Source organism: Actinomadura craniellae (genome assembly GCF_003289645.1).
Taxonomy (GTDB): domain Bacteria; phylum Actinomycetota; class Actinomycetes; order Streptosporangiales; family Streptosporangiaceae; genus Actinomadura_D; species Actinomadura_D craniellae.
The window spans coordinates 111353-166839 of record NZ_QLYX01000008.1 but is presented as its reverse complement, the minus strand read 5'-3'; the positions used below and the strand labels follow the sequence as shown (position 1 = coordinate 166839).

Below are 55487 nucleotides of genomic sequence, written 5' to 3'. Positions count from 1 at the left end.
ATCGAGACGACGCTGCGCAGCCTCTGGTTCGTCGGGTCGGCGCTGATCCTGTGGAGCGGGGTGATGTACTTCGCCGACAAGACCGCCACCCAGTCCCGGGACGAGAAGGACGTGACCTGGAAGGACACCCTGATCATCGGGGTGGTCCAGTGCCTGGCGCTGATCCCGGGGGTCTCCCGCTCGGGCGCGACGATGTCCGCCGGACTGATCCGCGGCCTGGACCGGGTCACGGTCACCAAGCTGTCGTTTTTCCTCTCCGTCCCCGCGCTGACCGCCGCCGGCGCGCTCCAGGTCGTCGACGAGTACGACTCCATCTCCAACGGCGTCGGATGGCCCGCCACGATCACCGCCACGGTGGTGAGCTTCGTCGTGGCCTACGTCGCGGTGGCCTGGCTGCTCAAGTTCATCGCGAAGCACACCTACACCGTCTTCATCGTCTACCGGGTGATCCTCGGCGTCATCGTGCTCACGCTGGTCGCGACCGGCGTCGTCGCGGCCTCCTGACCCCGGGGCACCGGCCCCCCACGAGCGCGTGAAGTGCCGTTCCCGCCGGCTTCAAAGCCGGTGTGTCCCACCCCAGCGGGTGAAGTCCGGCGGGCCGTACCGGGCACGGCCGCGCGCCGTCAGCCGCCGATTCCGGTGCGGGCGACCGCCAGCGGCAGCCCCAGGACGATCAGGAGGGCGCCGATGACGTCGAAACCGAACCCGGAACGGACCATCGTGGTGATCGGGACGACGCCGGACCCGTAGACGATGGCGTTCTGCGCGGTGGAGACCGGCAGCATGAACCCGAACGAGGCGGCGAAGGTGGCCGCCAGGGCGGGCACGAACGGGTCGACGCCGGCGGCGACCGCGATGGGGATGACGATGGGCACCACCACCGAGGCCGAGGCGGTGTTGCTGGTGGTCTCCGAGAGCACTATGGCGAGCACCGCGGCGAAGGCCGTGATGGCCACCAGGCTCGACAGGCCCAGCGCGGCGGCCGCCCCGCCGCCGATGGTCCCGGCCAGGCCGGTGTCCTCCAGCAGCGCGCCGAAGATGATGCCGGTGCCGAAGAACAAGACCGTGCCCCAGTCGATGCGCGCGGCATCGCTCCAGTTCAGGGTCGCCTCCCGGCGGCTCCAGTCGGTGGGGAGCAGGAAGAGCAGGGAGGCGCCGAGCACCGCGACGACACCCTCGTCGAGCCGACCGCCGACCGTCTCGTACACCGGCGCGTCGGTGCCGGCGACGAGCGCGACGACGCCCGGGAAGATCCACAGGGAGACGGTGACACCGAACGCGACCAGGGTGTTGATCTCGGCCCGGGACAGCCTGCCGAGCGCGGCGCGTTCCTCCCGCACGTACTCCGCCACGCCCTCGATCCGCCGGATCTCGGGCCGGTTGAGGAGCAGCAGGACGGCGACGAGCACGACGAACATCGCCGCGCACAGCGGCAGTGCCGTGGCGGTCCACCGGGCGAACGAGATCTTCTCGCCGGTGGCCTCCTCGATCAGCCCGCGGCCGATCAGGTTGGGCGGGCTGCCGACCGGGGTGAGCAGGCCGCCGACGCCGGCGCCGTAGGCGAGCATCAGCACCAGGGCGGCGCCGACGCGCAGCCGGGCCGGGTCGAAGTCCGCGGCGACGGCGCCGCGGTCCCGGAGCATCCTGGCGATGACCGTGAGCATGCCGAGCGCGGTGGGCAGCAGCATCGCGACCGCGGCGGTGTTGGACACGAACGCCGACAGCAGGCACGTGACCAGGCCGAAGGCGGCGACCAGCCGGAAGGTGGAGCGGCCGACCCCGGGCAGCGACAGCATGAAGAAGGCGAACCGCCGGGCGACCCCGTGCTTGAGCATCGCCTGGGCGAGGATGAACGCCCCGATGAAGGTGAAGATCGTCGTGGAGCCGAACGGTTCGAGCGCGTCCTCCGCCGAGGCCACTCCGGACAGCACGATCGCGGCCACGCCGATCAGCCCGCCGACCGGGATCGGCACCGGCTCCGTGACCCACAGCACGATCACGCCGAGCAGGATCCCGGCGAGCGTCTGCTGGGTGGGCGGCAGGTCGAGCGGCAGCAGCAGGAAGACCGCCGAGACCAGCGGCGCCAGCCACAGGCCGGTGGTCCGGCGGGCCCGTTCGAAGCGTTCCTCGGCGGACGAGAGCCGCTGCTCGCCGAGGCTGCGGTAGGTCGCGGACCACCCGGCCGTGTCCGTTCCGGTGCGCGGCACCGTCTCGTCAAAGGTCATCGGCCTCCTCCCCAGCGCGTCGCCCGTCCCCGCAGGGTCGATCACACCAGGGCCCCGTCACCCTCCACGTCGAGACGCCTCGCCCACCCGGGTAAAAGCTCTACCTGGAGGTCAGCCCGAGCGGGGTGGACGGAAGAGGCCGCGCCGGGTCAGGAGCGGGCTTCGAGCTGGGCGAAGGCCGCCACGAACGACGGCAGCATGGGGCGCAGGACGTCGGGGGCCAGCGGGATCATGCCGTCGGTGTGGGTGCCGCCGGGCACGGTGATCAGGCGGTGCAGGGCCGCCCGGCCGGCGGCGGCGACCATGCGGTGGTAGTGGTCGCCGTACTTGGCGGGCGGGGTCAGGGCGTCCAGCGAGCCCTGGACGCTGACGAGGGGACGGGTGAGCCGGCCGGTGAGGGACACGCGGGCCATGGCGCGGTGCACCGAGGGCGGGCGGGAGCGGTAGTCGTAGTCGGTGTCGCAGCCGGGGCCGGTGCCCTCGGGGCAGAAGGGGGTGCCCGCCAGGGTGTCGCCGTCGTAGCCCGGGTCGACCTCCTCGCGGAGCAGCCGCTGGAAGAAGTCCCAGTGGTTGCGGTGGCTGTAGTCCCAGACGGGCTCGGAGCCGGCGGGGTACCCCGCGGCGAGCATGGCTGCGTGGGCGGCGGCGTCCCCGGCGGCGTGGCGGGGGTAGGCGCGCAGGGCGGGCGGCAGGGTGGTCAGCAGGTTGGGGCCGGCTGCGGTGAAGACGAGGGCGTTCCAGTCGAGGCCGCCGTCGTACAGGGACGGGTGGTGCTCCAGTTGCCACCGGACCAGGTAGCCGCCGGCGGACAGGCCCGCGGCGTAGGTGCGCCGGGGGGCGCGGCCGTAGTGGTGGGCGGCGACGCGCCTGGCGGCCCGGGTCAGCTGGGTGAGCCGGTGGTGCCACTCCATGATCGCGTCGCCGGGACGCCTGCCGTCCCGGTGCATCTCGGGTCCGGTGTTGCCCTTGTCGGTGGCGGCGTAGGCGTAACCCCTGGCCAGCACCTGGTCGCTGATGATCCGGTCGTTGGCGTACTGCTCCCGGGTCGCGGGCGGCCCGGCGACGACCAGCCCGCCGTTCCAGTGCTTCGGCAGGCGGATGACGAACTGGGCGTCGTGGTTCCAGCCGTGGTTGGTGTTCGTGGTCGAGGTGTCGGGGAAGTAGCCGTCGACCTGCACACCCGGCACTCCGGATGGGGTGACCGTGCCCGGGGCCTCCAGGCCGGCCCAGTCGGCCGGGTCGGTGCGGCCGGCGGGCACCGTCCCCGCGGTGGTCAGGTCCGTGAGGCAGGCGGTGACCGAGTGCTCGGCCCCCGGCACCCGCACGGCGGGGCAGCCGCCGGTGCCGGCGGCGGCCGGAGCCGCCAGGGCGGTCGCCAGCAGGGCCGGGACGAGGAGAAGCATGCGGCGCACGACGTTCCTCCAGGCAGTGGACGATGTGACACCGGAACGCTAGGAACCGCGGGTCATGGCGGGTAAGTGCGGTGCGGCCAGGTTCGGCGGCCCGGAGGGCACATGACCTTCGGCCAAACCTGCCCGGCACGGATGTCGCCCGCGGCACCCTCCGACATAAGGTGCATTCCGAGGTCGGGCATCGGGAGGCGGGATGGTGCGGCCGGTCCCCTGGGTGCCGCCCGTCCTGTACGGGGCGGTGCTCGCCGGAGGCGTCTACTACGCGGCGATCGGCCCGGGTCCCGGCGTGCGGACCGCCGGTTACGCGGCGCTGCTGCTCGCCCTGATCGCCCTGGACGCGCGGGAGCGCCGCGTCCCGCCCGGCCCGCTGCTGGCCGTCCGGGTGGCGCTGTTCTGCGCGGTGACCGCGCTGGACGTCTCGGGACTGTCGCGGGTGCTGTTCGTGCTCGTCCCGTTCCTGGGGTACTTCGCGTTCGGTCCGGCGGTGGCCGTGGCCCTCGGCGTCGCCTGCGTGGCCGTGCTGGTGGGCGCCTTCACGCTGGCCGTCCCGGACTGGCAGGTGCGCGCGGAGTACATCTCGGACCTGCTGATGTTCGCCCTCGGCGTCGTCCTGTCGATCACCATGGCGGCGGTGGCCGTCCGCGAGCAGCGGGCGCGGGCGCGGCTGGAAGCCACGCTGGAGCAGGTCGCCGAGCTGTCCGCGGCCCGCGAGCGCAACCGGCTGGCCAGGGAGATCCACGACGGCCTCGGCCACCACCTCACCGCGATCGGCATCCAGTTGGAGAAGGCGGAGGCGTTCGCCGCGCTCGACCCGGCGGGCGCCGCGCAGGCGGTGTCCAGCGCCCGCTGGTCGGCCGGGCGGGCGCTGGACGACGTGCGCACGTCGGTCCGCGCCCTGGACGCGCGGAGCACGTCGGCGGCGCTGGCCGACCTCGTCCGCGCGCTGGACGGCGGGGAGCGCCGGATCACCCTCGACATCTCCGGCACCGAACGCCGCCCACTGCACGTCCTGTACCGGGCGGCGCAGGAGGGGCTCACCAACGCGTGCCGCCACGCGGACGCCACCGAGATCCGGGTGGCCGTCCGCTACGACGAGCGGGGAGCGGAGCTGCGGGTGACCGACGACGGCCGGGGGTTCGGTGCCGGCGGTGAGGGGTTCGGGCTCAGGGGCCTGCGGGAGCGCGTCCGGCAGGCCGCCGGGACGATGGCGGTCGAGCCCTCCCCGGCGGGGACCGAGCTGCGGGTGAGGGTGCCGTGGTGAGCGTCTTCGTGGTCGACGACCAGGACCTCGTCCGCGAGGGCATCGCCGCGCTGCTCGGGCTCCAGCCGGGCATCGAGGTCGTCGGCGACGCCGGCGACGGCACCGAGGCCGTCGAGGCGATCGTCGCCGCCCGGCCCGACGTGGTGCTGATGGACGTCCGGATGCCCGGCCTGGACGGGGTGGCCGCCACGGCCGAGTTGCGCCGCCGGGCACCCGGGTGCACGGTCGTGATGCTCACGACGTTCGATGACGACGAGTACGTGACCGGGGCGCTGCGGGCCGGAGCGGTGGGCTACCTGCTGAAGAACCTGCCCGCCGCCGACCTCGCCCGGGCGGTCCGGCTCGCGCACGCCGGCGTCGCCCAGCTCGACTCGGCCATCGTCACCCGGCTGGCGGCGGGGCTGCCCGCGCCCGCCGTGCTCACCCCGCGCGAGACCGAGGTGCTGCGGCTGATCTCGGCGGGCGCCACCAACCGGGAGATCGCCTCCCGGCTGTACGTCAGCGAGGGCACGGTCAAGAACCACATCTCCCGCATCCTCCAGCGGCTGGGCCTGCGCGACCGTACCCAGGCCGCCCTGTACGCCAGGGAGCACGGGCTCCTCTGAAAGCTCGGCCCGCGGAGAAGGAGAAGTACAGGTGCCCGGCGCAGCCGGACGACCGAGGACTGTAGCGTGGTGGCGCCGTGAACAGCGCCGCAGAGGACACCAACCGCCGCATGCTCCGGGCGCGGGACGCGATGGACCGCGCCTACGCGCAGCCGCTGGACGTCCCGGCCCTGGCCCGGATCGCCCACGTGTCGCAGGCGCACTTCACCCGCACCTTCCGGGCCACGTTCGGCGAGACACCGCACCGCTACCTGCAGCGCCGCCGGGTCGAGCGGGCGATGTTCCTGCTGCGGGAGACCGACCGCAGCGTGACCGACATCTGCTTCGAGGTCGGCTTCGGCAGCACGGGCACCTTCAGCCGCACGTTCCGCGACATCGTCGGCCGGTCGCCGCGGGAGTACCGCCGGGAGACGACGGCCGCGGACGTGCCGACGTGCTTCACGATGGCGTGGACCCGGCCGAGTTCCTGACCGCCGCCACCTGAGCAGTTTCGGATAAGTTTCCGGCCGACCCGGTCGGTAGCGTGAGCTGCATGTTCAACGCCATCACGCACTCGCAGATCTACGTCCTCGACCAGGACGAGGCCCTGGACTTCTATGTCGGCAAGCTCGGCCTGGAGGTCAACTCCGACGTCGATCTGGGCTTCATGCGCTGGCTGACCGTCAACGTCCCCGGCCACCCGGACCGCCAGATCCTGCTGGAGAAGCCGGGCCCGCCGGCGATGTCCGAGGAGACGGCGCGGCAGGTCCGCGAGCTGGTGACCAAGGGCGCGACGGGTGGCACGCTCATCTTCAGCACGGACGACTGCCGTAAGACGTACGAGACGCTGCTGGGCCGGGGGGTGGAGTTCACCGAGGAGCCCACCGAGCGCCCGTACGGGATCGACTGCGGCCTCCGCGACCCCTTCGGCAACCACCTCCGCTTCACCCAGCCGAAGGGCTGAACGGGCGGAGGCCGCGGTTCGCCCGCGCCCCCCAACGACCCGAGGACCCCGAGCGATCATCGCCCGGGGTCCTTTCCGGCGGCGCGGAAGCCGGTGATCGCGGAGCCGGGGCCGGCGGCGGGCCTGGGCTAGGGTCCGGTCCCATGCCGATCGAATGGGCCGGTTCGAGTCCGGGGCTGCTCCTGCCGCTGGATCGCGCGAGCTCCGAACCGTTGCGGTCGCAGCTCGAACGCGGGTTGCGGGAGGCGATCCGGCACGGCCGGCTCCAGGCGGGCGAGCGGCTCCCCTCCTCCCGGGAGATGGCGCGCGAGCTGGGCGTCTCCCGGGGCCTCGTGCAGGAGTGCTACAGCCAGTTGCACGCCGAGGGCTACCTGACCGCCCGGGTCGGTTCCGCGACCCGGGTCGCCGAGCTGGCGACCCGCGGCGCGCCCGCGGCCACGGCGCCGCCGCCCGTCCCCGCGCCGCGTCCGCTGGTGGCCGACTTCGCCACCGGGGTGCCCCACCTGGCCGGTTTCCCCCGCGGTGACTGGCTCTGGGCGCAGCGGGAGGTCGGCCGGCACGCCCCCACCGCGGCCTTCGGCTACGGGGACCCGCGCGGGAGCCTGACCTTCCGCCGGATCCTTGCCGGGTACCTGGGGCGCGTCCGCGCCGCCGCGGCCGAACCCGACCGCATCGTCGCCTGTACGGGGTTCGCGCAGGGCCTCAGCCTCGTACTGCGGGTGCTGGTCCGCGCCGGGCTGCGGCGGGTGGCCTTCGAGGATCCCGGGTACGGCGAAGGCGCCACGATGGCCGCGGCCGCCTGGGCCGGGGTCGACGCCGTCCCGGTCCCGGTCGACCGCGACGGCATCGACGTGGACGCGCTCGCCGCGACCGGCGCCCGCGCGGTCCTGCTCACGCCCGCCCACCAGTGGCCCACCGGGGTCGTCCTCGCACCCGGACGGCGGCACGAGCTGATCGCGTGGGCGGCGCGGTGCGACGGCGTCCTCATCGAGGACGACTACGACGCCGAGTTCCGTTACGACCGCGAACCGGTCGGGACCCTGCAGGGCCTCGCCCCCGACCGGGTCGTCGCCCTCGGCACCGTCAGCAAGTCCCTGGCGCCGGCGCTGCGGCTGGGCTGGGTGCTGTGCCCGCCCGCGCTCGCCGACGCCCTCATCACCGAGAAGAGGTTCAGTGACCGCGGATCACCGCTGCTGGACCAGCTGGCCCTCGCCGCCCTGATCGAGTCCGGGCGCTACGACCGCCATCTGCGGCGGATGCGCGCCGGGTACGCCGGCCGGCGCGCGGCGCTCGTCGACGCGCTCGCCCTGCATGCGCCCCACGTCGAGCTCACCGGCCTCGCGGCCGGCTTCCACGCCGTGGCGCACCTGCCCGGGGACGCCGACGAGCGGGCCGTCGTCGCCGCGGCCCGGGCGCGCTCCGTCGGGCTGTACGGCATGAGCGACTACCGTTTCAGCCGGGCCGCCACCCCGCCGCAGCTCGTTCTCGGCTTCGGCAACCTCTCCGAACGCGCCATCGCGGACGGTATCGCCGCCATCGCCGATCTCCTGTGACGGCGGGGCTGGTCCGTCCCGGGCGCGTCGTCATCGCATCCGGATCCGCAGCGCCGATCTCCTAGGCCGGCGGGGCGGCCTTTCCTCCGCCACGGGGAAGGCCGGCTCCGGAGCGGGCCGGCACCAGCACGGCGAGCACCAGGACGCCGGTGAGCGCGAACCCGGCCGGGTAGCCGCTCCGCGCGGCGAGCACCCCGAACCCGGCGCCGCCCACGCCCAGACCCGTGTCGTAGGCGACGTTCCAGATGGCGGCGACCGCCCCGTACCCCGAGGGCGCGACCCGGTCGTACATGAGGGCGAGGCTGGCGTTCGCGGCGGCACCGAAGCCCGCACCGCCGAGCGCCGTCCCGGCGAGCATCGCGTACGGGCTGTCGACCATGACCAGTAGGAGCATCCCGGCGGCGGTCGCCAGCACGCCGGGCACCAGCAGGCCGGCGGCACCGTGCCGGTCCCCGTGGCGGCCGGCCCACCAGCGGGCGAGCGTCACCGCCACGGAGTGGACGAGCAGGCCGAGCGTGGCCAGGTCGCCGGAGGCGTCCGCGACCGCCAGGGGCAGGAACGTGACGACGACGCCGGTGGCCGTCGCGGTGGCGAAGAACATGACCGACGGGCGCACCAGCGCGGGTGTCCGCAGCCCGGCCAGCACCCCGAGCGACCGCCCGGCGGGCTCCCCGGCCTCCTGCCGGGGGTCGGGAACGCCGAGCAGGAGCACGGCCGCGGTCACTCCCGCCAGCGCCCCGGCGACGAAGACCGGCGGGTAGCCGTGGTTCCCGGCGAGCCAGACGCCCGCCGGCAGCGCGATCACCGCGGGGATCCCGGAGACCAGGCCCAGCACGCCGAGCCCCTCACCGCGGCGTTCGGCCGGCAGCAGCGAGGCCGCCAGCGCGCCGCCGGCCACCATGGCGATCGCGAAGCCGAACCCGCGGACGAGGCAGACCGCCAGGATCGTCGCCATGCCGCTCGAACCGAGCAGCAGCAGTGCGGGCGCGCCCAGCGTCACCATGCCGGCGACCAGTACCCGGCGGTAGCCGTACCTGGAGACGAGCCAGGGGGTGCAGAGTTCGGCGACCACCGTCGTCAGCATCAGCGCGCCGGTGGTCATCCCGGCGCCGACCCCGCCGCCGGCCGCCGCCGCGTACATCGGCACCACGGTCAGCAGCAGGTAGAAGCTCGTCAGCGCGCAGAAGTTGGCCAGGCACACCAGCACCAGCGGCCGGGTGACGAGGCGCGGGCGCGGGGCCGTCACATCGCTCATGCCCGTGAACATAGGAGGGCGAGTGGCACCCTGTTCAGGGCCGATTTCGCGCCGGTTCAGTGGGCCGGTTCCCGGGCGGGGCCCGCCCGGGAACCGGCGTCCGGTCAGCCGGCCCGCTGGGCGTAGCGCTCGGCCCACTCCTTGCGGGACCGGATCGAGGTGTCGACGTCGGTGGCCTGGGCCCGTAGCGCGCCGACCGTCGCCCGCTCCGCGGGCACGTGGGCGAACGGGTCCCAGCCGAAGAAGCGGCAGGAGTTCTGCCAGGTGATCTTGTTGATCTCCTCGTCGGTCGCGCCGGCGGCGTCCAGTTCGGCCAGCACCTGCTCCGGCGCGTCGGGCCACATGGAGTCGGAGTGGGGGTAGTCGCACTCCCAGGCGATGATGTCGATGCCGATCTCGTTGCGCAGCCGCAGCGTGGTGGGGTCGGAGACGTAGCAGGCGAGGGAGTGCTCGCGGAACACGTCGCTCGGCAGGCGGCCGCCGAAGTCCCGGCGCAGCCAGCGCTGGTTGGTGTAGTGGCGGTCGCAGCGGTCGAGGTAGAAGGGGATCCACCCGATCCCGCCCTCGGACCAGGCGACCTTGAGGTCCTTGTAGGTGCGCAGGGCGGGTCCCCAGAGCAGGTCCTGGGCGCCGAACGCGGACACCTGGCAGGCGAGGATCATGCGGTTGTCCACGGGGGCGTCCGGCGCGAGGGTGATCGACCCGAAGCCCTGCCCGATGTGCAGGCACATCACCGTGCCCGTGTCGCACAGCGCCTCGAAGACCGGGGCCCAGTAGTCGATGTCGTGGTAGCTGGGCAGGCCGTCCATGTGCGGCAGTTCCGGCATCGTCACCGCGTGGCAGCCCTTGGCGGCGACCCGCCGGATCTCGGCGACCGCCAGCGCGGGGTCCCACAGGGGCAGCAGCGCGATCGGGATGAACCGGCCGGGGTAGGCGCCCGCCCAGTCGTCGATGTGCCAGTCGTTGTAGGCCTGGATCATCACTACGGTGATCTCGTCCTTGACATGGCTCAGGTGGCCCGCGCTGAACCCCGCGAACGTCGGGAAGCACATCGAGGTGAGGATGCCGTTGCGGTCCATGTCCCGCACCCGCTGGTGCACGTCGTAGACGGCCGGGCGCATCTCCGCGTAGCTGGACGGGTTGAGCCCCCATTCCTCCGGCGGCCAGGAGACGACGGCGTTCAGGCCCACGACGCCGGTCGGCCGCCCCCGGTAGACCCACTGGTCGATGCCCTGCTCGTTGGGGACGAGCCGCGGGGCCTGGTCGGCCCACTTCTTCGGGACGTGCCGGTCGAACATGTCGGGCGGTTCGACGACGTGGTCGTCGATGCTCACCAGGATCATCTCGTCGATGTTCACGTGAACTCCTCGCCGGGGGACGCGCAAGAGAGCCTTGTTCCATTCTGAGAGAATGGAACTCTCGCACCGGACGCCACCACGGTACGTTCCGCCGGCCAGGGGAGTCGACGCGATGACGGACAGCTTCTTGCCCTCACCGGCCAACCTCGGCCTGGTCGTCCTGCGCACCAGGGCCTCGGTCGGAGCCGGGACCATGCCCTACGACGCGGAACACCTCGTCACCGGCTGGCACCACCACGACCTGCACCAGATCGAGTACGCGCTCGAAGGCATGGCCGAGGTCGAGACCGCGGCCGGGCGCTACCTCGTCCCGCCCCAGCAGGCCATCTGGGTGCCGGCGGGCCTGGCGCACAACACCACGCTGCGCAGCGCCCGCTCCGCCTCGGTGTTCTTCGACCCCTCGATGTTCCCCGCCCACCTGTGCGACCGCGCCCGGGTCCTCGCCGCGGTCCCCCTGCTACGCGAGATGATCGTCTACGCGCTGCGCTGGCCGATCACGCGCGACGCGACCGACGCCCGGGCCGACACCTACTTCTCCGCCCTCGCCCTGGTCGTCGAGGACAACCTCGACCGGGAGCAGCCGCTGTGGCTGCCGACGAGCACCGACCCGCTCGTCGCCGCCGTCATCTCCTACACGGAGGAACACCTCGCGACCGTGACGGCCGACGACGTGTGCGGCGCCCTCGGCATCTCCGAACGGACGCTCCGGCGGCGCTTCCGCGAGGAGACCGGCACGACGTGGCGGACCTTCGCCGCCCAGGCCCGGCTGATCAGGGCGATGGCCCTGCTGACTCAGCCGGGCACGACCGTGCTCGGCGTCGCCGCGGCGGTGGGCTTCGGCAGCCCCAGCGCGTTCAACCGGGCGTTCCGGGCCTGCACCGGTTCCACCCCGGCCGACTACCGGCGGCGCGTCACCGGCCGGACCGCCGCCCCCCTCGGATGAGTCCCGCTTGACGGTCCTCCGGGCGAGCCTCATGCTCGAGGTGGCTCGGTCGTCGAGATGGCGGTGGAGCGCTGGGATGTGAGTCACCGGTCGGAGCCGGTGGTTGACACCGCATCGTTGCGCCGCTCGACCTGTGCCGGGCCATGTCCATGGCTCACAACAGGAAAGGCAACAGGCGATGAAGATCGCTTTCATTGGCGACGTCCACGGCTGCGCGCTGCACGCGCTGGGCGCGGTGGTGCTGCTCCAGGCCCGGCGCGGGATCCGGCTCGACGCCGTGATCCAGGTCGGGGACCTGGGTGCGTACCCCTCGCCCGAACGGTTCGACGAGTCCAGCCGCCGGTTCTGGCGGGAGCACCCCGCCCAGGACGACTTCTTCCGGCTGCTCGACCCGCCGCCACCGGTGACGGAAGGCGTGCGGCTGGCCCTCGGGCAGGTCCCCCCGGTGCTGTTCGTCAGCGGCAACCACGAGGACCACGACTGGCTGGCCTCGCTGCACGACGCGGCGTCCGCCGCGGTCGTGCCGGTGGACCCGCTCGGCGCCTACCACCACGTCGCCTGCGGGAACGTGGTGGAGGCCGCCGGGCAGCGGGTGGCGTTCCTCGGGCTGATCGAGGTCCCCGGGAAGATGGACCTGGACGGGAGCGCGTACGCGCGGCTGCTGGCCGCCGACCCCGGCACGGTGGACATCCTGATCACTCACGACGGCCCGTACGGCATGTCGCAGGACCGCCGCGGGAACGTCCAGGGCTCGGCGAAGCTGCTCGACCTCATCGAGCACCTGCAACCACGCCTGCACGTCAGCGGCCACTACCACCACCCCAACGGCCCGCGCCGCTACGGCCGCACGACCTCCTACGCCCTCGCCCAGTTGGTGCAACCCAAGGCCACCCGGTGGGACCCGGAACCGATCAACCCCGAGCAGCGGGTGGCGGCCGGCAGCATCGCCCTGCTCGACACCGCGACCGGCGACTTCGAGTACGTCCGGGACGGCTGGCTCGCCGAGGTCGGCGGCGACTCCCTCGACCTCGCCGGACTCGCCACCGCCTAACGGCCCGCCCTGGCCGGGTACGGTCGCCTACCGGTGAGCGACCGCACCGACCCGCGTGCGGGCACCTGCCGGTGAACGGCCGCACCCGGCCGGGGCGGGTTCTCCCTAACGGTTCGCGGCGCCGGCGTCCACGGGCAGGGCCACGCCGGTGATGTAGCGGGCGTCGTCGGAGACCAGCCACACGATCGCGTTCGACACGTCCACCGCGTCGATCAGCTCGACCGGCAGCGCGTTGCCCATCGCGTGCCCGCCCTGCGGGCCTTGCCGCAGGAACCCCAGCGTGACGGGGTTGTTCACCATGGGGGTGTCGACGCCGGAGGGGTGCACGCCGTTGACGCGGATGTTGTGCGGCGCCAGGCGGTTGGCGTAGCTGCGGGTCAGGCCGACCAGGGCGTGCTTGGACGCCGTGTAGGCGAGCCCGCCCCGGGAGTGCCCGACCGCCCCGCTGAGCGCGGCGGTCGAACCGGTCAGCACGATCGAGCCACCCGCACCACGTTCGATCATGGACGGCATGGCCGTCTCGATGGTGTGGAAGACGCCGGTGAGGTTGACGTCGATGACGTCCGCCCACACCCCGGCATGGTCGTGCATGGCCATCGGCGCGATACCGGCGTTGGCCAGCACGATGTCGACCGGGCCGAGCCGGGCGACGCCCTCGTCGAACGCGGCCTTCAGCGCGGCCTCGTCGCGCACGTCGGCCTGGCAGGCGACGATCCGCCGGCCCAGCGCCTCGACCTCCTCGGCCGTCTGCGCGAGGTCGTCGGGCGTCGCCATCGGGTACGGCACCGACTCGATCTGCGCGCAGACGTCGACCGCGATGACGTCCGCGCCCTCCTGCGCCAGCCGGACGGCGTGGCTGCGCCCCTGGCCGCGGGCCGCTCCGGTGATGAAGGCGACCTTCCCGTCGAGCTTTCCCATGACGCTTCTCCTTCGGGCGTTCGGCCGGGGCTGCGCGGACCGGCCACCCGAGTGGTGATCGCCGTGGCTGGTGCCCGGCTCATGATGCAAGCACAGTTCTCAATAGTGCAAGCCCAGTTCTCACCAATGATGGGCTCCGATCTGCGCCGGCGCGGCGAGCACCGTTCTCATACCAGGTGATCCAGGAGATACTTCATGTCGCCTGCCAGCCCGCACCGGTGAACATCCCACCTCGCCGCGTCCCGCGCGTGCAGTTCCAGTAGGAGGCGGACGCATCCATGCCGCAGCGACCCTCGCCTCGGCGTCATCCCGGTCCGAGTCGCCGCAGGCGTACCCTCCGCTGGCTGGGACGCCCCTGGTGGCAGGGAGTCAGTGCCGCGATCGCCCTGATCGCCCTGGCCGTGTCGGCGTACGCCTTACGGGGAAGCGGCGGCGGAGGCGACCAGAAACCGTCGCCGGTTCCGAGTAGCGGTACACCGGCCGCGGCGGCGCCCGCCTCCCCCGCGGCGGATGCCCCGGCCCTGAAGTTCACCCTGGAGCTGGACCCCTCGAAGATGAGCGCCGCGCTCGCCGATCTCTCCAACGGCACCTGGATGGTGCCCGCGGGGCGAACCGTGCGGGGTACTCCCAAGGTGATCAGGCTCGGTGCCGAAGAGAACGCCTACAAGTACGGGTTCTACGAGTTCGCACGCTCCTACGGCGGGGTGGCGGTCAACCGGATATTCGTGAGCGTGACCGTGCAGAACACCGCTGAGGGCGCCGTCTACCTGCGGAACCTCCGCCTGGTCGAGCTGCGGTGCGCCGCCGCCCTGCGGGGAACGCTCATCAAGTACCGGGGCGGGGCCGACCCCAGCCCGCCTCGCACGATCCTCATCGACCTCGACGCGCCGAATCCGCGCCCCTGGTATTTCCCCCGCGGCATCGGGAGGAGCCTCGAACTCCCGCCGGGCGACCCGCCCCGCGGGCAGCAGCCCTTCGGCTTCCAGCTCGGGCAGGACAGGTCGGAGACCTTCGAAGTGGTCGCGATCCTGGCGACCCGCCGGAGCTGCGGTTTCAAGCTCGTCATGGACACGGTCACCGACGGCGTGAAGAAGGAGTACGTGATCACCGACTCCGGCCGTCCGTTCCGGGTGACCGGCGAGTTCGACGACGACGCCTGGAACTTCAGCCCGCCCCTCACCCCCACGGAAGAAGGTGGGTGGCACCGGTTCAAAACCGGAGAGATCAGGAAATCCCACCAGGCGCTCACCGGAACGGGCTGACGGAGCCGGGTCCGGCGCACCTCCCGGGCGGGCCTCAGTGCTGTAACGCCGTCGCCACGTCCCGCCCGATCCGCTCGACCGCCGCGAGGTCGAGCCCGTAGTACACGTAGCGGCCGGCGCGCTCCACCCGCACCAGTCCCAGCTCGCGCAGGACGCGCAGGTGGCGGGAGACCTGGGGGCGGGTCATCGACAGCCGGTCCGCCAGGTCGGCGGTGGTCATCGCCTGGCGGGCGATCAGCCGGCACAGCCGCACCCGGCTCGGGTCCGTGAGCGCCAGCAGGCGGCTGCGGGCGAGCGTGACGCCCACGTCCGGAGCCTCGACCGGGAAGTGCACGACGGGTGGCAGTCCCGGCTCGTTCTTCGCGAGCAGGTGCGGAGCGCCGTACCGGGTGGGGATGAGCAGGACCGGGGTCCGGGCCGGGCTGATCACCACGTGGTGCACCTTGTCGAAGACGACCCGGGCGGGCCCGGCCAGGTGCGCGCTGGCCGGGCTGAGCGAGACGAGGGCGGCCGCCGGCCCCTCGTCCGCGAGCCGCCGCCGGACGCGGTGCGCGGCGCGGGCGAGGACGGGTTCGGTCTCGGCCCACAGGTCGCCGAAGAAGACCTCGCGGCACAGGTCGAGGAAGCCGGTGACGTCCGCGCGCAGCGCCTCGGGGTCGCGCAGCAGGTCGTCGGCGAGGCGCGGGTGCGGCTCCGGCAGCCGGGCGGCGGCCCGGCGCAGCGCGGCGGCCTGCCCCGGATCGTGCAGGACGCGGCCGAAGTCGAACCCGCGGTAGCCGCTGGCGCAGGTGTAGGCGGTGAGCTCGGCGAACCGGTCCAGGGAGGGCGCGGCGAGCCCCGGGTAGAAGGCGCGCCAGCGCAGCGGCGTCCACAGCGGTGCGAACCGCCGCAGCCCGGACCGGAAGGCGGGCGGGGCGGCCCGGGTGACCTCGGCGGCCCAGGTGGCGTGCTCGGGGTGGTGGGTGTGCTCGGTCAGCACGTGCAGGCTCGCGGCCAGCTCCGCGAGGGGCGACACGGTGACGGTGAACCGGGCCGGGTCCGCCCCCGCCAGGACGATCACGACCGGCATGGCACGGGACGGCTCGCGCCGCGGAACTCGGCCCGGGCCGCCGCCAGGAACTCCGGCCGGGTGAGCAGGTCGGCGACCACCCGGGCGAGCCCGGCCGCCGCGACCTGGGTGCGCTCGTGTGCGAAGGGCGTCGCCGCCGCCTCGCGCAGCGCCACGGAGTGGCCGGGCGTGCCGGTGTCGGCGATCTGGATGTACGGGTGGATGACCGGCAGCAGGTGGGAGAGGTTGCCGATGTCGGAGGAGCCGGCCGGACCGTCCGGGTCGCCGGGCGCGATGTCCACGCCCAGCGCGCGCACCGCCTCCCCGAACCGTTCGGCGAGCACCAGGTTGTTGCGGCGCTCCGCGTACATCGGGCCGGTCTCGCCGACCCGCGCCCGGGTCCCGGTGGCCAGCGCCGCGCCCTCGGCCGCGGCGCGGACCCGCTCGACCAGCGCCTCGACCGAGGCCGCCGTGCGGTCCCGGACGTACAGGTCCACGGCGGCGTCGGCCGGCACGACGTTCGGCGCCTGCCCGCCGGCCGAGACGATGCCGTGCAGCCGGACGGTCGGCGGGACGAACTGGCGCATCGCGTCCAGCGCGTGCAGGAACAGCTGGGCGCCGGCCAGCGCGCTGCGCCCCTCCCATGGGGAGACCGAGGCGTGCGCGCTCACCCCGGTGAAGGCGGCGCGCAGGTGCGCCGCGGCCAGCCCGGGCCGGGCGGTCAGCGAGCGGTCGCCCGGATGGAACATCACCGCCGCGTCCACGCCGTCGAAGACGCCCGCCTCGGCCAGCCGGATCTTGCCCGCGCCGCCCATCTCCTCGCCGGGCGTGCCGATGACGGCGACCGTGCCGGGGTGCTCGGGCAGCGCGCGCACGACCGCGATCGCCGCCGCCGCGCCCCCGGCCGCGATGAGGTTGTGGCCGCAGCCGTGCCCGATGCCGGGTAGCGCGTCGTACTCCGCGAGGACGGCGACGCGGGGGCCGGGCGACGTCCCCTCGTGCACGGCCACGAAGGCGGTCTCCACCCCGCCCGCCGGGGCCCGCACCGCGAAGCCCGCCTGGGCGAGCCAGCCGGTGAGCAGTTCCCGGGCGTGGAACTCGGCGAACTTCAGCTCCGGCCGGGCGTGGATGGCGAGGCTCACCGCGTCCATCCGGGGCCGCAGCGTGGCGAGCTCGGCCGACAGGGCCTCCAGCGGGGGCGGTGCGGCGGACTCGGACATGAGGGCTCCCGTCGTACCCGAGGCGGCGCGCCTCGCCGGCGGTGACGCGCTGTCACCTACGCCGAGGTTACGGTTACGCGGGCACGGGCGGCCTCGGATTGCCGTGGCCCAGGTAACCCTCGCCGGGCGGCCTCAGGCACCGCCGGTTTCGGTGAAGACGAGCAGCTCGCCGGCGGTCGCCTGCTGGAGCAGGGCGTTGAGCGTCTCGCGCTGGTTCCGGTCGAGCGCGCCGAGCACCTCGTCCTCGGCCGCCGCGAGGGCGAACTCGGCCTTGGCCAGGAGCGCCCTTCCGGTGTCGGTGATCTCGACGATGTGGCGGCGGCGGTCCTGGGGGGAGCGGCGGCGTTCGATCAGCTCGCCGGTCTCGAGCTCGTTGAGCAGCCCGACGATGTTCGTCCCGTCCATCGCCAGGGTGGCGGAGAGCGCCTGCTGCGAGCACTCGCCGTGCACCCGCAGCACCGTGAGGGCCACGAGGTGCCGTGGCCGCAGGCCCAGCGGTGCCAGCACCGCCTCGGCGCGCAGCCGGATCCGGCGCGCGAGGTGTTCGAGCAGCGCTCCCGAGAGGGGAGGCGGCTGGTCGACCACGGGCAGCTGGGTCACGTCCCGAGTGTAACCGGACATCATCCATCCATGTGGTATAAATCGTTTGCCTTACACAAACGATCCATGGAGAGGAAAGAAAGATGGCTCACCTGCTGCATGTCGACTCGAGCATCAAGGGGAACGACTCCGTCAGCCGCCGGCTCAGCGCCCGGGCGGTCGAGGTCTGGCGCGCCGCGCACCCCGGCGGCACCGTCACCTACCGTGACCTGGGCCGCGACCCGCTGCCCCACCTCGACGAGGCCGGCGGCCTGGCCCGCATGGTGCCGCCCGAACAGCACACGCCGGCCCAGGCGGCGTCGTGGGCGCTGAGCCACCGGGTGGTCGACGAGGTGCGCCGGGCGGACACGATCGTGCTGGGGCTGCCGCTGTACAACTACGGCGTGCCCAGCAGCGTCAAGTCCTGGGTCGACCACCTCCTCGCGCCCGGCCTGGCCTACGACCCCGAGACCCAGACCGGCCTGCTCGACGGCCGCGAGTTCCTGGTGCTCGCCAGCCGCGGCGGCGGCTACGGCCCCGGCACGCCCCGCGAGGGGTGGGACCACGCGGAACAGTGGCTGCCGCACGGCCTGGCGTTCACGGGTCTGCGGCCGCGCTTCATCACGGCCGAACTCACCCTGGCCGCCGTGACGCCGGCGATGGCCGAACTGATCCCGCTGGCCGAGGCCAGCCGCACCGCCGCCGAGCAGACGATCGACGGCCTCTGGGTCCCCGCGTCCCTGTCGGCCTGACCCGCGGGTCAGGCGGTGTCCAGATCGCGGGCGGGGTTCCGGGCCTCCTCGATCCAGGCGTCCACCCGGGCCCACTGGGCGAACAGCCAGTCGACCTGGGCCGCGCGCTCCCGGGGGACGTCCTCGGCGGGGATCCGCCACCAGTGGGCGCGGACCTGAACGGCGAGGGGAAGGCCGCGCCAGACGGTACCGACGGAGTTGAAGTCCTCCAGGCCGCTGTGCGCGACGAAGACGACGTCGGCGCCGGGAGCGGCGTCGATCGCGGCGAGGGCCCCGCCGGGGCGGGGCGGCAGGACATGGCGCATGCGGGCCGCGCGGGCGGCCTCGGTGCGGCGGCGCAACCGGCGCAACCGGGCGATCGCGCGCTCCCGGCGGTGCGGGGTGAAGTTACCGCCCTCGGGGAACAGCACCAGCGCGTCCCGGTCCCCCAGATCCTCGGCGAGTTCGGAGATGTCCTGGGTCATGCCGTCGCCCGCCTGCCGGACGAGCACGTTCGGCAGGCGGTGCACGGCGATGTCGATCAGCGGGTCGAACTGGACGAAGTCCTTCATCACCAGCCGGGGCCGCCGCCCGTAGCCGGTGAGCAGGTGGTGGATCAGGATCAGCGAGTCGCCCGGCCCGGCGTGCCTGCTCAGCACGATGATCGGGCGGCGCGGCAGGGGGTCGGGCGCCTCGCCGTCGACCTCCACCCGCAGCGTCAGGTACCGCTCGGCGGCCCGGTAGATCCCGGCGACGTAGCGGCGGACGATGTCGTAGTGCCGGTCCCAGAGCCGTTCGGCGCGCACCCGCCCGCGCAGGCCGCTGCCCAGCCAGACCACCAGGCACGCCAGCACCGCCCAGGACTCCGCGTACGCCCAGGCCAGCGCGAACCGCAGCAGCCGCACCGCCCGGTACCGGCCGTCGAACACCAGCGAGATCAGCGTGGCCACCAGGAGCGCGGGCAGGAAGAGCACCGCGAGCGCGACGGTGAGCACCAGCAGCACCGGGGCGAACAGCAGGCGGCGGACGAGTCTCGGTGGGAGCATCGCGGCCTACCCGTTCCGTTCCAGGTAGTCGAGCGTCGCCTGGTAGGCCCGCTCGGTGCGGAAGGTGATCGCGCCGCCGGGCCGCCGCGGGACCCGCTGCCGCTCGGTCGCCCCCGCGGGCAGGACGTGCACCCGCACCCCGTCGCCGACCGTGGCGATCTCCTCGAAGAACCGGTGCCGCCGGGCGATCTCGAACGCGACCATGCCGACCTCCCAGGGCCAGCGCGGCGGTGCCAGCGGCCGCTCGATCCGCCCGACGTGCAGCACGTAGATCGTGTCCGCGCCGAGTTCGACGGCCCGCCCCACCGGGATGCTGTGCACCAGGCCGCCGTCGAAGTAGTGGTGCTCGCCGACCCGGACCGGCGGCAGCAGGCCCGGCACCGCGCACGAGGCCAGCACGGCCGGGACGAGCGGCCCCTTGGCGAACCAGTGCGCCATCGCGGTTTCGATGCCGGCGGCCACGCACTGGAACGGCACCGCGAGGTCGTGGAAGTCGGTGACCGGCAGCACCTCCTCCAGGGTCCGGCACAGCGGCCCGATCGGGTGCAGGTGGGTGCCTGACCGGGCCAGCGTCCACAGCCGCGTCCAGGGCGGGGCGCCGAACGCCTCCCGGGCCGCCTGCCCGGCCCACAGCTCGGCGAGCCGCTCGACGGCCTTGTCCGGGTCGGCCGCCACGAACGCCCCGTTGATCGCGCCGATCGAGGTGCCCACGACGACGTCCGGGCTGATCCCGGCCTCGTGCAGGGCCTTGAGCATCCCGACCTCGTGCGCGCCCAGCGCGCCACCGCCGCCGAGCACGAAGGCCACCCGCCCGCGATCCGCCATCGCCTCCCCTTCCGTACGGCCTTTTCTCCATCTCAACCCGCCGCAAACCGGACATACAGCGGACGGCGGGCCGCGCGCACTCCGGCCCGGCCGAGCAGGGCGGCGCGCGGTCTCCCGCCGGGCGAATGATCGCGGGCACGTCCCGGCCGGAGCCGCCCGACCGCCGCGACGCCCCGGGCGACGACAGGCCGCCGGACCCGCGGATACCGTGCCCACCGCACCGAACAACGCTCGGCAACATGTCGCAGGCGCAGGGTAACACCCCAAAAAATACTTGCTCAGTCAAGGAATTTAGTTCGAGTGCCGCCGGTTGCCTGACGGTGACAGTGGTCGAGACGAGCTGGACAGGCGGATTCGGATGCAGTTCGGAATCTTCAGTGTGGGCGACGTGACGGCCGATCCCGTGACGGGACGGACGCCCTCGGAGCACGAGCGGATCAAGGCGGTGGTGGAGTACGCGCGGCTGGCCGAGGACGTGGGCCTCGACGTCTTCGCGATCGGCGAGCACCACAACCCGCCGTTCATGCCGTCCTCACCCACCACGCTGCTGGGTCACGTGGCGGCGCGCACCGAGCGGATCGTGCTGTCCACCTCGACCACGCTGATCACCACCAACGACCCGGTGAAGATCGCCGAAGACTACGCGATGCTGCAACACCTGGCCGACGGCCGCATCGACCTCATGATGGGCCGCGGCAACACCGGACCCGTCTACCCCTGGTTCGGCCAGGACATCCGCAACGGCATCCCCCTCGCCGTCGAGAACTACGCCCTCCTCCACCGCCTGTGGCGCGAGGACGTCGTCGACTGGGAAGGCAAGTTCCGCACCCCGCTCCAGTCCTTCACCGCCACCCCCCGCCCGCTGGACGGCATCCCGCCGTTCGTCTGGCACGGCTCCATCCGCAGCCCCGAAATCGCCGAACAGGCCGCCTACTACGGCGACGGGTTCCTGCACAACAACGTGCTGTGGCCGAAGGAACACGTCCAGCGGATGGTCTCCCTCTACCGCCGCCGCTTCGAGCACTACGGGCACGGCTCGGCCGACCAGGCGATCGTCGGCCTGGCCGCGCAGCTCTTCGTGCGGAAGAACTCCCAGGACGCGATCCGCGAGTTCCGCCCCTACTTCGACAGCTCGCCGGTGTACGGCGGCGGCCCGTCGCTGGAGGAGACGCTGGAGCAGACCGCCCTCCTGGTCGGCAGCCCGCAGCAGGTGATCGACCGGATCCTGGCCTTCCGCGAGTACGCGGCCGGCGACTACCAGCGCCAGGTCTTCAACGTGGACGCCCTCGGCCTGCCGCACGAGACCGTGCTCCGGCAGATCGAAGCGCTGGGCGAGATCGTGCCGGTGCTGCGCCGGGAGTTCGCGATCGGCCGTCCCGCCCACGTCCCGGACGCCCCGACGCACGCCTCCCTGAAGGCCGCGCGGCTCGCGACGGTGGAGGCGGCCCGATGAGGCGCACCCTCGCGGTCGTGTCGGCCGGCCTGCGGCAGCCGTCCTCGACCCGCATGCTCGCCGACCGGCTGGCCGGGGCGACCCGGCGCGAGCTGGAACGGCTCGGGGCCGAGGTGGACGCCCACCCGATCGAGCTGCGCGAGCACGCGCACGACCTGGTCAACAACCTGCTGCTCGGCTACCCGTCCCGGGAGCTCCAGGAGGTGCACGACACCGTCGCCCGGGCGGACGCCCTGATCGTGGTGACGCCGACCTTCGCCGCGTCCTACAGCGGGCTGTTCAAGACGTTCACCGACGTCCTCGACGAGACGGCGCTGGTGGACAAACCGGTGCTGATCGCCGCCACCGGCGGGACGGGCCGGCACTCGCTGGTGCTGGAGCACGCGCTGCGGCCGCTCTTCTCCTACCTGCGCGCCGTCGTCGTGCCCACCGCGGTGTTCGCCGCGCCGGAGGACTGGGGCGACGGCGGCACCGCCCAGGGTTCCCTGGTCCACCGGATCGACCGGGCGGCCGGCGAGCTCGCCCGCGAGGCCGACCGGCGCGACCCGCCCACGATCAACGACCCCTTCGCCGACCCGACGCCGTTCGAGGACCTGCTCGGCGGCTGACCCGCGCCGCGCTCACGGGCGGTGACCGGCGGGCGAGCGTCACCGATTCTGATAATTCGGGAATTCCTAATCAACTAGGCGGAACAGACTTTCTACGAATATCCCAGGTCACGGCGTTCCGGAGATATGCGGGCGGAAGCGTCCACCGCGTCGAATCCATTAATTCCCTGTGATGGCACGGTTGCGGATGGTAGGGATGTGGCTCTCGCGGGTTATTCACCCTTGCGCTGAGTAACCACTCTCGCTTCCGGGAAGTCCCGGTCCCCTTGGAGTTGCCGTGAACCATCGTTCTTTACGAATACGCCGTAGCGCCCGGCGGTCCGGCCGTCTCGTGACGGGTGCCGCGGCCACGGCGGCCGTCGCGACGCTGGCGACGGGCTGCGGTGCCGACGGAAAGGTCGGGGCCAGCCGTCCCCCGGCGATCGACCTGGCGAAACTGCCGCAGGCCACGACGTTCACCACGTTGCGGGGCCTGCCGCTGGACATCGAGCCGTCCACGGCCGACGCCGGCACGGTGGTCCATCCCAGCGCCACCGTGCCGGTGTCGTCCGAACCGGGCGGCCCGCCCGTGGCCGCACTGCCCAACAGGCAACTGGACGGCCCCACCTGGGTCCCCGTGATCGACACCAGGCCGGGGTGGCGCCGGGTGCTGCTCCCCAGCCGGCCGAACGGGACGACCGGGTGGATCCCGGAGTCCGCCGCCCGGCTGACCACCGCCCACACCCCCTACGCCGTCCGGGTGCGGACGAAGGCGCGCCGGCTCACCATCACCAAGTCCGACCGCAGGATCGGGAGCTGGACGGTGGCCGTGGGCGCCACCAAAACCCCCACCCCAACCGGGCGGACGTTCATGCTCGCCCTGCTCAAGCCGTCCCGCCCCACCTTCAGCCCGCTCGTCCTGCCGGTCGGCTCCCACTCGGAGACGCTCGACACCTTCGGCGGCGGGCCCGGCACCGTCGCCTTCCACGGCTGGAACGACGCGTCCGTCTTCGGCAAGGCCGTCACCCACGGCTGCGTCCGGGTCCCCGCCGCCGCGCTGGCGGAACTGGCCAAGGTCCCGCTCGGCACGCCCGTCGTCGTCACGGAGTAACCCCCCTTTCCCGCTCTGCACATCCCAGGAGGAAGAACCATGCGCCCCACACATCTCGCCAAGTCCCTCGCGCTCGCCACGGCGGTCGCGGCACCGCTGACCATCTCGGCACCGGCCTCGCACGCCGCCGCCGGCGGCCACGGCGCCGCCCACGCCCTCGCCGCCAACGGCCCCGTGACGATTCCCCCCACCCCCCTGGTGTCGTCATCCGGGCCACGGCCGGAGAGCATGAGCGTCGTCCGGCTCCCCGCCAACCCGCTGGCGGACGCCTCCGCGCTGACCGCCACCGCGAAGGCCGGCCACGCCCGGTCGAGCGTCGCCGAGCTACGGGTCGCCAGGGCGGCTCTCTCCGCCCGGGTGATCACCGCCCGGTGCACGAACTCCACCGGTACCACGCACCTGGCCGACGTCACGCTGGCTGGCCGGCGGCTCCAGGCGAGCCCGGCCCCCAACAGCGCCCTCACCGTGTCGCTCGACGGCGTCGGCAAGGTCACGCTGGTCCTCAACAAGCAGGTGCGCAAGCCCGGCGGCGGCCTGTCCGTCACCGCGATCGAACTCACGATCCCCGGCGTCCAGACGCTCAGCGTCGCCTCCGTCAGCTGCACCCCCGCGGCACCCGCCGCCTCCCCGCCCGGCTCCCCCGCCCCCGCCCCCACCCCCGTCCCCGGCAACCTGCCGGTGACCGGCTGACCGTTCCGGCGAGGGCCCGCGCCCCGGCGCGGGCCCTCGCCGCGTCCCGAACTCCTCGTCCTCTCCCGCTGCAGGGCCGTGCAGATCGTTGCAGACGGACTCGGTCAGTTCGTCACAGATCACAGCGGCGTCCGAAGCCCTGAGCACAGATGGGTTGGTTATGGCAGAACTCCAGGCAAACGGTCCAACATCGTGTGCTGTGAAATCGCAGGCCGTGGCGGGTATCAGCGCACTAGGGTGAGTTCATGGCCTTGGTGCGACTGGCACTCACCAACTATCGCTGTTTTGCCGAGCGGCAGGAACTGGAACTCCGGCCGATCACCGTGGTTCTCGGCAAGAACAACTCCGGTAAGAGCGCTCTGGTACGGGCACCGCTGGTGATATCCACCGGCATTCACGGTGACTCGCCCGTCCCGCTCGATCTTCTGCAACTGGGAGACGATACGCCGGACTTCGTCGATCTCGTACACAAACGCCTGGAGCACGGCAGCATCGGGATCGAACTGGAGTTCCAGGGCTCGTTGCGGCTGTCCGCGACCGTTCAGAACATCGCCGAGTGGCAGACCCAGGTCGTCAGCAAGTGGGAATTCGGAGTTCCCGAAGATCGGGCCTCTCTTGAGTGGCTGGATGCGGACGACAGTGACGACGACACGGAAAAACGGACTTACCAGATCAATTCTGCCGACCATCGGCCAGACGAGGAGAAGCGCGTCCGGTTCCATGGCCTGGTACCGAGAAATATTCGCCATGCACCGTCCCTCATCGCCGAATTCGATGAAATCCGGCATCTAGGACCGTTCCGCACCCGGCTCACCCGGCTGGGGCGGCTGTCGGCCAGGGCTCCCCAGCAGGACGAGTTCGGCAGCCGTACCGCCGAGATCCTCATTCACGACCATGTCCGGCGAGGTGGCCAGCTCATCGACAAGGTCAACGAGTATCTCGGCGACCATCTCCCCGGATGGGAGCTGGAGGTCGTCCCGCGCTACGACGCATATTCAGTCGGCTTGAAGTCCACCGTGACCCGGGGCCTCTGGGTGCCTGCCACAGACTCCGGCACCGGAGTCGCCCAGGTGCTCCCCATCCTCGTCCAACGGGCCCAGGACGAACTCGTTCCCCCGAAGAATCACATTCTGGAGATCATCGAAGAGCCCGAGTTGCACATGCACCCGTCCGCCCAGGCGGCGCTGGCCGACCTGTACATCGCAGCCATCCGCAACCGGCGCGTCCGCTTCCTGATCGAGACGCACAGCGAAACCTTCCTGCTGCGGCTGCGCCGCCGGGTCGCCGAGCGAAGGTTGCGCGCCAGCGATCTGGCGTTCTACTTCGTCGACGGCGACGGCGCGTCGTCGACCGTCCGGCGGATCGACGTCGACGAGTTCGGCAATGTCGGCTACTGGCCCAAGGGCATCTTCGCCGAGAACTTCGAAGAGGTTCGGGCACTGGCCGTAGCCCAGGAGAGCCGGCTGGAGACCGATGCGCGTTGAGCTGACAGCAGCGGTGTTCGCAACAGATGATCACGCCCGGGAGGTCGTGCTCCTTCTCCACCATTTCAGCGAAGAGCGCCACCAATGGGCGGTCGGCCCGCTGCTCGTCGAAGCAGTGGAGTCCTTCCTCGACCGGCACGTGCCCGAGCTCGCACCGGGGTACAAGAGCCTCGCCCGCCAAGCCGCCCTGCAGCATGCCGCCTACCGCACACCGGCAGACCCGACGCCGGTGGTGGTCTCACCCGAGGACATCAAGGAGCACGTGGCGGATCTCACCCGGCCGGCGGTGGTCATGGTCGAGGACGACGCCACGGACGGCGGCTTCATCACCGCGATCGCCCAAGTGTTCAAGGCCGGTGACATCCTCACCGCGATCGAGAAGGACTGGCTCGTCATCGACCATGGTGGCGGCTCTGGCGGTGTCTTCCGCCGGGCCGCGGACAAGCGCGACCGGTTCAGGCGGCTACCTCGGGTCGCCGTGGTTCTGGACAGCGACCGCCTGCTGCCGGACGCCCCATCACAACATGACGCGAAGGTCGCCACGCTGCGTGCCAAGGAAGTCAAGGTCCATCTGCTAAGGCTGCGGGAGATCGAGAACTACGTCCCGGACAAGTGCCTGCTCAAGCTTGACTGCCAGCAGCAGGATCAGACCAGGGCTGACGCTCTGGCGCGGCTCAGCAAGGCGCAACGCGGCCACTACGACATGAAGAAAGGGTTCAAGAACAACAAGGTCCCCGCCCAGCAGAAGTCGCTGTTTCGCGGCCTCTCCGCTGAACTCTGCAAGGATCTGACAAGTGGATTCGGCCCTAAAATGATCAGCTGCTTGCTGGACCACGCGGACATCCTCACTGAGGAGGACTTCCGGACCGACGTGGGGCCCGACGTCCCCGACGAGCTCCGCGCCATGCTCGCGATGATCCGCGAGATCATATAGGGATGGGCCATGGCCGCCGACGAATACGAGATCGACGTCAAGCCGGAGATCATGCTCATGGAGCAGGTACTCGGCCCGCTCGCCGACGGAGAGCTCAGGGTGCCCAGGTTCCAGCGGCCGTTCGTCTGGCGCCCTGAACAGATCCTCAACCTGTTCGACAGTATCGAGCGCGGCTACCCCATCGGCAGCCTGCTGTTCTGGGAGACCTCCGACCGGCTCGCCTCCCTGGACCACATCGGGGACCTCCCTGTCCCCGAACCCAGACCAGCCCGGCCGGTGTCTTACGTGCTCGACGGCCACCAGCGGCTGTCCACGCTGTACGCCACGCTGCGCAGGCCCGCCGACGCGAAGCGATCGACCGAGCAGAGCGACTGGATGTGGTGGCCCTACCGTGTCCTGGGCGACGTGGAGGACGGGCCCAACCGGTACCGGCACTGGAAACAGGCCGAGCCTCCGCCGGCGAACTACCTGCCGCTCCGGGCGGTGCTCCGGACCCGCGACTTCCTGGCGTACGCCCGCGACCTCGCCAAGCGCGCGACACCGGACATGGACGTCGACCGCCTGACCAACGAGGCCGAGGTCGTCGCGCAACGGATCAGGTCCTACAAGATCGCGGTGGTGCGGCTGGTCGACGGATCCCTGTCCGACGCGGTCGAGGTGTTCTCCCGGGTGAACAGCACCGGCCAGGCGATGCGCCCGGCCGAGATGGTGTCGGCCCTCACCTACCAGACCAGCGGGCAGCCGACCCTGGCCGACCGGCTGGACGCGATGGTCGAGCAGATCGCCGACACGGGCTTCGGCGAGATCTCCTCCGACGCCATCTTCCGGGCGGTACTGGCGGTCACCGGTGAGGACAATGTCCAGGAGGGCCGCTGGGACGTCCTGGCCAAGCGGGTCCGCACCAAGCTCCAGGAAGCTGCCGACGACACCGAGGAGGCTCTGGCCCACGCCGTGATCTTCCTGCGCGACACAGTCGGCGTGCCGCTCGCCCGGCTGATCCCCTACGACGCGCAACTGATGCTGCTCACCACTTTCTTCCACCACTGCCCGTCCCCGAACGCCCGCCAAGTGGACGAGCTGAAGCGGTGGTTCTGGGTGACATCGTGGTCGGGCCACTTCGCAGGGGCCAACACGACCCAGATCAAGCAGTCCATCCAGGAGATGCGGAGGTTCGCGCGCGACTCCGGCACGGTGACCCCGGAAGCGGTACGAGCCCGCCCCTTTCCCAGCCGCTTCGACATGCGGAGCGCCCGGGTGCGCGCGTTCATCATCTGGGAACTGCAAGAGTTCCCCGATCGCCTGGACGGTGACGGCAACAAGATCCGGCCGGTGGACATCCTCGCCCGCGGCGCCACGAGCGCTTACCGGCACATCATCATCAAGCCGGGGCTCCCTGCCGCGTCGAGCCCCGCAAACCGTCTGATCATGCCGACGGCACCGCGCACCTCGGTGCGGAGCACACTGCTCGACCTGCCGGGGAGTGCGTTCCGTGAGCATGTCCTGACCAGCCACGGCATTCCCGACAAGGCCATGCGGCGGCTCGCCGCCGGAGACGACGAGCGTTTCATCGAGATCCGCCAGAGCGTGCTCGCCGAGCGGGAACGGGCCTTCATGTCATCGTTCGGGCTCTCCACCGACTCGGGCGTGGGCGAAGCCGACATCGACACCAGCTGACTTCATACCAGCGGTCGCGATCCTCAAGTCCAGGTCACCGTCTCCGCCCACCGGGTGAGCGAACCCCCTGAGGTCACTTGAGCCCGGCACGGAGGTCGGCGAGCCTGACACCGTTGTGCGTCCAGGCCAGCCATCCGCTCTCCGTGTGCTTCACCCCGGCCAGCGCATCGGCCGCCGCCGGTCCTTGTCGTGGCCCGCTGCCGGGCGGGCCACGAAGCCGTGCTCGAACTCGCGGACGTCGAGCGGGACCGGCCGCCGGACGAGGCAGGCGTCGGCGCGGCGCCAGGCCTCGGCGCGGTCGATCGGGGCCGGCCGGGCGGAGTGCGCGGCGAGGACCTCCGCGACCAGGCGGAGGGTCGGACAGCCGACGGCACCGCAGGCGCGGCAGACGTCCCGGCCAGAGCGGTCACGGGCCGGGCGGTGCAGTTCCAGGACGGCGGTGAGGCCGGTGGCGCAGACCAGCACCAGGCGGCGGGCGTCGCGGACGAAGTCGCTGGTGTGCGGGTCGAGCCCGCCGCCGGACGGGACGGCGAGGGCCGCACCGAGGGCGTGCGAATCGGCCCGCAGGGCGGCGGTGACGACCGGGTGCACCCGCCGCCGCACCCACTCGTGGACGGCACCGTGACCGCTGGTCACGCCACCCGCTCCGCCTCGAAGACGGCCGTGACCGTGCGCCCCCGGTCGTTGCCGTGCCAGCCCCAGGTCTCGGCGGTGAGGGAAACGGTGCGCAGGCCCCGGCCGGACTCGTCGGTGTCGGCGGCGTCCCGGGCCGCGGGCTCGCCGGGGCCGCCCTGGTCGGCGACCGAGACGGCCACACCACCGTCCCGGCACAGGACCTCCACGGTGAACGAGCCGCCGCACTGGCCGGACTTGGTGTGCCGGAGCGCGTTCACCACCAGCTCGTCGACGGCGAGGACCATGTCGTCCAGGCAGGGGTGCCCGTCCAGCAGGCAGGTCACGAACCGGCGGGCGGCGCGGGCCTGCTCGAAACCGCCGGGGAAGGTCCGCCGCCAGTAGAGCGGCGCGGGCGCCGCGTTCACGGGCAGGGTGGGAAGCATGTGCACCTCGCGGGCTGGGATGTGACGGGAGGCGGGGCGCCTCGTGCGCAGTGGCCTCATGCTCACACGCCGTGACGCCGGGAAGGGGCGAATCGCGGCCTCGATCAGCCCGGACGCCTGATTCATGCCTTCCCGCTCGCGAACGTTCGGGAGTGGAGCGTTCCGGAGCCGGGAGTAGCGATCATTCGAGTCCTATGACCGGATCAGGCCAATCGGCGGTGTTCTTCTCAGGCGGACGCATAGCGTTGCCGCCGTCCACGGAAGGTAATCGGTCGTGGTCAGCGCGCTCGTGTCCGCAAGCCCCGGGAGGTCTCCGATGGCCAGCCCCTACGTCCGGCGCCGCCGCCTCGCCGAGGAACTCCGCAAGCTACGCGAGAACCGCGGCCTCACCACCGACGAGCTGGCCCGCCTCGTCTACCAGTCCCGCACCAAAATCTCCAAGCTGGAGAACGCGCAGGTCCGCCCCAACCTCGCCGACATCGTCACCATCCTCAAAGCCCTGGACGTCACCGGCCAGCAGTACGACAAGATCCACGAACTCGCCCACGCAGCAGCCCGCAAGGGCTGGTGGGACCGCTATGGCAATGCCATGGGCGACCGCCAGCGCCTCTATGCCGACCTGGAGTCAGGGGCCAAGAGCATCCGCAGCTACAACCAGACCGGCATCCCGGCCGTCCTGCAAACACCCGAGCTGATAGCCGCACTCATCGGGCTAGACCAAGCCGCCGGTCCCATCACCTACCGCCCCGAACGCATGGCCGAGGCCCGAGTTCGCCGTCAACAACACCTCCTCAGCCAAGATGGACCCACCTACGACGCCGTACTCGACGAGTGTGTGATCTATCGCCTCGGCGTACCACGTCCCGTAATGCGTGCCCAGCTCCAGCAATTGGTCGGAGTCGTCTCGGCGGAACCGCGGATCACTCTTCGCGTGCTGCGTCATGACGCCTACCTACCGGGCGGCCTCATGCCGAAGTCATCCTTCTCGCTCTACGCCTTTCCTGAGAGGGCGAACCCACTGATGGCGGTAGTTGACACGGTTACCACCGACCTCATGCTCATCGAGCGGCGCGGAGTGGCCCGATATACCGGGCACTACGATCTCTTGAAGAAGGTTGCGCTGTCCCCAACGGAGAGCTTGACCTTTCTATCCCACGTGGTCGATCAACTGAACGACGGGACGGAACGATCAACATGACCGCCAAGTACGAGCACTGGCGCAAGTCTAGATACAGCGACCCCAACGGGGACTGCGTGGAGGTAGCCCGTGCCGCTGACGGCACCATCGGCGTCCGCGATTCCAAGGCTGGGGCACCGGACGCCATTCTTGAATTCACTCGGTTGGAGTGGGCCGATTTGCTCACTCGTCTCCGCAGCCTCGAGCCCAAATCCTTCGGCTGAAACACAGTGGCGCAAATTTCCTTACGTCGCCTCTTCCTGCTACGGAATCCCTGTTCAACCTCCTGCCGGCCCACCGAGCCACCAGCGGCCTCGGCCGCCACCCACTGCCGGGTGCGCATGGTCACCGGCCGGCCCTGCGCCGGAACTCGACCGGCGATCGACTGACCGGAAGTCAAGGGTTTGGTAAATTTCTTCCGATACAGCGGGTTTGCGGGGTGGGGGAATCTCGATGCCGGAAAGTCGAGCGGAGCCGTACCCGGTCGCGCACCTCCGCCGGGCGGTGCAGGCGGAGATCACCGCGATCCGGCAGGCCGACATGGGGAGCGCCGAGAAGATCTCCCTGCACTCGGGCCGGCTCGTCCGCCGCTCCGGAGACGACCGCGAGTACCTGTTCTCCTGCCGGCGGTGGCGGGAGGAGCTGGGGGCCAAGGACCTGCTGATCCGGCCCGACCGTTCCCGCGACCCGTGGCAGCCCGCCGAGGTCTCCCGGATGCCCGACGGGAAGATCCGGGTGGTCACGGCCATGGACCTGGGAACCCCGCCGTCGAACGCGCAGTTGGTCGAGGACGAGACCGCGGGGCTGGAAGCGCTGGCCGAACGGCTGCACCAGGTGGGCGGCCGTGACCCTGCGGTCAACCTCACCACGGCGGGCTGGCTGGTCGGCCAGGGGAACCCGCGCCTCGGCCGGTGCGGCGACCCGGACCAGCTCATCCGGGGCTATCGCGGCCACCGGCTCAACGTCCGGCAGCGGCAGGCCATCGAGCAGGCGCTCGGCAGCGAGATCACCTTCGTCTGGGGGCCGCCGGGCACCGGCAAGACGGAGGTCGTCTCGTACATCGTGGAGGGCTGCTACCGGCAGGACCTGCGCGTCCTGTTCCTGGCCCCCACGCATGTGGCGGTCGACCAGGCGCTGGAACGGATGTGCGACCTGCTCGCCGGGGAGCCCGGGTTCGACTCCGGTCTGGTCCAGCGGGCGGGAGACATCTCGGTCCCCTCCCTCGCCGCGAAGTACGGGGAGCAGATCTCCCCGGCCCTCATCGCCGACCGGCTCGCCACGGCGCTGGACGCGCAGATCGTCCAAGCGACGGCGCGGCTCGACGACGTCCGCAGGGACATCGCCGCGCACGAGAAGGCGGCGCGGGCGTCCGGTGACCTCGACAATCTCCAGCGGCAGTTGCACGCCATCGACCGGCTCATCGCCGAGGCCGCGCAGGGGGTGCGGGCGGCGTCCGGGCACGTCCAGGAGACCCGGCAGCAGATCGACCGGATCGGAGTGCCCTCCGGGCTGTTCGCCCAGCGCAAGCAGGCCAGGCTCGACGAGCTCCGGCACGGGCTGGACCAGCACCGCGGCGACCTGGAGGCGTGCCGGCGCCGGCACGATGGCGCCCTTGCGGACCGGGAACGTTGCGCGGCGGACCTGGCGTCCACTCAATCCGCCCTGGCACCGCTGCTGGCCCAAGTCCAGGGCCGGCCGCCCCTGGACCGCCTGCGCGAGGACGCGAAACAACTGCAACAGCAGCTCGACGAACTGCACGGCGAGCGGCAGAAGATCGCTGAAGCGGTGCGGAGCCGCTGCCGGGTGATGGGAACGACGGTCTCCAAGGCGGTCCAGTCCCGCACGCTGATGGCCGGCGTCGACGTGGTGGTCATCGACGAGGCCGGGATGGTGAACCTGCCGGCGGCCTGGTGCGCGGCGGGCATGGCCCGTAAGCGCGTCGTGGTGGCGGGTGACTTCCGGCAGTTGCCCGCCGTCACGCACGGTTCCGGCAGCCGCAGGGCGGCCCCGCAGGACAAGGAGCACTCGCGCACCTGGATGGACCGCGACGCGTTCCACGCCGCCGGGCTGGTCGATCCCCGGAGCGGAGTCCGTACCGATCCCAGAATGGTCGCCCTCAACGAGCAGTACCGAATGCGTCCGGCGATCTGCGCGGTGGTGAACGAGGTCGCCTACCCCGACGCTCCGCTGCTGACCGGCCGGGCGGACGGCAGCAGGCTGCCCTCGTCACCGCTGATCGAGAGCCCGCTGGTGCTCATCGACACCTCCAGCCGGGTCGTCGGCGGGGCCGGCAGGGACGCCCACACCGCCAACCCGGTCCACGAGGCGGTGATCCACGAGCTGATCAGGGGACTGCAGTACGACGCGGTACTGCCCGCCCGCAAGCGGACCGACCTGCCCGAGGAGGAGCGGGCGACGAGCCGCCTCGCCGTCATCTGCCCGTACAAGAACCAGAAGAGGGTGCTGGGCGCGAGCCTGACCTACCGGTTCGGCGAGTCCTACGAGGGGCTCGTGGACACCGTCCACCGGTTCCAGGGCAGCCAGCGGCCCCTCGTCGTGATCGACACCGTCGCCGGGGCCGGTGACCGGCTCGGTTTCTTCTACGAGGGGGTCGGCCTGTCGTCGGCGACCTGCCGGCTGCTGAACGTCGCGCTCAGCCGCGCGCAGGACCACCTTGTCGTGGTGGCCAACGTGAGGTTCATGCACGGCGCGCTCAGTCCCGCCAGCGAGGCTGGCCGGATGCTCCGCCATCTCGAACGGCACGCCCAGCGCATCCCGGTGGAGGAACTGGTCCCCGTACGCAGCGCCGCCGACCTGGGCGACCTGGACGCGGAGGAACTGGCCCGGCCCGCGTTCTTCCCCGCCGACGAGGTCCCCCGCGCCATCGAATGGGACATCGCCCACGCCCGCGGCAGCATCGACATCTACTGCGCGTTCCTGCACCCGGGACCGGTACAGCACTGGCTACAGCGGCTCAAGCCACGGATCGACGCGGGCCTCCGCGTCACCGTGCACACCCGGCGGCACGAGACCGACACGCGGGAGGCCGGCCTCTGCCGCATGCTCCAGTCGGCCGGCTGCCAGATCTCGGCGCGCGACCGCATGCACGAAAAAGTCATGATCATCGACGACGCGGTGCTCTGGCACGGCTCCCTCAACCTGCTGGCCCACGCCGGCTCCACCGACCTGATGATGCGCATCACCGACCCGACGTCCTGCGAACGCGTGCGCCGCATCGTGGACCGCGCCCGCACGGACCGCCCCGCCCAGACGGGGCAGCCCGCGCCCCGGCCCCCCTCGCCGTCGGCCAACGGAGCCTCCCCCGGAGATGTGATCGACGGCCGTCGCTACCTCGACGTCCCGTTCGCCGAGAAAGACGAAGCCAAACGCCTGGTGCAGGCGAAGTGGGACCCCAGGCTCAAGCTCTGGCACGTCGCGGCGACCGTGCCCAGGGACCGGCTACGCCGCTGGCTCCCCGACAACACGTGAAGCCGCGGGGCGCGTCCGCTCCGAAGGGTGGGTCGGCGCCCCGGCCAGCAGCTAAATCGCCGTGAAAAGTGCGCGCCTGAGGATGAACGCGGCATCGCTCCTGAACTGCGGGCTGTCCTCGAACCTGTCGAGCCAGATCTCAAAATTTCGATGCCGGACGTAGCGATCGGGGTTATTGAACGACCGGAAGGAGAACGTGTACATTAAAAGTCCATCGACGAAGGCAAGGGACGGCGAAAGATAAAACGTCGCGTCCTCTTCGAAGACCCTGTCGCCCGGCACATGCCTGCCCAGCTTCATGCGGAAGTTATGATGCCGAAGGTAGTGATTATCGACATTGAACGACTGGAAAGAGAAGAGATTCCCGTTCGCCAGGCCGGGGACAACGGCAAACGTGCCGTCCTTCTCCGCCTGATGCCCGGAAATATTGTCGAGACGGGCCTCAAAATTACGGTGCCGGATGAAGCGTTCCCGAGGGTTCGCGGACTCGACCGACAACCTCCACGCCACCATCGGTATTCCCTCTCGCATCGGCCGGATTCCAACGCCTCAACCATGGCCATGCCCGCCCTTTTTCGACCGAATCACCGTTTCGAATAAAGTTGAGCCCTGCGAAGGGCAGGACAACCCCCTGAGCAGCGGGCCGCCAAACTGCCGGCGATGCACGGAGTCGACCCGAAGGCCGTCCGCGCTCTCCGCGAAACGCTCGACGCGACCGGCTCACCGGAGTCACGGCGGACTACCACCGCACGCCCGGCAGCAACCTGATCAAGAACCGGTTCTTCTGGAGCCGTGCGTTCCACTTGCGAACGTTCGGGAGTGGGGCGTTCCTGAGCCGGGAGTAGCGATCATTCGAGCCCTATGACCGCATCAGGCCAATCGGCGGTGTTCCTTCCCGGCGGACGCATAGCGTTGCCGACGCCCACGGAAGGTAATCGGACGTGGTCAGAGCGCCTGTGTCCGCACTCCTCGGAGGTCTCTGATGACCAGTCCCTACGTCCGGCGCCGCCGCCTCGCCCAGGAGCTCCGCAAGCTACGTGAGGATCGCGACCTCACGACCAACGAACTAGCGCGGCTCGTCTACCAGTCCCGCACCAAGATCTCCAAGCTGGAGAACGCCCAGATCCGCCCCGACCTCGCCGACATCGTCACGCTTCTCGAAACCCTGGACGTCACCGGCCAGCAGTACGACAAGATCTTCGGTCTCGCCCGCACGGCAGCCCGCAAGGGCTGGTGGGACCGCTTTGGCAACGCCATGGGTCCCCGGCAGCGCCTCTACGCCGACCTGGAGTCCGGAGCCGAGACCATCCGCAGCTACAACCAGACGGCCTTTCCCGCCGTCCTCCAGCTCCCCGAGTTCATCGACGCGATGGTCGAACTGGATCAACACCAAGGGGCACTCGACTACCGCCCGGAGCGCATGGCCGACGCCCGGACCCGCCGCCAGCAGCACCTTCTCAGCCCGGACGGCCCGACCTACGAAGCCGTGCTCGACGAATGCATGATCCACCGACTGGCCATACCACCAGAAGTCAAGGCCACCCAGCTCAGACACCTGATCACAGTGGTTTCAGCCGAGGACCGGATCACTATGCGGGTGTTGCCATCGGATACCCCGATTCCCGGCGGCTTCCTCCCGAAGGCATCCTTCTCCCTTTACACCTTCCCTGATCCAGCCGACCCACCGCTAGCGATCATCGATACCGTCACCGCCGACCTCGTGCTCACCCAGCGCCACGAACTGGCCCAGTACACCGGGATGTACAACCGGCTCCTGGATGTGGCCCTCCCTTCCGACGACAGCCTCAATTTCCTCAGCCAGGTGGCCAATCGGCTGACCAGACAGACAGAATCGAAGACATGACCAAGGAATACACGGGATGGCGCAAGTCGCAGCACAGCGAACCGAACGGTGATTGCATCGAGGTGGCCAAAGCCCCGGACGGCACCATCGGCGTCCGCGACTCCAAAGCCGGATCACCAGGCGTCATCCTCGAACTCACCGCATCAGAGTGGGCCCACCTGCTCACCCACCTCCGCAACACCTGACGCCCCACGATGATCCCAAAAACACCCCACCCCGGAACGCCAACATGACCAAAAAATACACGGGATGGCGCAAGTCGCAGCACAGCGAACCGAACGGCGAGTGCGTAGAGGTGGCCAAAGCCCCGGACGGCACCATCGGCGTCCGCGACTCCAAAGCCGGATCACCAGGCGTCATCCTCGAACTCACCGCATCAGAGTGGGCCCACCTGCTCACCCACCTCCGCAGCACCTGACCCACGACGACCCGGAAACCACCCGCCCCGGAACGCCAGGCCGCAGCCGGAATACCAGGCTGCAGATCGAACCCAACTCCGAACCCCGACCATCGCCCCGGCACAAGCGCCTGCATCAGTGATCGTTGCGGATAGGTGGGGTCCCAGCCCCACCTATCCGCAACGATCACGCGGGGAAGGGGCCGGAGGCGGGCTTTGGTGGTGCCGCGGGGGCTGCGGACCTCACTTTGAGACGCGGCTTAGCCGCGGTCGGCGTCGGCGAAGCGGTTCTGGCCCAGGACCGCGAGCAGTTGCAGTTTCTCGTGGCCCTCGGTGCGCGGCGGGGCGGTGAGCACGAGCAGCGCCTGGGACTGGTCCTCGGTGAACAGCGCCTGGCAGTCCAGTTCGATCGGGCCGAGTTCGGGGTGGATGAGCGTCTTGTGGTCCTCGAAGCGCCGGGCGACCTCGTGCCGCTCCCACAACTCGGCGAACTCCGCGCTCGCCTTCCGCAACGCCCGCACGAGCTCGCCCGCCCGCGAGCGCGGGCCCATCGACCCGTGGGCGGCGCGCAGGTTCGCGACCTGGGCGCGGCTCTGCCGGTCGCGGTCGGCCTCCGGGTAGCGCAGCCGCTCGCGGGGGTCGGTGAACCAGCGGTAGATCCCGCTGCGGGCGAGGCCCGTGCAGCCCGACGTGTCGCCGAACAGGGCCTCCGCCATCCGGTTCTGCACGAGCGTTTCGCCCAGGTTGGACAGGACGAGCGCCGGGGTGTCGTCGAGGCGGTCCAGCACCCGCAGCAGGGCGGGGGCGACGTGCGTCGCGGCCGACACCGGTGCGGGGGCGTTGTGCCCGGCCGTCCGGAACAGGTAGTCGCGTTCGTCGCCCGTCAGCCGGAGCGCCCGGGCGAGCGACGCGAGCATCTGCTCGCTGGGCTGCGGGCCGCGCCGCTGCTCCAGCCGCGTGTAGTAGTCGGTCGACATCACGGCGAGGGCCGCGACCTCCTCGCGCCGCAGGCCCGGGGCCCGGCGGCGCGCGCCCTCGGGGAGCCCGACGTCCCCGGGTTGCAGCGCCTCGCGGCGGCTGCGCAGGAAACCCGCCAGTGCTGCACGATCCATACGCCCATTATCTGCCGGTTCTTCGCGCCAGCCAGGGACCGCCGATCCCCCGATGACCGGTCTCTGCCCCCGCGCCGGCCGACCGGCGAGGCTTCGAGCATGGACATCTCCGGAAACACCATCTTCATCCCCGGCTCCACCAGCGGCATCGGTCTCGCCCTCGCCCTCGCGCTGCAAGCCCGGGGGAACACCGTCATCGTCGGCGGCCGGCGCACCGAGTCGCTCGACCGGATCGCCGCCGAGCACCCCGGCATCGACACCGTGCGGATCGACACGACGGACCCCGCGAGCATCGACGCCGCCGCGAAGGAGGTGCTGGCGAGGCACCCGGGCCTCAACGTCCTCGTCACGATGGCCGGCATCATGCGCGTCGAGGACTGGCACCGGCCCGAGTCGTTCCTCGCCTCGGCCGAGGCCACCATGGCGACCAACGTGCTCGGCCCGATCCGGCTCATCGCCGCGTTCGTCGAGCACCTGCAGACACGGCCGGACGCCACGATCGTCACCGTCTCCTCGGGTCTGGCGTTCACGCCGCTCAAGGTCACCCCGAGCTACAACGCGTCCAAGGCCGCGATCCACATGCTCAGCGAGTCGATCCGGCTGCAACTCGCCGACACGAGCGTGCGGGTCATGGAGCTCCAGCCGCCGTCCGTCCGCACCCCGCTGCTGCCCGGGCAGGAGGACAACGAGGCGGCGATGCCGCTCGACGAGTACGTGGCGGAGACCGTCGCGCTGATCGAGGCCCAACCCGACGCGAAGGAGATCCAGGTCGAGCGGGTGAAGTTCCTGCGCTACGGCGAGGCGCGCGGCGACTACGACCACGTCGTCGCGACGGTCAACGCCCACGACCCGCACGGGAAGTAATCGTCCCGCCGCGTCCGGGAACCCGGTGCAGCCCGGTAGGTCTCCCTCCCACCGCATGAGTCGTCCGTCAGGACGGACGGGCGAGAAGCCGCTCGGTACCCCTCACCCTGGAGAGCACCGGCACCGCCGTAGGGAATCCGGCCTAGTCGCAGGGCACCGAGATGCGTACCGTCGTGCCCTCGCCGGGGACGCTCTCCACGGTGACGTCTCCGCGCAGGGCGCGGACGCGGTCGATCACGCCGGCCAGGCCGCCCTCGCCCTGGCCGGGGCGGGCGAGCCCGGTCCCGTCGTCGCGGACCTCGGCGAGGACGCGGCCCGGCTCCGCCCGGACGCTCAGCCGGATGTCGGTGGCCCGGGCGTGCTTGACGGCGTTGGCCAGCGCCTCGCAGAGCGCGAAGAACAGGGTGGACTCGATCTCGGGCGGGAAGCGCCGGTCGGGCAGGTCGGCGGACGCCCCGGCGCGCCCGGCGACGGTCTCCAGTGCTGGCCGCAGCCCCCCGTTGGTCAGGATCGCCGGGTGCACCCCGCGCGCGAGCTGGCCGATCTCGGCGACCGCCTCGGCCAGTTCGCCCCGGCAGGCGCGGGCCTGGTCGCGCGCGGTGGGGTCCGTGGCGGCCGACTCCAGCAGTTCGAGCATGGCGTCCAGCTCGCGCAGGTGGTGCTGGGTGCTCCGCCGCAGGTCACCGGCCAGCCGCTCCCGCTCGGCGGTCTGGACGCGGACGAGCCGTTCCCCGGCGGCGCGCGCCCGCTCCAGGTGCGCCTGCGCGGTCGCCTGGAGCTGCGCGGTCTCCAGTGCCCGGCCGCCGGCCGCCAGGGCCGCGTCCAGCAGGGACGGGTGGCCGGTGAGCGCGGCGTCGACCTCCACCACGGCGAGCAGGGCGCCGTCCTCGGTGTCCACCTGCCGGCGCCGGCGGCCGGGGGCGGGTGAGCCGGGCAGGTCCACGGCGCGCCCGGCGGCGTCCACGTAACCGGCGTCCTGCGGGACCCAGAACCACAGGTCGAGGGTGTCGTCGTGCAGGACGTCCCGCAGCGCGTCCCGGATCTTCTCGATCGAGACGGGCGCGGTCAGCCGTAACATCCGCTCCGCGGCGGCGAGCTCGGCCAGGCTCCGGCGCAGCCCGGTGGCCAGGAAGGCAAGCGGCAGCGCGACGGCCGCCAGGCCCTGGACGACGTAGACGCGCAGCACGTCGTCCAGCCGGATCCCGGTGTCGACCAGCGACCCCTGGCTGGCGAGGCCGGCGACGACCATCGTCGTCACCGCGGCCAGCACCGGCACGGCGAACCGGCGTTCCGGCCGCCGGCCGCGCGGCAGCCGGCGGACGAGGAGGATCACCAGGGTCCCGGCGAGGACGGCGAGGGCGGCGAGCAGCACCCGGTGGACGCGGCCGAAGAGCACCTGGTCGGCCAGCGGCGCCGGCCAGAACGCCGCGGGCGCGAAGCCGTTCCACTCCGGCCGCGAGACGAGGCACAGCGCGAGCTGGCCGCCGAACAGGGTCAGTGCCGCCGCGCCGACGAACACCCGCTCGGCGGTCCGCTCCAGCCGGTCGGACGGGTAGAGCAGGGCGCCCGTCACGATCGCGAAGAAGAAGGCGGACTGGGCGAACACGGAGGTCAGCGGCAGCGGGCCGGTGTTCCAGCTCGCCGACCAGGTGGCCGCCCACGCGACCGCGGCGACCAGGAAGAGGGCCCCGGTCCGCCGCCCGCGCCGGCCGGCGACCAGCAGGCCGCCCGCCAGGGCGAACCCGCCGCAGCTCGGCAGCGCGACCAAGGCCGCCGGCGGTTCGGCCCGCCAGTACGGCCAGCCGCAGCCCAGTGCCGCGAGCGACACCGCCACGCCCACCGCGAGGGCGAGGCGCGACCGCGCGCCGAACCACGTCGGCGGCCGCCGGCGCACGGCGATCCTGCAACGGCTCGCAGGCACGGCCGGGTTCACCAGGGTCCGCCGATCAGCGCGCGTCGATCGCCCGGAGCCAGCTCAGTACCGCCAGCACCCGCTTGTTGCTGTCCTGTGGCCCCGGCGGGCCGCCCACCGAGGTGATCTTCAGCTTGGTGAAGATCGCCCGTACGTGGTCTTCGACGGTGCGGGAACTGAGGTACAGGCGCTTGCCGATGCCGGCGTTGGAGTACCCCTCGGCCATCAGGGACAGGACCTCCCGTTCGCGGTCGGAGAGCCGGGCGAGTTCGTCCTCGCGGTGCCGGGCGTCGACGAGCCGGTTCACCACGTCCGGGTCGATGACGACCTCGCCGCCCCGCACCCGTTCCAGGGCGGCGCGCAGCGTGGAGACGTCCGTGACGTGGTCCTTCAGCAGGTAGCCCACCCCGCGCGGCTGGCCGCGGAACAGCTCCATCGCCTGCGGGGTCTCGTTGTAGGCCGACAGGACGAGCACGCCGATCCCGGGGTGGCGCTGCATCAGGTGCCGGGCGGCCGTGACGCCCTCGTTGGTGTAGGTCGGCGGCATGTGCAGGTCGATGATCGCCACGTCGGGCGGGTCGTCGGCGATGCGCGCGATGAGCTCCTCGCCGGAACTGGCGGAGACGACGACCTCGATGCCGACCGTGGTCAGCAGGGTCACCAGCGCCTGCCGGAAGATGCCGCTGTCCTCGGCCACGGCTATTCGCATGGCAGGACCACCCTCACCGTCGTCGTGCCCGGAACCGAACCGTCGATTTCGACGTGTCCGCGCAACGCCCGGATCCGGCCGGAGATGTCCGCGCCGTCCCCGTCGGGACGGGTTCCGTCGTCACTGACCTCGGCGACCAGCGACCGCTGCACGACCCGGACGCGGACGGACACCTGGCGTGCACGTGCACGCTCGACAGCGTATGACAGCGCCTCGCACAGCACGGCGAAAAGCGTCGACTCGATCTCCAGGGCGAAGCGCCGGGCCGTCACGTCGAGCCGGACCCGCCCGCCGAAGCGCTCGGTCACCACTTCGAGGGCCGGTCCGAGGCCGTCCTGGGCCAGCAGGGCGGGCCGGACCTCGCGGACGAGGGACCGCAGCTCGGCCAGGGCCGCCAGCAGTTCCTCGCGGCAGCGATGAGCGCGCTCCTTCACCTCGGGGTCCCCGGTCACCGCGGCCAGGGTGGCGAGCATCGCGCCCAGCGCCAGCAGCCGCTGCTGCGCGCCGTCGTGCAGGTCCCGGACGAGCCGTTCCCGTTCCCTGCTCTCCGCCCGGACGAGCCGTTCGTAGGCCGCGCGGACCTGTTCGAGGTTGGCCTGCACGGTGGCCTGGAGCTGGGCGGTCTCCAGCGCCCGGCCGCCGGCGACGAGCGCGGCCTCCACCCGGGAGGCGTGGTCGCGCAGGGAGCCGCCGAGTTCCACGACGGCGAGCGGTTCGCCGGCGGCGGTGCGCACCTCCTCCCGCCAGCGCGCGCCGCCGGGGCACGGCCCGTCCCGTCCCGTCAGGGCGACCGGACGCCCCTCCGGGTCCACGTAGACCCGTTCCGTGGGGGCCCAGAACCACAGTTCCAGGGTGGGGTCGTGCAGCACCTCCCGCAGCGCGTCGCGCACCCGCCGCACCGACACCGGCGCGGTCAGCCGGAGCATCCGGCCGGCGACGGCGAGCTCGGCGATCCGCACCCGCAGCCCGGAGGCGAGCAGGGCGAGCGGGACGACGATGCCCACGGCGCCCTGGATCGTGTAGACCCGCAGCAGCTCGTCGAGCCCGATGGAGTCCTCCATCAGCGGGCGCTGGGTCAGCGCCGCCGACACGCCGACCAGCCCCATCGCGAGGCTCACCGGCAGGACGAGGGCGCGCCTGAGCCGCCCCATCCGCGGCAGCCGCAGGAGCAGGACCACGACGAAGGTCACGGCCAGCACCACGTAGAGCACGCCGTAGAGCCACAGGACGTCCCGGAACAGCTCCCGGTCGACGAACGGCGCGGGCCAGATGGCCCGGGACGAGAACGCCGCCCACTCCGGCTCCGAGGTGACCCACAGCGCGGTGGGGCCGCTCGCCAGGATCACCGCCGCCAGCACGGCCCAGGCGCGGTCGGCCCGGTGCTCCAGCCGCCCGCTCGGGTACACCAGCACGCCCACCCCGATGGCGAGGTAGAAACCCGCCTGCGCGTACCCCGACAGGACGGGGCCGATGCCGGCGTTCCAGCTCGCCAGCCAGTTCAGCGCCCAGGCGATCGACGCGACCAGGAACAGCCGCCCGGTGGTGCGGGTGCGCCGCCCCGTCGCCAGCAGGGCGCCCACCACCGCGAAGCCGCCGCAGCCGGCCAGCGTGACCGCCATGGCCACCGGGTGCGCCTGCCAGTAGGGCCAGCCGCAGCCGGTGGCCAGTGCCGCCACGATCACGCCCACGCCGAGGGCGCGCTTGGCCTCGGCACCGAACCACGGTGGCGACCAGCGTTTCCGCGGAGCGGGAATCACCACGACCACCTTCCCCATGGTCAAGGTCGGCGGACCGGCGGACTACCGCGAATACCCGGCCGCAGACCCCGTGCTTTCCCGGATGCGCCGGCGGAGGCGGCGGACCGGCGGGCCATCCGATGTCACGGTCCGCGCCCACCCGCGCACGCAAAGCTTCCCGCAATCGAACGCAATGCCGCAGAGCCCGTTATCCGATTGGTATGCAATTTTGAAAACCAAACGCCAGGGGCCGTTTTCACCCGATCGGCGGGGCGGAACGGAGCTTTCCTCTCCAGACTCGGGGCCCTTCTTCCCTTGGCCCGGGAAATTTCCGAATGCCGGATGGCTCCGTTTTCGGAACGCCCGGGCGACCGGGGCGGGCCGGGGAAACACGGACGGGGTCCCGGGCTGGCCTCGATGCCGCCCGGGCCGCCCGGTGCGAGAGTCGGACCGGCGGTGATCGAACGCGGGGTCCGTGTTCGGCCCGCCCCGACGCACCGAGGGAGCGGGGGAGCATGGGAATCAACTCAGCGGCGCCTCAGCCGGACACGATCCGGCAGGTGGCGGCCGGAACGCCGGTGAAGCACCGCCGCCCGGCACCGGTCGCCCCGGCGCCCCCGGCCGAGGAGCCGCCCCGCTACCGGACCATCATGGCGGTGGACATCGAGGGCTCCACCGTCCGCACCGACCCGGCGAAAGCGGGGCTGCGCCGGACGCTCTACCACCTGCTCTGGCAGGCGTTCGACCAGGCCGGCATCGACGAGCGTCACATCGACAGCCTGGCGGACCGCGGGGACGGGGTGATCACCCTCATTCACCCGCTCGACGAGGTGCCGAAGACGCTGCTATTGCATTCCTTCATTCCCGTTCTCAGCGCATTGCTGGCCGAGCACAATGCGCGCCCCGCGGCCGTGCTTCCCGCCGACCGGCGCTTTCGCGTCCGGGTGGTGATCCACGCCGGGGAAACCCACCGTGACGATCACGGGACCTATGGCGAGGCCCTCGACATCGCCTGCCGGCTGCTGGACTCCACGGCCGCGAAGGCCGCGCTGCGCCGCACGGACGCGCCCCTGCTGCTCGTGGTCTCCGAGGAGATCTACCACTCCGTCGTCCGGCACGGCTACGCGGGCATCCGCGCCGCCGCCTACGCCCCGCTCGTCCGGGTCAAGGTGGCTTACCGGCGGCACCGGGGCTGGGTGCACGCCGTCCACTCCCCGCACCCGGGGGAGGAGCCCGCCCCCTCCCCCGGCCGTCCCCGCCGCGGGCTGGCCCGCCGCCTGCGCCGGGACACCCGCCGCCCCCGCGGCTTCGACGCCCCGGCGGCCGGGTCGCGCCGCGAGGCGGCGGCGCGGCCAGAGGAACCGCGCCGCCGCCTCGCGGGGCTGCACCCGTCCGGGACGTCCAGGCCGGTCAGTGGGTGACCGGGCCGAACTCCTTGCGGGTGTCGATCACCTGCCCGAACAGCTCCCACCGCTCGCCCTTGAACCGCATGAGCTGCATCGACTCGATCGGGAAGCCGTCGTCGGCACCCGTGTTGAGCGAGATCCCGGGCAGGAGCATGTCGACCCGGACGTCCTTCAGGTTCCGCATCGCGTCGCGGAGCCCTTCCCGGGTCGGGCACTTCATGGCCTGCATGGTCTTGTGGAAGCTGGCGGCCGCCGCCCAGCCGAACGCGTTGTACTGGTTGTTGACGTCGGCGTTCGGCGCGTACTTGGCCATCGCCGCCTTGTAGCGCTTCATCTCCGCGTCGTTCGCCCACTGCGGGTCGACCGGGTCCTTGTAGTACGCCGCCGAGACGGTGTTCTGCACGTTCGGGAAGCCGACCGGCCTGAGGACGGTCAGCGAGGCGGCGACGTTGTTGATGATGTGCAGCGGGTTCCAGCGGGTGTTCTTCGCGTCCGCCGCCAGCGCCTGCGAGCCGAACTTCGGCGTCGTCACGTTGAGGAACACGTCGGCCCCGGAGCCGGCGAGGTTACGCATCTGCGGGTCGACGGAGGGGTCGGCGACCTCGTAGCTCTGCTCGGCGACGACCTTGATCTGGCTGCCCTCGATGGCCTTCTTGAAGCCGCCGAGCAGGTCCTTGCCGAAGTCGTCGTTCTGGTAGAGCACCGCCACCTTGGCCTGCGGCTTCTCGCCCTTGAGGAACTGGGCGTAGATGCGGGCCTCGGAGATGTAGTTCGGCTGCCAGCCGATCGTCCACGGGTGGCTCTTGTCGGTGCCCCACTTGGAGGCGCCGGTGGCGACGAAGACCTGCGGCACCTTGCGCTGCCCGGCGTAGTCCCAGACGGCCGTGGTGGACGGGGTGCCGAGGGTCTGGAAGAGCGCGAAGACCTGCTCCTGCTCGACCAGCCGCCGCGCCTCCTCCACCGCCCGGGCCGGCTGGTAGCCGTCGTCGCGGAAGACGAACGTGACCTTACGCCCGCCGATGCCGTTCTCCTCGGCGTTGACGGAGTCGAAGTAGGCCTTGACCCCCACGGGGATCTGGCCGTACGCCGACGCGGGGCCCGACAGCGGGTAGATCCCGCCGAGCTTGACGCTCTTGTCGGTGATGCCGGTCGTCTGCTGGCCCTTGCACTCGCCCTGGGCCGTGGTGCCTCCTTCCTCGCCTCTGCCGCCGCACGCCGCGCTGGCGAGCAGCACGGCCACCGCCGTGGCGCCCATCACCGATCTACGCATTCCGTCGCTCCTTCTGCAGAACCTTTCGGGTCGAACGCGCCGCACGCCCGGCCAGCCCGGCGAGGCCGGTGGGAGCGACGAGCATCACCACGATGATCAAGAGACCGAAGACCACCCCGGGGGCGCCCTTGTTGATGTCCTGGGACAGGCTCGGCACGTACACCACGAAGAGGCCGCCGAGCACCGGCCCCGCCATCGAGCCGAGCCCGCCGACGACCAGCCCGGCCAGCAGGGTGATCGAGAGGGTGACGGTGAACGAGTCCGGGGCGACGAACGCGATCGTCCAGGTGTAGACGCAGCCGGCGACGCCGGCGAGCATCGCGCTCCAGGCGAAGGCGAGCGTCTTGTAGAACGACAGCTTGACGCCCATCACCTCGGCCGCGGCCTCGTTGTCGCGGATGGCGTGCAGCGCCCGGCCCACCCGGGAGCGGAGCAGCCCGTACACCGACGCGAACGCCAGCGCCGTCACGGCCAGCGCCAGGAAGTACAGCCACTGGTCCTCGGCCAGCCCGGTCCAGGCGGGCGGCACCGGCTTCTCCAGGGTCAGCCCCATCGCGCCGCCGGTCACCGACTCGAACCGTTTGATCAGCGGCACCAGGAAGATCGCGATCGCGAGTGTCACCAGCGCCAGGTAGAGGCCGCGCAGCCGCAGCGCGGGCACGCCCAGCCCCAGCCCGAGGACGAACGCCAGCGCCGCCGCGAACGGCAGTGTCACCAGGTGCGGCAGGCCGTGGTCGTGCAGCAGGATCGCCGAGGTGTACGCGCCGACGGCGAAGAACGCGCCGTGCCCGAGGGAGATCTGGCCGGCGTGCCCGACCAGGAGGTTCAGGCCCAGCAGCGCCACCGCGTAGACCAGCACCATGGTGAGCTGGAAGACCCGGAACGGCACGAGCTGGAACGGCGCGAAACAGACCGCCGCGACCAGCGCGGCGGCGGCGAGCCACTGCCACCGCTCCTGGAGCAGGGCCCGGACGTCCCGCCTGCCCGTGGCGGGGGCCGCGTCGGCGACCGGGGCCGCCTGCTTGGTCGACTCCGTCATGCGCGCTCCACCTCCGCGTGGCCGAACAGCCCCTGCGGGCGGAGCAGCAGCACGGCCAGGATGATCACCAGCGGTACCCCGACCTTGAGGTCCGCTCCGATGGCGTCCACGTACGCGCCGGCCAGCGTCTCGGCCACCCCGACGACGAGCCCGCCGACGACGGCGCCGACCGGGCTGTCGAACCCGCCGAGCGTGGCCGCGGCGAAGGCGTAGATCAGGACGCCGCCCATCATGTTGGGCTCCAGGAACAGCTGCGGGGCGACCAGCACGCCCGATACCGCGCCGACCATGGCGGCCAGGCCCCAGCCGAGCGCGAGCATCCAGCCGACCCGGATCCCGACGAGCCGGGCGGAGTCGGGGTTGGCCGACACCGCCCGCATGGCCAGGCCGATCTTGGTGTGCTGGAAGAGCAGGTAGAGCAGGCCCATCACCACGCCCACCACGACGAAGATGCCGAGGGTGGCGTAGCCGACGGCGACGCCGCCCAGTTCGGCCGCGCCGCCGGGGAACGGGTTCGGGAAGTCCTTGATCAGGAACGACCAGATCCAGCCGGCGGCGGCGTTGACGAAGATGAACAGCCCCACGGTGATGATCACCACGGTCAGCTCGGGCGCGCCCTCCACCGGCCGGATGACCACCCGCTCGATCAGCATCCCGCCGGTGAACGACACCGCCAGGGTGATCAGCAGGGCTAGCCAGAAGGGCAGCCCCGCGTGCACGCACTGCCAGGCGATGTAGGCCGAGAACATGGCCAGCTCGCCCTGGGCGAAGTTGACGATGCCGGTGAACCGGTAGATGAGGACGAGGGCGAGGGCGAGGCTGGCGTAGATCGCCCCCGCACCGAGCCCTTCCACCACCTGTTGCAGGAACTCGGACATCGGCTACACCCGGTACCCGAGGTAGGACTTGACGACCTGCTCGTCCGCCCGGATCTGCTCGGCCGGCCCCGACAGCACGATGCGGCCGGACTCCAGCACGTGCGCCTGGTGGGCGATGCCCAGCGCCAGGTGGGCGTTCTGCTCGACGACGATCACGGTGGTGCGTTCCTCCTCGTTGACGGCCTGGACGATGCCGAACAGCTCCCGGGTGACCAGCGGCGCCAGGCCCAGGGACGGCTCGTCGAGCAGCAGTAGGCGGGGGCGCAGCATCAGCGCCCGCCCGATCGCCAGCATCTGCTGCTCGCCGCCGCTGAGGCTGCCGGCCGCCTGCCCCCTCCGCTCCGCCAGCACGGGGAAGTGGCCGTAGACGCGCTCAAGGTCGGACTCCGCCGCGGCCTTGTCGCGCCGCAGGTACGCGCCCAGCCGCAGGTTCTCCTCCACGGTCAGCGGCATGAAGGTGCCGCGCCCCTCGGGCACGTGCGCGACGCCGTGCCGGGCCACCGCGTCCGGGGAGCGGCCGGCCAGGTCGGTGCCGTCCAGCCGGATGGTGCCGCGGGCGCGCACCCCGCCGGACAGCGCGCGCAGCGTGGTGGTCTTGCCCGCGCCGTTGGGGCCGAGGATCGCGCAGATCTCCCCCTGGCCCACCGTCAGGCTCACACCGTGCAGCACCCGGGCCGCGCCGTACCCGGCGTGCAGGTCCTCGACCGTCAGGAAGTTCTCGCTCATGCCGCCGTTCCCAGGTACGCCTCGATGACCGCGGGGTCGCGCTGGACCTCGTCGGGCGACCCCTCAGCGATCTTGCGGCCGAAGTCCAGGCAGACGACCCGGTCGCAGATGCTCATCACGAAGCCCATGTGGTGCTCGACGACGACCACGGTGATGTCCAGGTCCTGGCGGATCTCCCGGACCAGGGCGGCGAACTCCTCGACCTCCCCGGAGCTGAGGCCGTTGACGGGCTCGTCCAGCAGCAGCAGCCTGGGTTCGACCGCGAGGGCGCGGGCCAGTTCGACCCGTTTGAGCGTCCCGAAGGGCAGCCCGGCCGCCGGGTGGTCGGCGACCTTGGTCAGTTCCAGCCGGTCCAGCACGGCGTCCGCGGCGGCGCGCAGCCGGGCCTCCTCACGGCGGACGTTCGGCAGCCACAGCCCCGCGCCCAGGAAGCCCGCCCGGCCCTGGTGGTGCGCGCCGACCAGCACGTTGTCGCGCACCGACAGCGCCGGGAACAGGCCCAGGTTCTGGAAGGTGCGGGCGATGCCCAGCGCGGCGATGGCGTGCGGCGCCGCCCGCAGCAGGTCGATGTCCTCGTATCCGGCCGTGCCCTCGTCGGCGTCGTAGCGCCGGGTCAGGCAGTTGAACAGCGTGGTCTTTCCGGCGCCGTTCGGCCCGATCAGCCCCACCATCTCGCCGCGCGCCACGGAGAATCCGACACCGTCCAGCGCGGTGATGCCCCCGAAGCGCACGGTCAGATCGGCCACTTCGAGCATCCGGCCTCCTGAATCGCGTTCTGGATGAGGGCGTCAGCGTAAAAGCGGCCGTTCAGGGGCGCATTGGGCGCGAGCACCCAAGTTCTCGGTACGGGTGTTGTCCACCGAGCACAGGCTTGGAGACGGGCGATCAGGACCGTTGACGCTACTGGGACGGACATGGATGATCCGGACATGTCCTTTGGACAACGTGTGGACACGCCGGCCGACGCGCGCGCAATCCGTACGGAGCGTTCGCGCATCCTCTCCGAGCTCCTCGACCACGTCCCCGACCTGGCCGATACCGCGGTGGCGGCGATGCGGGCCGAAATCCCCGCCTACGCCGAACGGGACGCGGCCTTCATCGCGGACGTCCACGACCAGCTCATCCGCCACTACCGCGCCAAACTCGGCGCGCTGCTGGAGGAACGCACGCTGTGCCTGGAGGACATCGCCTTCACCCGCCGGGCGGCGATGCGGCGGGCGCGGGCCGGGCTGGCGCTGACCGACTACATCGCCGCCTTCCGGATCGGGCAGCAGGTCTTCTGGGCGGCGCTGGTCGCCCGCACCGGCCCGACCTGGGCGGGACACGAGGCCGCGCTCGGGCTGGCCTCCCCCATCATGCGGTACTCCGACTTCGCCAGCCGGCACGCCGCCGACACCTACATGGAGTTCCAGCAGTACGCCGCCGCCGAGGCGGTGCGCGAGAGCCGGGACCTGCTGGAGATCCTGCTCGCCGGGGAGATGCCCGGCCGCGGCCCGCAACTCGCCGCCGCCCACGCGCACGGCCTCGGGTCGCGGACGCCCATGGTGGTGATGACGGCCGTCCTGGTCGGCTCCGCACCCGACCCCGACGCCCGGCACGCGGCCTGTGCCGCGATCGCCCGGACCGGCGTGAACGGCAACCGCACCCTGTCGGTCGTCCGCCAGTCGGAGATCGTGGCGGTGGCCGGGCTGGCCTGCTCCGCCGACCCGGCGCCGCTGTGCGACCGTCTCCAGTCCGTGCGCGACACCCTGCTCCAGGAGGGGATCTCCCTGGCGATGGGCATCAGCACGGTGGTCACCGAGCCGCGGCGCGTCCCGCGGGCGTACCGGGAGGCCCGCGCGGTGATCGAGTTCCTGCCGGAGGACGGCGGGGTGGCGGCGCTGCCGCGGATCACCCCGTTCGAGTACCTGGCGCTGAGCGCCGACGACACCGCCCGGCACCTGGTCGATCCGCGGATCAGCGCCCTGCTCGCGGAGGACCGGGCACGCGGCGGGGTGCTCACCGCCACGATCCGGGCGTTCGCCGAGGCCGACCTGAACCTGCGCGCCGCCGCCGAGCAGTTGCAGATCCACCACAACACCGCCCAGTACCGGATGCACCGCATCGAGGAGCGCACCGGGCGCAGCCTGCGCCGGATCTCCGACCTCGTCGAACTGCTGATCGCGATCGCGATGCAGGACTCGATGCCTCTGCCGGAGAACAACCCCGAGCGCTGAAGACTGTGGTCCGTGACCGATGAGCGGGCCACACCCCGGGCGTACGGTCAGGATCATGAATCTCGCCGGCCGCCTGCGCGCCGCCGCCGAGCGATTCGGGGGGAGAACCGCCCTCACCCTCGACGACGACGGCCTCAGCTACCTCGGACTGGAAACGATGAGCGCCCGGGTCGCCGCCCTGCTGCGCGGCCGGGGCGTCGAGCCCGGCGACCGGGTCGCGGTGCTGCTGCCGAACGTGCCGGAGTTTGCGGTCGTGTACTACGGCGTGCTGCGGGCGGGGTGCGTGGCCGTCCCGCTCGACCCGCTGCTGCGGCGCCGGGAGATCGCCGCCGCGGTCGGCGGGTGCGCCGCCCGGCTGCTGATCGGCTGGCACGCCCACGCCGAGGCGGCCGAGGCGGGCACCGCCGGGAGCGGCACCGACTGCCTGTTCGTGGTCCCCGGCGAGTTCCGGCGGCTGCTGCGCCGGGTGCGCCCCGACCACGGCGTCGCCCCGTGCGCGGACACCGACACCGCGGTGATCCTCTACACCGCCGGGACGACCGGACGGGCCAAGGGGATCGAGCTCACCCACGGCAACCTGCGGCACAACGCCGAGACGGTGGCCCGGATGCACGGCCTCGGCATCGACGACGTCGTCCTGGGGGCGCTGCCGCTCTACCACGCCTTCGGGCAGACCTGCGCGCTCAACGCCACCGTCTGCGCGGGCGGGCGGCTCACCCTGCTGCCGCGCTTCTCGCCCGGCCGGGCGCTGGAGGTCGTCCGGCGGGACGGGGTGACCGTGTTCCACGGGGTGCCCACGATGTTCCTGGCGATGGCCGACCACCCGGGCGCCGCCGACCTGTCGATGCTGCGGGTGTGCGTCTCCGGCGGGGCGCCGCTGCCGCTGGACCTGCTGCGGGCGTACGAGGAGCGGTTCGGCTGCGCGATCATCGAGGGGTACGGGCTCAGCGAGACCTCCCCGGTCGCGGCCTCCAACCGGGCGCCGGGGGCCGGGCGGCGGCCCGGGTCGATCGGGCTGCCCATCAAGGACGTCGAGATGAAGGTCGTCGACGACCAGGGGCGCGAGCGGCCGGCCGGTGAGGTCGGCGAGATCGCCGTCCGGGGACCCAACGTCATGAAGGGCTACTGGAACGACCCGGCGGCGACGGCCGCGGCGGTCCACGACGGCTGGTTCCGCACCGGCGACCTCGGCCGGGTCGACGGGGACGGGTTCTTCTTCCTGGTCGACCGGCGGCACGACGTGATCATCCGGGGTGGCCGCACGGTGTACCCGAGGGAGGTGGAGGAGGTGCTGTACGAGCATCCGGCGGTACGCCAGGCCGCGGTCGTCGGCGTGCCCCACCCCGAACTCGGCGAGGACGTCGCCGCGGTGGTCGCGCTGCGCCGCGCGGTGACCATGGCGGAGCTGCGGGAGTTCGTCCGGGAGCGGGTGGCGCCTTACAAGTACCCCCGGCGGATCTCGTTCGTGGACGAGCTTCCCGTCAACCCCACCGGCAAGATCCTCAAGCGCACCCTGTCCCGGCATCTGGCGAGGTAGCGGGCGGAGGACCTCCGGCGTCTCCGTGGCCGAGGAGCAGCACCTCTACCCGGCCGCGGGTCGGAGGACCTCCGGCGGCCCGGCGCGGTCAGCGGCGGTACCGGTAGTAGTAGCGCCACCAGCGGTACCGGCGCTCGTAGCGTTCCCGGTACTCGCGCAGCCGGCGCGTGGAGCGGTCGGTGCGCCGCGGTGCGCGGGCCCGGGGCGGTGCCGCGTGCGGCCGGGCCGGTGCGGCCGCGGGCCGCCGCTTGGCCGGGCGGGCCTTGGGGGTGCGGCGCGGTGTGGCGGTGGGCGTGGTGCTCGGCTGCGGGGTGGGGGAGGCGGGCGCGTGGGCGGGGGCCGCGGCCCGGTGCGGCTGGGGTGCGGAGGACCGGTCGCCCGCCAGCACGCCGCCGCCGGCCAGGGCGGTGCCGCACAGCACCGCGCCGCCGACGAGCACGGCGGCGAACCGGCCGAGGCCGGCGCGCTCCAGGCATGCGGCCACGGCGGCCCGCATCCCGCCACGATGGGGCACGGGAGTCCGGTTCGCCCGATGTCGACCGCTCACAACCCAGCACCATACCGACCGGAATCGCCCCGTGGGACGTTCGCGGGATCATTGATTGTCGGGATTGCGGGGAACTAATCCGCGCCGGAACGACGTCCTAATGGGCACCGGCCTCGCGAGAACACCCCGGATTTGCCATAAAACCTGGGCGATCACGCACGTTCGGTCATGGACCGGACGTGAACTCGCCCGGCCGGCCCACATGCCTCCCCGCAGCGCCTCTGGAAAACGTCAATCGAGCCCCAGTATCTGGCACTATGAAACCTGTCGTCTGGCACTAGGCGGTTGGCCAGCGACCTAACGGCCACCTGGCAATATACTCGTGCGCCAGGTTTCGGTTGAGACCCCGACACCCTATACGGTCATCTTCAATGGCGAGGAGTTCGACACGTGGCTGCCACCCAGAGCCCGACTGTCCATCAGCGGCGACTGCGGGCCGAGTTGCGCAAGGCACGGGAGAACTCCAGCCAGACCCAGGAGCAGGTCGCCACCGCCCTGGAATGGTCGTTGAGCAAAGTCATCCGAATTGAAGCCGGAACGGTGGGAATTTCCACGACCGACCTGCGGGCGCTGCTCGCCCACTACGGGGTGGCCGACGAGCGCATCACGGAGATCGTGGCCCTCGCCCGATCCGCCCGCGAGCGGGCCTGGTGGAGCTCCTACCGCAAGGCGCTCAGCCAGCCCTACACGGACATGATCGGCTACGAGTCGGCGGCCTCCATCCTGCGGCACTTCCAGCCACTGGTCGTGCCGGGCCTGCTGCAGACCTCCGACTACGCCGAAGCGATCACCCACGGGCTGCTCAGGCCGGAGAACCGCAGCAGGTCCGAACAGCTCATCGAGGTCCGCATGCGCCGCCAGGAACTGCTGGAGCAGCCCGATCCACCGCAGTTCTACTTCGTCATCGACGAAGCGGTGGTCCACCGTCACGTGGGCGGGCAAAACGTCATGCGCAACCAGATCCGCCGGCTCGTGGAACTCGCCTCACTGCCGCATGTGACGATCGAGGTCGTTCCCTTCACCGCCGGCGCGCACATGGGATTGGGCGGGGCCTTCACCATCATCGAGTTCCCCGATCCGGAAGACGACGACGTGCTGTCGCTGGAGAGCGAACGAGGCAGCGTCACCACCCGCGACCTTCACGACGAGGTGACGCACTACCGTGAGGTCTTCGAGGACCTGCGGCGGGTTTCCCTGCGCCCCGAGGGCTCCGCGGTGCTGCTGAGCAGGCTGGCCGACGAAATCTGACCCGACGGGGACGGCCCGAAAAGAACGGTTGCGGGCACTCCATCACACGCGGCCCTCCGTGGTCCGATCCACTGCCCGCGTTTACACTGCACCTGACAGATCCTCGTTAAGGTCGCAGGCGACCCCGCTCCGCTGTGCCCTGTGACAGCGAGTTCAACGCCGTGGCCATGGGATTTCGGGGCGGCGTACCCAGTCTCCCCGGGAGGGAGGCCTGCGTGCCCGAGCCACGACCGCTCACCTGGCGAAAGAGTTCGTTGAGCGGTGGAGAGGAGGAGTCATGTGTGGAAGTCGCCCGGCCGCCCGGCCTTGTGCTCATCCGCGATTCCAAGCGCCCCAGCACGCACATCACCCTGACCGCCCAGGAATGGGAAAGCTTTCTAACTCGCATTGAAAACGATTATTTCGGCCCCCTCCGACGTGGTGCCCTTTGATTTCCGCAGTGGCGGACGGTAAGTGAAACCGTGGTACTGAACTCGTTTGATCGTCGTCTGCATCGGCGCGAAGTGCCGCGGGTCCAGCGAGCAGAACCCCGTCTTGATCACGTTCCGGTAGATCGTGCTGGAGACGACCAGCGCGACGTCGAGATCCTCGCGCTCCCGCAGCAGGCGGTGCACCGGCGGAGCGGCCAGCAGCCTGCTGATCACGATCGGCGCGTCCCCGGCCGGGCCGAACGGGCCCGGAGTCAGGGTGCCATGGTGGATCGCCAGCCTGATCCGCAGCCACGGCCGGACCGGCCGGGCGGCGTTGATCTCGGCGATCCGCTCCTCCAGCGCGGAGACGAAGTCGCCGACGACCGCGACGCCGACCTCCTCCGGCAGAATGGCGAGCTCGCCGTCTCCCCTTTTCTGCTTTTCCCACCGGGGGCGGTCCAGCCCCACCTGCTCGGCCGCCGCGTCCAGCACGGCACTGAGGTCCTCGTGTACCTGAAGCTGCTCGCGCACCTCCCGGTCCGGATGATTTTCCACGTCCACCGCCATGAGCAGGCGGTAGATGAGCTCAACTGAGCCGGCCACCTTGTGTCCCCTCTTCCGGTAGCCCCTCCCGTGCTTCCAAGTGTGCATGGCCGGGTCGTCAATGTGAAGGGGGCGATTAGCAACATGGCTAATCGGCTCACGTCGTTCGGCTGCTTTTCTTCGACCGTAAGTGCCCCCGTTCACCTGCGACGACTTTTCAACAGTGATCACTTTATCGGTGACACCTGTCAGTCGGCCCAGGTCGAATCGACCGGAACGAACTGAGAGCAACCACTGATGACATATCAGTGACTCATGGGACCACAAGGACGGAATTTCCCGCGAGAGGCAGGAGAATGCCCATATGACGGCGGCCGCCCTCCTGCGCACACTGGTCGGCAAGGGCGCGCTGGGCATCGGCGTCCTGGAGACCGACGACTCGGGCCACTGGTTCAGCCTCACGCAGCGCGCAGGATAGGCCACGGGACGGCGGGTACGGACGGCCGCATGACGGTCTACGGCTTCCACGCCTCGCACGAACAGATCCACCCGCGCGAGCTGCTGGCCGCGGTGATCCACGCCGAGCAGGCCGGATTCGCCGCGGCCATGTGCTCCGACCATTTCTCCCCCTGGAGTGCCCGGCAGGGGCAGTCCGGCTTCGCCTGGGCCTGGCTGGGCGCCGCGATGCAGGCCACCGAGCTGCCGTTCGGCGTCGTCAACGCGCCCGGCCAGCGCTACCACCCCGCGATCGTCGCGCAGGCGATCGGCACCCTCGCCGCCATGTACCCCGGCCGGTTCTGGACGGCGCTGGGCAGCGGGGAGGCCAGCAACGAGCACATCACCGGCGACCGCTGGCCCCGCAAGGAGGTGCGCAACCACCGGCTGCGCGAGTGCGTCGAGGTGATCCGCGCCCTGCTGGACGGCCAGGAGGTCAGCCACGACGGCCTGGTGACCGTCGACCGGGCCCGGCTGTGGACCCGCCCCGCCGACCCGCCCCGCCTGGTCGGCGCCGCGGTGAGCCCCGAAACCGCCGGCTGGTGCGCCGGGTGGGCCGACGGCCTCATCACGGTGAACGCCCCGCACGACACCCTCCGCCGGATCATCGACGCCTACCGCGATGCCGGCGGCCGCGGCGAACTCGCCCTCCAGGTGCACCTGAGCTGGGCACCCGAGGAGGACCA

General features: G+C 71.6%; 54 protein-coding genes (2 of these 54 running past the window's edge). 30 read left to right on the top strand and 24 right to left on the bottom strand.

Annotated features, from left to right (window positions below):
* A protein-coding gene (locus DPM19_RS18780; RefSeq protein WP_111869244.1) for an undecaprenyl-diphosphate phosphatase crosses the window boundary here: on the top strand, positions 1-504 show its 3' portion. Its footprint begins 333 nt before the window's first position; the window shows 504 of its 837 coding nt (coding positions 334-837); the start codon falls outside the window, past its left edge; the stop codon is at positions 502-504.
* Positions 505-623: 119 nt separating this feature from the next.
* Here DPM19_RS18780 and DPM19_RS18775 read toward each other — a convergent pair whose 3' ends face one another.
* Both DPM19_RS18775 and DPM19_RS18770 read right to left on the bottom strand, forming a co-directional pair.
* Complete coding sequence (locus DPM19_RS18775) at positions 624-2225, bottom strand: SLC13 family permease (protein WP_111869243.1); 1602 nt, start codon at positions 2223-2225, stop codon at positions 624-626.
* Between the two features lie 149 nt (positions 2226-2374).
* The gene (locus tag DPM19_RS18770; protein WP_111869242.1) at positions 2375-3628 is read right to left on the bottom strand and encodes a tannase/feruloyl esterase family alpha/beta hydrolase; all 1254 of its coding nucleotides are present in this window, start codon (positions 3626-3628) and stop codon (positions 2375-2377) included.
* A 202-nt stretch (positions 3629-3830) separates the two neighbouring features.
* Here DPM19_RS18770 and DPM19_RS36965 point away from each other — a divergent pair, with 202 nt between their 5' ends.
* From DPM19_RS36965 to pdxR, 5 genes are all read left to right on the top strand, one after another.
* Positions 3831-4898 (top strand): sensor histidine kinase, encoded by a 1068-nt coding sequence (locus tag DPM19_RS36965; protein ID WP_111869241.1) that lies wholly within the window; start codon positions 3831-3833, stop codon positions 4896-4898.
* Positions 4895-5503, top strand: coding sequence for a response regulator transcription factor (locus DPM19_RS18760; RefSeq protein WP_325050260.1), 609 nt, complete (start codon positions 4895-4897; stop codon positions 5501-5503). Before DPM19_RS36965 ends, DPM19_RS18760 begins: the two co-directional genes overlap by 4 nt.
* 131 nt (positions 5504-5634) lie before the next feature.
* Entirely contained in the window at positions 5635-5973 is a 339-nt protein-coding gene (locus tag DPM19_RS18755) for a helix-turn-helix domain-containing protein (protein WP_456049247.1), read from the top strand.
* 62 nt (positions 5974-6035) lie between these two features.
* A complete protein-coding gene (locus tag DPM19_RS18750) occupies positions 6036-6446 on the top strand; it encodes a VOC family protein (RefSeq protein WP_111869239.1) in 411 nt (136 codons plus the stop codon).
* A gap of 143 nt (positions 6447-6589) precedes the next feature.
* Complete coding sequence (pdxR, locus tag DPM19_RS18745; protein ID WP_111869238.1) at positions 6590-7999, top strand: MocR-like pyridoxine biosynthesis transcription factor PdxR; 1410 nt, start codon at positions 6590-6592, stop codon at positions 7997-7999.
* A gap of 61 nt (positions 8000-8060) precedes the next feature.
* On the opposite strand, the gene DPM19_RS18740 is transcribed toward pdxR, so the two are convergent.
* Together DPM19_RS18740 and DPM19_RS18735 are read right to left on the bottom strand one after the other, a co-directional pair.
* A complete protein-coding gene (locus DPM19_RS18740) occupies positions 8061-9254 on the bottom strand; it encodes an MFS transporter (protein ID WP_111869380.1) in 1194 nt (397 codons plus the stop codon).
* 104 nt (positions 9255-9358) lie between these two features.
* Entirely contained in the window at positions 9359-10612 is a 1254-nt protein-coding gene (locus tag DPM19_RS18735) for an amidohydrolase family protein (protein WP_111869237.1), read from the bottom strand.
* Between the two features lie 112 nt (positions 10613-10724).
* On the opposite strand from DPM19_RS18735, the gene DPM19_RS18730 reads away from it, so the two are divergent.
* Positions 10725-11555: a helix-turn-helix domain-containing protein gene (locus DPM19_RS18730; protein ID WP_111869236.1), complete on the top strand. Its 831-nt coding sequence runs from the start codon at positions 10725-10727 to the stop codon at positions 11553-11555.
* A gap of 178 nt (positions 11556-11733) precedes the next feature.
* Positions 11734-12606 (top strand): metallophosphoesterase family protein, encoded by an 873-nt coding sequence (locus tag DPM19_RS18725; RefSeq protein ID WP_111869235.1) that lies wholly within the window; start codon positions 11734-11736, stop codon positions 12604-12606.
* Between the two features lie 105 nt (positions 12607-12711).
* Here the strand turns inward: DPM19_RS18725 and DPM19_RS18720 are convergent, their stop codons facing one another.
* On the bottom strand, positions 12712-13524 hold the full coding sequence (locus tag DPM19_RS18720; protein WP_111869234.1) for a mycofactocin-coupled SDR family oxidoreductase: 813 nt from the start codon (positions 13522-13524) through the stop codon (positions 12712-12714).
* A 554-nt stretch (positions 13525-14078) separates the two neighbouring features.
* Between DPM19_RS18720 and DPM19_RS18715 the strand changes: the two genes are divergently transcribed.
* Positions 14079-14786, top strand: coding sequence for a hypothetical protein (locus DPM19_RS18715; protein WP_111869233.1), 708 nt, complete (start codon positions 14079-14081; stop codon positions 14784-14786).
* Between the two features lie 34 nt (positions 14787-14820).
* Here DPM19_RS18715 and DPM19_RS18710 read toward each other — a convergent pair whose 3' ends face one another.
* The 3 genes from DPM19_RS18710 to DPM19_RS18700 all read right to left on the bottom strand — a co-directional run bounded on the left by DPM19_RS18710 (position 14821) and on the right by DPM19_RS18700 (position 17654).
* Positions 14821-15846 carry an ArsR/SmtB family transcription factor gene (locus tag DPM19_RS18710; protein WP_199485161.1) on the bottom strand — a complete coding sequence of 342 codons (1026 nt, stop codon included), beginning with the start codon at positions 15844-15846 and terminating at the stop codon, positions 14821-14823.
* Positions 15843-17054 (bottom strand): M20 family metallopeptidase, encoded by a 1212-nt coding sequence (locus DPM19_RS18705; RefSeq protein WP_111869231.1) that lies wholly within the window; start codon positions 17052-17054, stop codon positions 15843-15845. Before DPM19_RS18705 ends, DPM19_RS18710 begins: the two co-directional genes overlap by 4 nt.
* A gap of 132 nt (positions 17055-17186) precedes the next feature.
* Positions 17187-17654, bottom strand: a complete 468-nt coding sequence (locus tag DPM19_RS18700; RefSeq protein ID WP_111869379.1) for a MarR family winged helix-turn-helix transcriptional regulator — start codon at positions 17652-17654, stop codon at positions 17187-17189.
* A gap of 83 nt (positions 17655-17737) precedes the next feature.
* On the opposite strand from DPM19_RS18700, the gene DPM19_RS18695 reads away from it, so the two are divergent.
* Entirely contained in the window at positions 17738-18385 is a 648-nt protein-coding gene (locus DPM19_RS18695; RefSeq protein WP_111869230.1) for an FMN-dependent NADH-azoreductase, read from the top strand.
* An 8-nt stretch (positions 18386-18393) separates the two neighbouring features.
* Here the strand turns inward: DPM19_RS18695 and DPM19_RS18690 are convergent, their stop codons facing one another.
* Both DPM19_RS18690 and DPM19_RS18685 read right to left on the bottom strand, forming a co-directional pair.
* Complete coding sequence (locus DPM19_RS18690) at positions 18394-19410, bottom strand: 1-acyl-sn-glycerol-3-phosphate acyltransferase (protein WP_111869229.1); 1017 nt, start codon at positions 19408-19410, stop codon at positions 18394-18396.
* 6 nt (positions 19411-19416) lie between these two features.
* Positions 19417-20235, bottom strand: a complete 819-nt coding sequence (locus tag DPM19_RS18685) for a patatin-like phospholipase family protein (protein ID WP_111869228.1) — start codon at positions 20233-20235, stop codon at positions 19417-19419.
* A 358-nt stretch (positions 20236-20593) separates the two neighbouring features.
* On the opposite strand from DPM19_RS18685, the gene DPM19_RS18680 reads away from it, so the two are divergent.
* The 7 genes from DPM19_RS18680 (at position 20594) to DPM19_RS18650 (ending at position 28168) form a co-directional block, all read left to right on the top strand.
* Complete coding sequence (locus DPM19_RS18680) at positions 20594-21688, top strand: LLM class flavin-dependent oxidoreductase (protein WP_111869227.1); 1095 nt, start codon at positions 20594-20596, stop codon at positions 21686-21688.
* Positions 21685-22296, top strand: coding sequence for an FMN reductase (locus DPM19_RS18675; RefSeq protein ID WP_111869226.1), 612 nt, complete (start codon positions 21685-21687; stop codon positions 22294-22296). The genes DPM19_RS18680 and DPM19_RS18675 overlap by 4 nt, the downstream gene beginning before the upstream one ends.
* 331 nt (positions 22297-22627) lie before the next feature.
* Positions 22628-23386: a L,D-transpeptidase family protein gene (locus DPM19_RS18670; protein WP_233510424.1), complete on the top strand. Its 759-nt coding sequence runs from the start codon at positions 22628-22630 to the stop codon at positions 23384-23386.
* Between the two features lie 39 nt (positions 23387-23425).
* Positions 23426-24076: a choice-of-anchor P family protein gene (locus tag DPM19_RS35320; protein ID WP_158566818.1), complete on the top strand. Its 651-nt coding sequence runs from the start codon at positions 23426-23428 to the stop codon at positions 24074-24076.
* Positions 24077-24321: 245 nt separating this feature from the next.
* On the top strand, positions 24322-25560 hold the full coding sequence (locus tag DPM19_RS18660; RefSeq protein WP_111869225.1) for an AAA family ATPase: 1239 nt from the start codon (positions 24322-24324) through the stop codon (positions 25558-25560).
* Positions 25550-26494: a hypothetical protein gene (locus tag DPM19_RS18655; protein ID WP_111869224.1), complete on the top strand. Its 945-nt coding sequence runs from the start codon at positions 25550-25552 to the stop codon at positions 26492-26494. Before DPM19_RS18660 ends, DPM19_RS18655 begins: the two co-directional genes overlap by 11 nt.
* A gap of 9 nt (positions 26495-26503) precedes the next feature.
* Positions 26504-28168 (top strand): DUF262 domain-containing protein, encoded by a 1665-nt coding sequence (locus DPM19_RS18650; RefSeq protein ID WP_111869223.1) that lies wholly within the window; start codon positions 26504-26506, stop codon positions 28166-28168.
* A gap of 150 nt (positions 28169-28318) precedes the next feature.
* Here the strand turns inward: DPM19_RS18650 and DPM19_RS18645 are convergent, their stop codons facing one another.
* The gene (locus DPM19_RS18645; protein ID WP_111869222.1) at positions 28319-28804 is read right to left on the bottom strand and encodes a hypothetical protein; all 486 of its coding nucleotides are present in this window, start codon (positions 28802-28804) and stop codon (positions 28319-28321) included.
* Entirely contained in the window at positions 28801-29226 is a 426-nt protein-coding gene (locus tag DPM19_RS18640; protein WP_111869221.1) for an ATP-binding protein, read from the bottom strand. The genes DPM19_RS18645 and DPM19_RS18640 overlap by 4 nt, the downstream gene beginning before the upstream one ends.
* A 316-nt stretch (positions 29227-29542) precedes the next feature.
* On the opposite strand from DPM19_RS18640, the gene DPM19_RS18635 reads away from it, so the two are divergent.
* From DPM19_RS18635 to DPM19_RS18625, 3 genes are all read left to right on the top strand, one after another.
* Entirely contained in the window at positions 29543-30424 is an 882-nt protein-coding gene (locus tag DPM19_RS18635; protein WP_111869220.1) for a helix-turn-helix domain-containing protein, read from the top strand.
* Positions 30421-30627, top strand: a complete 207-nt coding sequence (locus DPM19_RS18630) for a DUF397 domain-containing protein (protein ID WP_111869219.1) — start codon at positions 30421-30423, stop codon at positions 30625-30627. The genes DPM19_RS18635 and DPM19_RS18630 overlap by 4 nt, the downstream gene beginning before the upstream one ends.
* Positions 30628-30856: 229 nt before the next feature.
* Entirely contained in the window at positions 30857-33892 is a 3036-nt protein-coding gene (locus DPM19_RS18625; protein WP_111869218.1) for an AAA domain-containing protein, read from the top strand.
* Between the two features lie 51 nt (positions 33893-33943).
* Here the strand turns inward: DPM19_RS18625 and DPM19_RS18620 are convergent, their stop codons facing one another.
* Positions 33944-34405 (bottom strand): AbfB domain-containing protein, encoded by a 462-nt coding sequence (locus tag DPM19_RS18620; protein WP_158566817.1) that lies wholly within the window; start codon positions 34403-34405, stop codon positions 33944-33946.
* Between the two features lie 469 nt (positions 34406-34874).
* Here DPM19_RS18620 and DPM19_RS18615 point away from each other — a divergent pair, with 469 nt between their 5' ends.
* Genes DPM19_RS18615 through DPM19_RS18605 form a run of 3 tightly spaced genes read left to right on the top strand, consistent with a single transcriptional unit; the run spans position 34875 to position 36174 of the window.
* Entirely contained in the window at positions 34875-35756 is an 882-nt protein-coding gene (locus DPM19_RS18615; RefSeq protein WP_111869216.1) for a helix-turn-helix domain-containing protein, read from the top strand.
* On the top strand, positions 35753-35941 hold the full coding sequence (locus DPM19_RS18610; RefSeq protein WP_111869215.1) for a DUF397 domain-containing protein: 189 nt from the start codon (positions 35753-35755) through the stop codon (positions 35939-35941). The genes DPM19_RS18615 and DPM19_RS18610 overlap by 4 nt, the downstream gene beginning before the upstream one ends.
* A 44-nt stretch (positions 35942-35985) precedes the next feature.
* A complete protein-coding gene (locus DPM19_RS18605; RefSeq protein ID WP_111869214.1) occupies positions 35986-36174 on the top strand; it encodes a DUF397 domain-containing protein in 189 nt (62 codons plus the stop codon).
* 239 nt (positions 36175-36413) lie between these two features.
* Here the strand turns inward: DPM19_RS18605 and DPM19_RS18600 are convergent, their stop codons facing one another.
* Entirely contained in the window at positions 36414-37265 is an 852-nt protein-coding gene (locus DPM19_RS18600) for a helix-turn-helix transcriptional regulator (RefSeq protein ID WP_111869213.1), read from the bottom strand.
* 99 nt (positions 37266-37364) lie between these two features.
* Here DPM19_RS18600 and DPM19_RS18595 point away from each other — a divergent pair, with 99 nt between their 5' ends.
* Entirely contained in the window at positions 37365-38129 is a 765-nt protein-coding gene (locus tag DPM19_RS18595) for an SDR family oxidoreductase (protein WP_111869212.1), read from the top strand.
* A gap of 142 nt (positions 38130-38271) precedes the next feature.
* Here DPM19_RS18595 and DPM19_RS18590 read toward each other — a convergent pair whose 3' ends face one another.
* Genes DPM19_RS18590 through DPM19_RS18580 form a run of 3 tightly spaced genes read right to left on the bottom strand, consistent with a single transcriptional unit; the run spans position 38272 to position 42507 of the window.
* Positions 38272-40023 (bottom strand): sensor histidine kinase, encoded by a 1752-nt coding sequence (locus tag DPM19_RS18590; protein WP_111869211.1) that lies wholly within the window; start codon positions 40021-40023, stop codon positions 38272-38274.
* Between the two features lie 52 nt (positions 40024-40075).
* The gene (locus DPM19_RS18585) at positions 40076-40750 is read right to left on the bottom strand and encodes a response regulator transcription factor (RefSeq protein WP_111869210.1); all 675 of its coding nucleotides are present in this window, start codon (positions 40748-40750) and stop codon (positions 40076-40078) included.
* Positions 40741-42507 carry a sensor histidine kinase gene (locus DPM19_RS18580; protein WP_158566816.1) on the bottom strand — a complete coding sequence of 589 codons (1767 nt, stop codon included), beginning with the start codon at positions 42505-42507 and terminating at the stop codon, positions 40741-40743. Before DPM19_RS18580 ends, DPM19_RS18585 begins: the two co-directional genes overlap by 10 nt.
* 494 nt (positions 42508-43001) lie before the next feature.
* Between DPM19_RS18580 and DPM19_RS35775 the strand changes: the two genes are divergently transcribed.
* On the top strand, positions 43002-43907 hold the full coding sequence (locus DPM19_RS35775) for a hypothetical protein (protein ID WP_199485160.1): 906 nt from the start codon (positions 43002-43004) through the stop codon (positions 43905-43907).
* Here the strand turns inward: DPM19_RS35775 and DPM19_RS18570 are convergent.
* From DPM19_RS18570 to DPM19_RS18550, 5 genes are read right to left on the bottom strand one after another with little or no spacing between them, the layout of a single operon-like run.
* Complete coding sequence (locus tag DPM19_RS18570; protein WP_111869208.1) at positions 43897-45162, bottom strand: ABC transporter substrate-binding protein; 1266 nt, start codon at positions 45160-45162, stop codon at positions 43897-43899. The genes DPM19_RS35775 and DPM19_RS18570 overlap by 11 nt on opposite strands.
* On the bottom strand, positions 45155-46201 hold the full coding sequence (locus tag DPM19_RS18565) for a branched-chain amino acid ABC transporter permease (protein ID WP_111869207.1): 1047 nt from the start codon (positions 46199-46201) through the stop codon (positions 45155-45157). Before DPM19_RS18565 ends, DPM19_RS18570 begins: the two co-directional genes overlap by 8 nt.
* Positions 46198-47079: a branched-chain amino acid ABC transporter permease gene (locus DPM19_RS18560; RefSeq protein WP_111869206.1), complete on the bottom strand. Its 882-nt coding sequence runs from the start codon at positions 47077-47079 to the stop codon at positions 46198-46200. The genes DPM19_RS18565 and DPM19_RS18560 overlap by 4 nt, the downstream gene beginning before the upstream one ends.
* Before the next feature lie 3 nt (positions 47080-47082).
* Positions 47083-47805: an ABC transporter ATP-binding protein gene (locus tag DPM19_RS18555; RefSeq protein WP_111869205.1), complete on the bottom strand. Its 723-nt coding sequence runs from the start codon at positions 47803-47805 to the stop codon at positions 47083-47085.
* Positions 47802-48560: an ABC transporter ATP-binding protein gene (locus DPM19_RS18550; protein ID WP_111869204.1), complete on the bottom strand. Its 759-nt coding sequence runs from the start codon at positions 48558-48560 to the stop codon at positions 47802-47804. The genes DPM19_RS18555 and DPM19_RS18550 overlap by 4 nt, the downstream gene beginning before the upstream one ends.
* A gap of 174 nt (positions 48561-48734) precedes the next feature.
* Here DPM19_RS18550 and DPM19_RS18545 point away from each other — a divergent pair, with 174 nt between their 5' ends.
* Both DPM19_RS18545 and DPM19_RS18540 read left to right on the top strand, forming a co-directional pair.
* Positions 48735-50021, top strand: coding sequence for a PucR family transcriptional regulator (locus DPM19_RS18545; RefSeq protein ID WP_111869203.1), 1287 nt, complete (start codon positions 48735-48737; stop codon positions 50019-50021).
* A 55-nt stretch (positions 50022-50076) separates the two neighbouring features.
* Positions 50077-51558 (top strand): long-chain-fatty-acid--CoA ligase, encoded by a 1482-nt coding sequence (locus DPM19_RS18540; protein WP_111869202.1) that lies wholly within the window; start codon positions 50077-50079, stop codon positions 51556-51558.
* A gap of 88 nt (positions 51559-51646) precedes the next feature.
* On the opposite strand, the gene DPM19_RS35315 is transcribed toward DPM19_RS18540, so the two are convergent.
* A complete protein-coding gene (locus tag DPM19_RS35315) occupies positions 51647-52054 on the bottom strand; it encodes a hypothetical protein (protein WP_158566815.1) in 408 nt (135 codons plus the stop codon).
* A 441-nt stretch (positions 52055-52495) separates the two neighbouring features.
* On the opposite strand from DPM19_RS35315, the gene DPM19_RS18530 reads away from it, so the two are divergent.
* Positions 52496-53353 carry a helix-turn-helix domain-containing protein gene (locus tag DPM19_RS18530; RefSeq protein WP_111869201.1) on the top strand — a complete coding sequence of 286 codons (858 nt, stop codon included), beginning with the start codon at positions 52496-52498 and terminating at the stop codon, positions 53351-53353.
* A gap of 167 nt (positions 53354-53520) precedes the next feature.
* A complete protein-coding gene (locus DPM19_RS18525) occupies positions 53521-53784 on the top strand; it encodes a DUF397 domain-containing protein (protein ID WP_111869377.1) in 264 nt (87 codons plus the stop codon).
* Here the strand turns inward: DPM19_RS18525 and DPM19_RS18520 are convergent.
* Positions 53731-54366, bottom strand: a complete 636-nt coding sequence (locus DPM19_RS18520) for a hypothetical protein (protein ID WP_111869200.1) — start codon at positions 54364-54366, stop codon at positions 53731-53733. The genes DPM19_RS18525 and DPM19_RS18520 overlap by 54 nt on opposite strands.
* 447 nt (positions 54367-54813) lie before the next feature.
* Here DPM19_RS18520 and DPM19_RS18515 point away from each other — a divergent pair, with 447 nt between their 5' ends.
* Positions 54814-55487: the 5' portion of a TIGR03885 family FMN-dependent LLM class oxidoreductase gene (locus DPM19_RS18515; protein WP_111869199.1), read on the top strand. 295 nt of this gene lie beyond the right edge of the window; only the first 674 of its 969 coding nucleotides appear in the window; its start codon is at positions 54814-54816; the stop codon falls past the right edge of the window.

What these genes read in the sequence shown, in the direction of transcription:
- DPM19_RS18775 (WP_111869243.1), bottom strand. Translation starts at nt 2,225, where the DNA reads ATGACCTTTGACGAGACGGTGCCGCGCACCGGAACGGACACGGCCGGG.
- DPM19_RS18770 (WP_111869242.1), bottom strand. Translation starts at nt 3,628, where the DNA reads ATGCTTCTCCTCGTCCCGGCCCTGCTGGCGACCGCCCTGGCGGCTCCG.
- DPM19_RS36965 (WP_111869241.1), top strand. Translation starts at nt 3,831, where the DNA reads ATGGTGCGGCCGGTCCCCTGGGTGCCGCCCGTCCTGTACGGGGCGGTG.
- DPM19_RS18755 (WP_456049247.1), top strand. Translation starts at nt 5,635, where the DNA reads ATGGACCGCGCCTACGCGCAGCCGCTGGACGTCCCGGCCCTGGCCCGG.
- DPM19_RS18750 (WP_111869239.1), top strand. Translation starts at nt 6,036, where the DNA reads ATGTTCAACGCCATCACGCACTCGCAGATCTACGTCCTCGACCAGGAC.
- pdxR (WP_111869238.1), top strand. Translation starts at nt 6,590, where the DNA reads ATGCCGATCGAATGGGCCGGTTCGAGTCCGGGGCTGCTCCTGCCGCTG.
- DPM19_RS18740 (WP_111869380.1), bottom strand. Translation starts at nt 9,254, where the DNA reads ATGAGCGATGTGACGGCCCCGCGCCCGCGCCTCGTCACCCGGCCGCTG.
- DPM19_RS18730 (WP_111869236.1), top strand. Translation starts at nt 10,725, where the DNA reads ATGACGGACAGCTTCTTGCCCTCACCGGCCAACCTCGGCCTGGTCGTC.
- DPM19_RS18725 (WP_111869235.1), top strand. Translation starts at nt 11,734, where the DNA reads ATGAAGATCGCTTTCATTGGCGACGTCCACGGCTGCGCGCTGCACGCG.
- DPM19_RS18720 (WP_111869234.1), bottom strand. Translation starts at nt 13,524, where the DNA reads ATGGGAAAGCTCGACGGGAAGGTCGCCTTCATCACCGGAGCGGCCCGC.
- DPM19_RS18715 (WP_111869233.1), top strand. Translation starts at nt 14,079, where the DNA reads ATGAGCGCCGCGCTCGCCGATCTCTCCAACGGCACCTGGATGGTGCCC.
- DPM19_RS18705 (WP_111869231.1), bottom strand. Translation starts at nt 17,054, where the DNA reads ATGTCCGAGTCCGCCGCACCGCCCCCGCTGGAGGCCCTGTCGGCCGAG.
- DPM19_RS18695 (WP_111869230.1), top strand. Translation starts at nt 17,738, where the DNA reads ATGGCTCACCTGCTGCATGTCGACTCGAGCATCAAGGGGAACGACTCC.
- DPM19_RS18690 (WP_111869229.1), bottom strand. Translation starts at nt 19,410, where the DNA reads ATGCTCCCACCGAGACTCGTCCGCCGCCTGCTGTTCGCCCCGGTGCTG.
- DPM19_RS18685 (WP_111869228.1), bottom strand. Translation starts at nt 20,235, where the DNA reads ATGGCGGATCGCGGGCGGGTGGCCTTCGTGCTCGGCGGCGGTGGCGCG.
- DPM19_RS18680 (WP_111869227.1), top strand. Translation starts at nt 20,594, where the DNA reads ATGCAGTTCGGAATCTTCAGTGTGGGCGACGTGACGGCCGATCCCGTG.
- DPM19_RS18675 (WP_111869226.1), top strand. Translation starts at nt 21,685, where the DNA reads ATGAGGCGCACCCTCGCGGTCGTGTCGGCCGGCCTGCGGCAGCCGTCC.
- DPM19_RS35320 (WP_158566818.1), top strand. Translation starts at nt 23,426, where the DNA reads ATGCGCCCCACACATCTCGCCAAGTCCCTCGCGCTCGCCACGGCGGTC.
- DPM19_RS18660 (WP_111869225.1), top strand. Translation starts at nt 24,322, where the DNA reads ATGGCCTTGGTGCGACTGGCACTCACCAACTATCGCTGTTTTGCCGAG.
- DPM19_RS18655 (WP_111869224.1), top strand. Translation starts at nt 25,550, where the DNA reads ATGCGCGTTGAGCTGACAGCAGCGGTGTTCGCAACAGATGATCACGCC.
- DPM19_RS18650 (WP_111869223.1), top strand. Translation starts at nt 26,504, where the DNA reads ATGGCCGCCGACGAATACGAGATCGACGTCAAGCCGGAGATCATGCTC.
- DPM19_RS18640 (WP_111869221.1), bottom strand. Translation starts at nt 29,226, where the DNA reads ATGCTTCCCACCCTGCCCGTGAACGCGGCGCCCGCGCCGCTCTACTGG.
- DPM19_RS18635 (WP_111869220.1), top strand. Translation starts at nt 29,543, where the DNA reads ATGGCCAGCCCCTACGTCCGGCGCCGCCGCCTCGCCGAGGAACTCCGC.
- DPM19_RS18630 (WP_111869219.1), top strand. Translation starts at nt 30,421, where the DNA reads ATGACCGCCAAGTACGAGCACTGGCGCAAGTCTAGATACAGCGACCCC.
- DPM19_RS18625 (WP_111869218.1), top strand. Translation starts at nt 30,857, where the DNA reads ATGCCGGAAAGTCGAGCGGAGCCGTACCCGGTCGCGCACCTCCGCCGG.
- DPM19_RS18620 (WP_158566817.1), bottom strand. Translation starts at nt 34,405, where the DNA reads ATGGTGGCGTGGAGGTTGTCGGTCGAGTCCGCGAACCCTCGGGAACGC.
- DPM19_RS18615 (WP_111869216.1), top strand. Translation starts at nt 34,875, where the DNA reads ATGACCAGTCCCTACGTCCGGCGCCGCCGCCTCGCCCAGGAGCTCCGC.
- DPM19_RS18610 (WP_111869215.1), top strand. Translation starts at nt 35,753, where the DNA reads ATGACCAAGGAATACACGGGATGGCGCAAGTCGCAGCACAGCGAACCG.
- DPM19_RS18605 (WP_111869214.1), top strand. Translation starts at nt 35,986, where the DNA reads ATGACCAAAAAATACACGGGATGGCGCAAGTCGCAGCACAGCGAACCG.
- DPM19_RS18600 (WP_111869213.1), bottom strand. Translation starts at nt 37,265, where the DNA reads ATGGATCGTGCAGCACTGGCGGGTTTCCTGCGCAGCCGCCGCGAGGCG.
- DPM19_RS18595 (WP_111869212.1), top strand. Translation starts at nt 37,365, where the DNA reads ATGGACATCTCCGGAAACACCATCTTCATCCCCGGCTCCACCAGCGGC.
- DPM19_RS18585 (WP_111869210.1), bottom strand. Translation starts at nt 40,750, where the DNA reads ATGCGAATAGCCGTGGCCGAGGACAGCGGCATCTTCCGGCAGGCGCTG.
- DPM19_RS35775 (WP_199485160.1), top strand. Translation starts at nt 43,002, where the DNA reads ATGGGAATCAACTCAGCGGCGCCTCAGCCGGACACGATCCGGCAGGTG.
- DPM19_RS18570 (WP_111869208.1), bottom strand. Translation starts at nt 45,162, where the DNA reads ATGCGTAGATCGGTGATGGGCGCCACGGCGGTGGCCGTGCTGCTCGCC.
- DPM19_RS18565 (WP_111869207.1), bottom strand. Translation starts at nt 46,201, where the DNA reads ATGACGGAGTCGACCAAGCAGGCGGCCCCGGTCGCCGACGCGGCCCCC.
- DPM19_RS18560 (WP_111869206.1), bottom strand. Translation starts at nt 47,079, where the DNA reads ATGTCCGAGTTCCTGCAACAGGTGGTGGAAGGGCTCGGTGCGGGGGCG.
- DPM19_RS18555 (WP_111869205.1), bottom strand. Translation starts at nt 47,805, where the DNA reads ATGAGCGAGAACTTCCTGACGGTCGAGGACCTGCACGCCGGGTACGGC.
- DPM19_RS18550 (WP_111869204.1), bottom strand. Translation starts at nt 48,560, where the DNA reads ATGCTCGAAGTGGCCGATCTGACCGTGCGCTTCGGGGGCATCACCGCG.
- DPM19_RS18545 (WP_111869203.1), top strand. Translation starts at nt 48,735, where the DNA reads ATGTCCTTTGGACAACGTGTGGACACGCCGGCCGACGCGCGCGCAATC.
- DPM19_RS18540 (WP_111869202.1), top strand. Translation starts at nt 50,077, where the DNA reads ATGAATCTCGCCGGCCGCCTGCGCGCCGCCGCCGAGCGATTCGGGGGG.
- DPM19_RS35315 (WP_158566815.1), bottom strand. Translation starts at nt 52,054, where the DNA reads ATGCGGGCCGCCGTGGCCGCATGCCTGGAGCGCGCCGGCCTCGGCCGG.
- DPM19_RS18525 (WP_111869377.1), top strand. Translation starts at nt 53,521, where the DNA reads ATGGGATTTCGGGGCGGCGTACCCAGTCTCCCCGGGAGGGAGGCCTGC.